General features: G+C 68.7%; 41 protein-coding genes and 1 pseudogene. 31 read left to right on the forward strand and 11 right to left on the reverse strand.

The window, feature by feature from the left end; translation table 11 throughout:
- Positions 1-185: 185 nt before the first annotated feature.
- From JUB11_RS25415 to JUB11_RS25430, 4 genes are all read right to left on the reverse strand, one after another.
- Positions 186-1,469 (reverse strand): TRAP transporter large permease subunit, encoded by a 1,284-nt coding sequence (locus JUB11_RS25415; RefSeq protein WP_207461591.1) that lies wholly within the window; start codon positions 1,467-1,469, stop codon positions 186-188.
- Positions 1,466-2,008 (reverse strand): TRAP transporter small permease, encoded by a 543-nt coding sequence (locus JUB11_RS25420; RefSeq protein WP_207461592.1) that lies wholly within the window; start codon positions 2,006-2,008, stop codon positions 1,466-1,468. The genes JUB11_RS25415 and JUB11_RS25420 overlap by 4 nt, the downstream gene beginning before the upstream one ends.
- A 109-nt stretch (positions 2,009-2,117) precedes the next feature.
- Positions 2,118-2,855: a FadR/GntR family transcriptional regulator gene (locus JUB11_RS25425; protein ID WP_207461593.1), complete on the reverse strand. Its 738-nt coding sequence runs from the start codon at positions 2,853-2,855 to the stop codon at positions 2,118-2,120.
- Positions 2,856-3,135: 280 nt separating this feature from the next.
- Complete coding sequence (locus JUB11_RS25430; RefSeq protein ID WP_207461594.1) at positions 3,136-4,167, reverse strand: TRAP transporter substrate-binding protein; 1,032 nt, start codon at positions 4,165-4,167, stop codon at positions 3,136-3,138.
- A gap of 202 nt (positions 4,168-4,369) precedes the next feature.
- Here JUB11_RS25430 and JUB11_RS25435 point away from each other — a divergent pair, with 202 nt between their 5' ends.
- From JUB11_RS25435 to JUB11_RS25460, 6 genes are all read left to right on the forward strand, one after another.
- Positions 4,370-5,200, forward strand: coding sequence for a FadR/GntR family transcriptional regulator (locus JUB11_RS25435; protein ID WP_207461595.1), 831 nt, complete (start codon positions 4,370-4,372; stop codon positions 5,198-5,200).
- A gap of 56 nt (positions 5,201-5,256) precedes the next feature.
- Positions 5,257-6,666, forward strand: a complete 1,410-nt coding sequence (locus tag JUB11_RS25440) for an FAD-linked oxidase C-terminal domain-containing protein (protein WP_207461596.1) — start codon at positions 5,257-5,259, stop codon at positions 6,664-6,666.
- 64 nt (positions 6,667-6,730) lie between these two features.
- Positions 6,731-7,720 (forward strand): D-erythronate dehydrogenase, encoded by a 990-nt coding sequence (gene denD / locus JUB11_RS25445; RefSeq protein WP_207461597.1) that lies wholly within the window; start codon positions 6,731-6,733, stop codon positions 7,718-7,720.
- Between the two features lie 83 nt (positions 7,721-7,803).
- Complete coding sequence (locus JUB11_RS25450; protein WP_207461598.1) at positions 7,804-8,727, forward strand: DMT family transporter; 924 nt, start codon at positions 7,804-7,806, stop codon at positions 8,725-8,727.
- Between the two features lie 195 nt (positions 8,728-8,922).
- Positions 8,923-10,518, forward strand: a complete 1,596-nt coding sequence (locus JUB11_RS25455) for a hypothetical protein (RefSeq protein WP_207461599.1) — start codon at positions 8,923-8,925, stop codon at positions 10,516-10,518.
- Positions 10,519-10,809: 291 nt separating this feature from the next.
- Positions 10,810-11,550, forward strand: a complete 741-nt coding sequence (locus tag JUB11_RS25460; protein WP_348771505.1) for a TerC family protein — start codon at positions 10,810-10,812, stop codon at positions 11,548-11,550.
- A 44-nt stretch (positions 11,551-11,594) separates the two neighbouring features.
- Here the strand turns inward: JUB11_RS25460 and pcl are convergent, their stop codons facing one another.
- The 3 genes from pcl to JUB11_RS25475 form a co-directional block, all read right to left on the reverse strand.
- Positions 11,595-12,806, reverse strand: coding sequence for a 4-coumarate--CoA ligase (gene pcl, locus JUB11_RS25465; RefSeq protein ID WP_207461600.1), 1,212 nt, complete (start codon positions 12,804-12,806; stop codon positions 11,595-11,597).
- Positions 12,807-12,882: 76 nt separating this feature from the next.
- Positions 12,883-13,272: a photoactive yellow protein gene (gene pyp / locus JUB11_RS25470; protein ID WP_247887317.1), complete on the reverse strand. Its 390-nt coding sequence runs from the start codon at positions 13,270-13,272 to the stop codon at positions 12,883-12,885.
- A 112-nt stretch (positions 13,273-13,384) separates the two neighbouring features.
- Positions 13,385-15,124 carry a bifunctional protein-serine/threonine kinase/phosphatase gene (locus JUB11_RS25475; RefSeq protein WP_207461601.1) on the reverse strand — a complete coding sequence of 580 codons (1,740 nt, stop codon included), beginning with the start codon at positions 15,122-15,124 and terminating at the stop codon, positions 13,385-13,387.
- A gap of 333 nt (positions 15,125-15,457) precedes the next feature.
- On the opposite strand from JUB11_RS25475, the gene JUB11_RS25480 reads away from it, so the two are divergent.
- On the forward strand, positions 15,458-16,663 hold the full coding sequence (locus tag JUB11_RS25480; protein WP_207461602.1) for a nitrate/nitrite transporter: 1,206 nt from the start codon (positions 15,458-15,460) through the stop codon (positions 16,661-16,663).
- An 18-nt stretch (positions 16,664-16,681) separates the two neighbouring features.
- On the opposite strand, the gene JUB11_RS25485 is transcribed toward JUB11_RS25480, so the two are convergent.
- Positions 16,682-17,614, reverse strand: coding sequence for a mechanosensitive ion channel family protein (locus JUB11_RS25485; protein WP_207461603.1), 933 nt, complete (start codon positions 17,612-17,614; stop codon positions 16,682-16,684).
- Between the two features lie 174 nt (positions 17,615-17,788).
- Here JUB11_RS25485 and JUB11_RS25490 point away from each other — a divergent pair, with 174 nt between their 5' ends.
- The 4 genes and pseudogenes from JUB11_RS25490 (at position 17,789) to treZ (ending at position 22,733) form a co-directional block, all read left to right on the forward strand.
- Positions 17,789-20,029, forward strand: a complete 2,241-nt coding sequence (locus JUB11_RS25490) for an ATP-dependent RecD-like DNA helicase (protein ID WP_207461604.1) — start codon at positions 17,789-17,791, stop codon at positions 20,027-20,029.
- Positions 20,030-20,323: 294 nt separating this feature from the next.
- Positions 20,324-20,536 carry a hypothetical protein gene (locus JUB11_RS33295; RefSeq protein WP_207461638.1) on the forward strand — a complete coding sequence of 71 codons (213 nt, stop codon included), beginning with the start codon at positions 20,324-20,326 and terminating at the stop codon, positions 20,534-20,536.
- 15 nt (positions 20,537-20,551) lie between these two features.
- Positions 20,552-20,722: pseudogene (locus JUB11_RS32540) on the forward strand (AbrB/MazE/SpoVT family DNA-binding domain-containing protein); the annotation flags it as partial.
- Between the two features lie 94 nt (positions 20,723-20,816).
- Positions 20,817-22,733 carry a malto-oligosyltrehalose trehalohydrolase gene (gene treZ, locus JUB11_RS25500; RefSeq protein ID WP_247887318.1) on the forward strand — a complete coding sequence of 639 codons (1,917 nt, stop codon included), beginning with the start codon at positions 20,817-20,819 and terminating at the stop codon, positions 22,731-22,733.
- Here the strand turns inward: treZ and JUB11_RS25505 are convergent.
- Positions 22,702-23,934, reverse strand: coding sequence for an amidohydrolase family protein (locus JUB11_RS25505; protein ID WP_207461605.1), 1,233 nt, complete (start codon positions 23,932-23,934; stop codon positions 22,702-22,704). The two genes, treZ and JUB11_RS25505, sit on opposite strands and share 32 nt — an antisense overlap.
- Before the next feature lie 170 nt (positions 23,935-24,104).
- On the opposite strand from JUB11_RS25505, the gene JUB11_RS25510 reads away from it, so the two are divergent.
- Positions 24,105-24,524, forward strand: coding sequence for a nuclear transport factor 2 family protein (locus JUB11_RS25510; RefSeq protein WP_207461606.1), 420 nt, complete (start codon positions 24,105-24,107; stop codon positions 24,522-24,524).
- Between the two features lie 6 nt (positions 24,525-24,530).
- On the opposite strand, the gene JUB11_RS25515 is transcribed toward JUB11_RS25510, so the two are convergent.
- The gene (locus tag JUB11_RS25515; RefSeq protein ID WP_247887319.1) at positions 24,531-25,388 is read right to left on the reverse strand and encodes a GntR family transcriptional regulator; all 858 of its coding nucleotides are present in this window, start codon (positions 25,386-25,388) and stop codon (positions 24,531-24,533) included.
- A gap of 124 nt (positions 25,389-25,512) precedes the next feature.
- Between JUB11_RS25515 and JUB11_RS25520 the strand changes: the two genes are divergently transcribed.
- The 5 genes from JUB11_RS25520 (at position 25,513) to hpxZ (ending at position 30,170) form a co-directional block, all read left to right on the forward strand.
- Positions 25,513-26,400, forward strand: a complete 888-nt coding sequence (locus tag JUB11_RS25520) for an ABC transporter ATP-binding protein (protein ID WP_207461607.1) — start codon at positions 25,513-25,515, stop codon at positions 26,398-26,400.
- A 2-nt stretch (positions 26,401-26,402) separates the two neighbouring features.
- The gene (locus tag JUB11_RS25525; RefSeq protein WP_207461608.1) at positions 26,403-27,185 is read left to right on the forward strand and encodes an ABC transporter permease; all 783 of its coding nucleotides are present in this window, start codon (positions 26,403-26,405) and stop codon (positions 27,183-27,185) included.
- 61 nt (positions 27,186-27,246) lie between these two features.
- On the forward strand, positions 27,247-28,272 hold the full coding sequence (locus JUB11_RS25530) for an ABC transporter substrate-binding protein (RefSeq protein WP_207461609.1): 1,026 nt from the start codon (positions 27,247-27,249) through the stop codon (positions 28,270-28,272).
- Positions 28,273-28,293: 21 nt separating this feature from the next.
- Positions 28,294-29,733 (forward strand): amidohydrolase family protein, encoded by a 1,440-nt coding sequence (locus JUB11_RS25535; RefSeq protein ID WP_207461610.1) that lies wholly within the window; start codon positions 28,294-28,296, stop codon positions 29,731-29,733.
- A gap of 41 nt (positions 29,734-29,774) precedes the next feature.
- The gene (gene hpxZ, locus JUB11_RS25540) at positions 29,775-30,170 is read left to right on the forward strand and encodes an oxalurate catabolism protein HpxZ (protein ID WP_207461611.1); all 396 of its coding nucleotides are present in this window, start codon (positions 29,775-29,777) and stop codon (positions 30,168-30,170) included.
- 24 nt (positions 30,171-30,194) lie between these two features.
- On the opposite strand, the gene JUB11_RS25545 is transcribed toward hpxZ, so the two are convergent.
- Positions 30,195-30,884 (reverse strand): FCD domain-containing protein, encoded by a 690-nt coding sequence (locus JUB11_RS25545; RefSeq protein ID WP_207461612.1) that lies wholly within the window; start codon positions 30,882-30,884, stop codon positions 30,195-30,197.
- Positions 30,885-31,063: 179 nt separating this feature from the next.
- Between JUB11_RS25545 and JUB11_RS25550 the strand changes: the two genes are divergently transcribed.
- The 14 genes from JUB11_RS25550 to JUB11_RS25615 all read left to right on the forward strand — a co-directional run.
- Complete coding sequence (locus tag JUB11_RS25550; protein WP_207461613.1) at positions 31,064-31,864, forward strand: transporter substrate-binding domain-containing protein; 801 nt, start codon at positions 31,064-31,066, stop codon at positions 31,862-31,864.
- Between the two features lie 70 nt (positions 31,865-31,934).
- Positions 31,935-32,606 carry an amino acid ABC transporter permease gene (locus JUB11_RS25555; protein ID WP_207461614.1) on the forward strand — a complete coding sequence of 224 codons (672 nt, stop codon included), beginning with the start codon at positions 31,935-31,937 and terminating at the stop codon, positions 32,604-32,606.
- Positions 32,607-33,341 carry an amino acid ABC transporter ATP-binding protein gene (locus JUB11_RS25560; RefSeq protein WP_211112614.1) on the forward strand — a complete coding sequence of 245 codons (735 nt, stop codon included), beginning with the start codon at positions 32,607-32,609 and terminating at the stop codon, positions 33,339-33,341.
- On the forward strand, positions 33,338-33,877 hold the full coding sequence (locus tag JUB11_RS25565) for an ureidoglycolate lyase (RefSeq protein WP_207461615.1): 540 nt from the start codon (positions 33,338-33,340) through the stop codon (positions 33,875-33,877). Before JUB11_RS25560 ends, JUB11_RS25565 begins: the two co-directional genes overlap by 4 nt.
- On the forward strand, positions 33,874-35,103 hold the full coding sequence (locus JUB11_RS25570; protein WP_207461616.1) for a cysteine desulfurase-like protein: 1,230 nt from the start codon (positions 33,874-33,876) through the stop codon (positions 35,101-35,103). The genes JUB11_RS25565 and JUB11_RS25570 overlap by 4 nt, the downstream gene beginning before the upstream one ends.
- 74 nt (positions 35,104-35,177) lie before the next feature.
- Positions 35,178-36,617, forward strand: a complete 1,440-nt coding sequence (gene hydA, locus JUB11_RS25575) for a dihydropyrimidinase (protein ID WP_207461617.1) — start codon at positions 35,178-35,180, stop codon at positions 36,615-36,617.
- Positions 36,618-37,057: 440 nt separating this feature from the next.
- Positions 37,058-39,280, forward strand: a complete 2,223-nt coding sequence (locus JUB11_RS25580; protein ID WP_207461618.1) for a hypothetical protein — start codon at positions 37,058-37,060, stop codon at positions 39,278-39,280.
- 185 nt (positions 39,281-39,465) lie between these two features.
- Entirely contained in the window at positions 39,466-41,394 is a 1,929-nt protein-coding gene (locus tag JUB11_RS25585) for a methyl-accepting chemotaxis protein (protein ID WP_207461619.1), read from the forward strand.
- Positions 41,395-41,424: 30 nt separating this feature from the next.
- Positions 41,425-42,957 (forward strand): chemotaxis protein CheW, encoded by a 1,533-nt coding sequence (locus JUB11_RS25590; RefSeq protein ID WP_207461620.1) that lies wholly within the window; start codon positions 41,425-41,427, stop codon positions 42,955-42,957.
- 92 nt (positions 42,958-43,049) lie between these two features.
- Positions 43,050-44,111 (forward strand): chemotaxis-specific protein-glutamate methyltransferase CheB, encoded by a 1,062-nt coding sequence (gene cheB / locus JUB11_RS25595; protein WP_207461621.1) that lies wholly within the window; start codon positions 43,050-43,052, stop codon positions 44,109-44,111.
- 1 nt (position 44,112) lies between these two features.
- A complete protein-coding gene (locus tag JUB11_RS25600; RefSeq protein ID WP_207461622.1) occupies positions 44,113-44,727 on the forward strand; it encodes a HEAT repeat domain-containing protein in 615 nt (204 codons plus the stop codon).
- A 28-nt stretch (positions 44,728-44,755) separates the two neighbouring features.
- Entirely contained in the window at positions 44,756-45,619 is an 864-nt protein-coding gene (locus tag JUB11_RS25605; RefSeq protein ID WP_207461623.1) for a CheR family methyltransferase, read from the forward strand.
- Positions 45,616-46,029, forward strand: coding sequence for a response regulator (locus JUB11_RS25610; RefSeq protein ID WP_207461624.1), 414 nt, complete (start codon positions 45,616-45,618; stop codon positions 46,027-46,029). Before JUB11_RS25605 ends, JUB11_RS25610 begins: the two co-directional genes overlap by 4 nt.
- Positions 46,026-47,573 (forward strand): Hpt domain-containing protein (locus JUB11_RS25615; RefSeq protein WP_207461637.1); only part of this gene is annotated, 1,548 nt, incomplete at its 3' end. The genes JUB11_RS25610 and JUB11_RS25615, both read left to right, overlap by 4 nt.

A 47,573-nucleotide genomic window follows, 5' to 3' on the forward strand; every position in this document is an offset into this window, starting at 1 on the left:
TCCACGCTTCCTCCCCACGGTCGGTCGCCCTTCCGCAGTTGCGCTTCACTTCGCTCGCCGTGATCAGCTTACGATGGGACTTCCACCCATAAGAGAACGCCCATGCTGGGCGCACCATGAGAAAACCCCCGCCCCGGTTTCACGGGACGGGGGCTCCTGAACCCTCGCGATTGCGCGCCGCCGGCTTACCGGGCGGTGAACCAGGCGAGCGGGACCATGACGATGTCGGGGAACAGCACCAGCAGGAACAGCACGATGGTCTGGGCCAGCAGGAAGGGCCCGACGCCCTTCATCAGGTTGGACATGGACATGCGTCCGACGCCGCAGACCACGTTCAGCACCGTGCCGACCGGCGGGGTGATCAGGCCGATGGCGTTGTTCATGATGAACAGCACGCCGAAATAGACCGGATCGATGCCCGCCTGCTTCACGATCGGCATCAGCACCGGCACCATCAGCAGGATGGTCGGGGCGAAGTCCAGCGCGGTGCCGACGATCAGCACGATCACCATCAGCGCCAGCATCAGCAGCAGCCGGTTGTCCATGATCGGGGCCAGCAGTTCGGCGAGCTGCGCCGGAATGTTCGACGCCGTGATCAGCCAGGCCGAGATGCCCGCCGCCGCCACCAGGAACATGACCACCGCCGTCGTCTTCGCCGCCGCCAGCATCAGTCCGTAGAGGTCGGAGAGCTTCATCTCGCGGTAGATCACCAGCCCGACGAACATCGAATAGACCGCCGCGACCACCGCCGCTTCCGTCGGAGTGAAGATGCCGACCTTCAGCCCGCCGATGATCACCACTGGCAGAAGCAGCGCCCAGAAGGCCTCGCCGGTCAGGCGCAGGCGCTGCTTCAGCGGCACCTTGGGCGGCATGGTCAGGATCTCGCGCCGCGCCAGCCACCACCAGGTGCCGAGCAGAGCCACGCCCATCAGGATGCCCGGCACGATGCCCGCCAGGAACAGCTTGGTGATGGAGACCTGCCCGGCGACGCCGAAGAGGATCATGCCAATGGACGGCGGAATGACCGGCGCGATGATGCCGCCGGCCGCGATCAGGCCGCCGGACCGGTGGATGTCGTAGCCGGCCTGCCGCATCATCGGCAGGAGGATGGAGGCGAGCGCCGCCGTGTCGGCGACCGCCGAGCCGGAAAGCGAAGCCATGACGATGGCGGCGAAGACCGCGACATAGCCGAGGCCGCCGCGCATGTGGCCGACCCAGGCCAGCGCCATGGCGATGATGCGCCGGGACATGCCGCCGGCGTTCATGAACTCGCCGGCCAGCATGAAGAAGGGCACGGCGAGCAGCGGGAAGCTGTTGGCGCCGTCCCACATGTTCTGCACGACGATCTGGGCGTCGAGCATGTTCATGTGGGCCATCAGGGCGAGGCCGGAGACGATCAGGGCGAAGGAGACGGGCAGGCCCAGCGCCATGACGCCGAGCAGGCTGCCCACGAAGATGAAGATGGTCACGGCGCGGTGCCCTTCAGCGTGTTCGGGTTGACTTCGTGCATGCCCTCTTCCTCGACCTGGATCAGCTCATCCTCGGTCACGCGGCCGAGCGCCAGGCGGACGAGGTTCAGGATGCACATGATCCCGATCACGATGCCGGTGAGATAGGTGATGCCGTAAACCCAGATCATGGAGATCTCGGACACCGGCGCGTAGTTGGTCGCGTTCAGGTCGTGCTGCAGCAGCGTGCCGTAGAAGATGTACCAGCAGCAGACCAGCATGATGACCTGGTTGATCGCCCAGCAGACCTTCTTGCCCGCGCGCGGCAGCAGCCGCACCAGCGCGTCCACGCCGAGGTGCGAACCCTCGCGGAAGGCCACGATCGCGCCGATGAAGGTCAGCCACACGAACATGAAGCGCGGCAGCTCTTCCGAGATGTCGATGCCGCTGTTGAAGAAGGCGCGCAGCACGACGTTGCCGAACACCATGACCAGCATGACCGAGATGCACAGGACCAGCACCGCGTCACACAGCTTGAAGAACCAATCCACGATTTTCATAGCGCACTCCTTCCCGCGCCGGTCCGTTCCCGCGCGCCGCGCGGATCGTCCGGTCGGCGGATTCCGTCACCCGTCCGGCCCCTGGGGGCCCTGTTCCGACGTTCCGTCGTCATTGCTGCGTCCCCTGGCCGCCGCCTTCCGACAGCAGCATCATCGCCCGGCCGAGATTGGCCTGCGCCAGGGTCAGCAGATGGTGCATGGCCCGGCGCGCCCCTTCGGGATCGCGCCGGGCGATGGCCTCGGCGATGTGCCGATGCTCCTCGATGTTCTGGATGTAGCCGGTCTCGTAATGGATCGAGATCCGGAAATTGCTGCGCAGAAGCACCGCGAAGGACTGGAAGAGGCTGATCAGGAGCTGGTTGTGGGAGGCCAGGAACAGCCGCTCGTGGAACAGGATGTCCGACGCGATCGCCTTCTCGGCGTCGTGGACGTGGGTCTGCATCAGGTCGCAGGCCTCGAACAGCCGCAGCATCTCCGGGGTCGTCGCGGCGGTCGCGGCGAGTGCCGCGGCCTCCGGCTCGATGATGCGGCGCACGTCGGTCAACTCGGCCAGAAGCTGCTCGCGGATCGCCGGGTTGGCGAGCGACCAGCTCAGCACCTCCCGGTCCATCATGTTCCATCGGGTCTTGGGCTCCACGATGGTGCCGGCCCGGCGCTCCGTCCGCACGAGGCCCTTGGCGGCCAGCACCTTGACGGCCTCGCGCACGGCGTTGCGCCCGACGCGCAGCCGGCCCACCAACTCCGTCTCGGTCGGCAGCGCCTCCCCCGGGGCGTGGACGCCCGAGACGATCCACTGCCCCACGGTCAGGATGACGCTCTCCACCCGGCTCATGCCTTCCTCGGACACCGCGATTGTCCTCTCACCCGATCATCCGTGACAATGGTGGGAGTATAGCGGCTTTTTCATCCCATGAAAGCGGGTTTATCGTCCTCTCAAACAATCAGAAGGGTGAGCATCTAAAAGGCGGGGGATCGAATTGAGGCGCCTGGACGGGGTTTTGCGTCGGCACCCCGCCCTGGCCCGCAGCCATCCGGCGTGCGCCACCGCCACGGGCACACTCACGAACGAAGAAGGGCGGCGGAATTTCCGCCGCCCCCTCCGGATGCGAAACCCGTTCCGGCAGCGGTTACTGCTTGCGGATCGCGGCCAGCGTGGCGAGCATCTTGTCCACGGTCTCGCGGCCGATGCTGTCGGCGTGCTTCTCGTAGACTGCCTTGGCCTGCTCGCGCATGCGGGCCTGCTCGGCCGGGGTCAGCTCGTTGACCTCCATGCCCTCCGCCTTCAGCTTGGCGAGCGACTCGTCCGACTTGGCGCGCAGGACGCGGCGCTGCTCATCACGGCCCTGGATGGCGCATTCCTGGACGATCTGGCGCTCCTCGGGGGAGTAGCTGTCCCAGATCTTCTTCGAGAAGAGCGCCATGAAGGGCGTGTAGGCGTGCTGCGTCACCGACAGGTACTTCTGCACCTCGTAGTACTTGGAGGTGTCGATGGTGACGAAGGGGTTTTCCTGGCCGTCGATGGCCCGGGTCTCCAGCGCGGTGAAGACCTCGCCGAAGGCCATCGGCACGGCGTTGGCGCCCATGTTCTTGAAGGTGTCGAGGAAGATGTTGTTCTGCATCACGCGCATCTTCACGCCGCTGAAGTCCTCCCACTTGGTGATGGGACGGCGCGAGTTGGTCGCGTTGCGGAAGCCGTTCTCCCAGTAGGCGAGGTTCACGAGACCCAGCGCCGGCATCTTGTCGGAGATGTACTTGCCGAACTCACCGTCGAGGACCGCGTCGGCCTCCTTGGCGTTGGCGAAGAGGAACGGCAGGTCGAACACGCCGAGGTCGGGGAGGATGCCGACGAGCGGCGAGGTCGAGGTGATGACCATGTCCAGCGTGCCGCCGCGCAGGGCCTGCGTCGCCTGGAGGTCGCCGCCGAGCGCGCCGCCGTAGAAGCCCAGAACCTTGATCTTGCCGCCGGACTTCTCCGCGGCACAGGCCGCCATCTTGTTGACGCCGTTGCCGGCCGGGTGGTCCTGGTTGACGCCGTTGGAGACGCGGATGGTGCGCTCCTGGATGGCGGCGTGCGCCGGCATCACGGCCGACAGGCCGATGCCGGCGATGGTCACCAGGGCGGCCAGCGCCTTTTTCGTCACGTTCGCGCGCTTCTTCATGAGAGTTTCCCCCAATTTGGTTCGAGAGTTTCGTGTTGACCGCGTCACGGCTGGGCTGCGGCGGGTTCGGCTGCGGCGGAGGGCGGACGCCCCCAAGGAGCGCATCGCTGACCGTCAGTTGGCGCAACAATAGCCGATTGACTTCGCTTCGCCAATAACCTTTCATACAGACACGCACCGACCTGACTGATAGGTTTCCCTCATGCCGCCGGTTCCCGGGGACAGCGCCCACGCCGACAGCGGCGGGGGAACGGACATGGACGCGGGCTCTCCCTCCCCGGGACGGACGGCCCCGGCCGGGGCGCAGGCCGCAACGCATGCCGGGGCGCATGCCGGGGCGCAGAAGGGTGACGGGGTCGTTTCGCGGATCATGCAGGCGCTGATCGAACACATCCGGTCCAACGGCCTGCGGGCCGGCGACGGGCTGCCGGGGGAGACCGCCTTCGCCCAGACGCTCGGGGCCTCGCGCCCCAGCGTGCGGGAGGCCTTCCGCTCCCTCGGCTCGCTCGGGATCATCGACATCGGCAACGGCCGGCGCGCGCGCGTGTCCTCGATCAACGACGACGTGCTGGGGCTGATGCTCGACCACGCCGTCCACTGCAACCAGATCTCGGTCCAGCAGGTCTTCGACTTCCGCCGCACGATCGAGATCCGGACCGCCGGGCTGGCCGCACTCCGCCGCACGGCAAGCCAGTCCACGGACATCCTGGCGCTCACCGCGGCGATGCGGGCCGATTTCGACCGGCCGGAGCGGATGATGGAGCATGACGTGGCCTTCCACACGGCCATCGCGCGCGCCTCCTGCAACCCGATGTTCGGGCTGATGGTCGGCTCGCTGGAACCGGTGGTGCGCCAGGTCTGGCCCCTGACCTGGGGCTGCCGCCGCACGGACGAACAGCGCTTCGACCAGATCCGCATCCACGAGGCGGTGGCGCAGGCGATCTCGGCGCAGAACGCGGCCGCCGCCGAACGCGCGATGACCGACCATTTCGACAACACCATCTTCGTCCTGGCCTCCGCGGGCATGACCTGAGACGGACTCGACGCTGCACCGTTTGACCTTTGTTTTTGAATCGAATGGAGTTCGTGATGCCTGATGGTCTTCTGGAGCGCCCGGCGGCGCCGGTGGTGGCCGGTCTTCTCGCCGAACTGAAGGCGCTGCTCGGGGATCGTGCCGTGACGTCGCAGGCGGTGCGCGAGCATCACAGCCGCGGCGAAGGGCTGGCAGACGCCGTCCTGCCGGACATCGTCGTCTATCCCGAGACGAACGAGGAGGTCGCGGCGGTCGCGCGCCTGTGCAGCGCGTCCCGCGTGCCGATCGTGCCGTTCGGCGCCGGCTCCTCGCTCGAGGGGCATGTGGTGCCGCTCGCCGGCGGCGTCACCATCGACATGACCAACATGAACCGGGTGCTGGAGGTCAACGCGGACTCGCTCGACTGCCGCGTCCAGGCGGGCGTGACGCGCGAGCAGCTCAACACGGAGATCCGCGCGACCGGCCTGTTCTTCCCCATCGACCCCGGCGCCAACGCGTCCATCGGCGGCATGTCGGCGACGCGCGCCAGCGGCACGAACGCCGTGCGCTACGGCACGATGCGCGACAACGTCATGGGGCTGACGGTGGTCACGCCCGACGGGCGCATCGTCCGCACCGGCGGGCGCGCCCGCAAATCCTCCTCCGGCTACGACCTGACCCGCCTCTATGTCGGCAGCGAGGGCACGCTCGGCATCATCACGGAGATCCAGCTGCGCCTCTACGGCCTGCCGGAACAGATCACGGCGGCGGTGTGCCAGTTCCCCGACCTGACGAGCGCGGTCAACACGGTGGTCGCGGCGATGCAGATGAGCATCCCCATGGCCCGCATCGAGCTGCTGGACGACATGCAGATGCGCGCCTGCATCCGTCACTCCAAGCTGGAGGGCTATGCCGAGACGCCGACGCTGTTCCTGGAGTTCCACGGCTCCCCCGCCGCGGTGGCCGAGCAGATGGAGATGATGCAGGCCATCTCCGACGAGCATGGCGGCAGCGCCTACATCCACGCCACCCGGCCGGAGGACCGCACCCGGCTGTGGAAGGCCCGGCACGAGGTCTATTTCGCCTGCATGGCGCTGGTGCCGGGCAAGCGCGCCATGGCGACGGACGCCTGCGTGCCGATCTCGGAACTCGCCGCCTGCATCCTGGAGACCCACGCCGACGTGGCGCAGACCGGACTGGTCGCGCCCATCGTCGGCCATGTCGGCGACGGCAACTTCCACCTCAGCATCCTGTTCGACCCGAACGACCCGGACGAGTGCGCGCGCGCCGACGCGCTGTCGAAGAGGGTCAGCCTGCGCGCCATCCGCATGGGCGGCACCTGCACCGGCGAGCATGGCGTCGGCTTCCACAAGCTGGACGCCATGGAGGTCGAGCATGGCGAGGCCGTGAACCTCATGCGCGACATCAAGCGCGCGCTCGACCCCCACAACATCATGAACCCCGGCAAGACGGTGCGGCTGGCCTGACCCGGCGCCTTCGCCCCGTCCATAAACCGCGTCCCGCGCGCAAGAAGAACGGCTTGGAAGAAACATGCACATCCTGATCATCGGAGCGGCCGGCATGGTCGGCCGCAAGCTGACCGAACGTCTCGCCGCCGACGGGCGGCTCGGCAACGCGGAGGTCTCCGCCCTGACGCTGGTGGACGTCGTCGAGCCGCAGCACCCCGCCGGCTTCACGGGCGAGGTCCGGACCGAGGCGGTGGACGTCTCGGAGCCGGGCGTCGCCGAGCGTCTGATCGCCGCGCGCCCCGACGCCGTCTTCCACCTCGCCGCCATCGTGTCGGGCGAGGCGGAGGCCGATTTCGACAAGGGCTACCGCATCAACCTGGACGGCACGCGCTTCCTGTTCGACGCCATCCGGCTGGAAGGCATGAAGGCGCCCTACAAGCCGCGGGTCGTCTTCACCTCCTCCATCGCGGTGTTCGGAGCCCCCTTCCCGGAGAAGATCGGCGATGAATTCTTCAACACGCCGCTGACCAGCTACGGCACCCAGAAGGCCATCGGCGAGCTGCTGCTCTCCGACTATTCGCGGCGCGGCTTCTTCGACGGCATCGGCATCCGCCTGCCGACGATCTGCATCCGCCCCGGCGCGCCGAACAAGGCGGCCTCGGGCTTCTTCTCCAACATCCTGCGCGAGCCGCTGGTCGGGAAGGAGGCCGTCCTTCCCGTGTCGGAGGATGTCCGGCACTGGCACGCCAGCCCGCGCGCGGCGGTGGGATTCCTGCTGCACGCCGCCACCATGGATCTAGACCGGCTCGGCTGGCGCCGCAACCTGTCCATGCCCGGCCTGTCCGCCACGGTCGGCGAGCAGATCGAGGCCTTGCGCCGCGCCGCCGGCGACAAGGCCGTGGCGCTGATCCGGCGCGAGCCCGACCCCTTCATCGCGAAGATGGTCGCGGGCTGGGCGCGCGACTTCGACGCGAGCCGGGCGGCGTCGCTCGGCTTCACGGCGGAGCGCTCCTTCGACGAGATCATCCGCGTGCACATCGAGGACGAGCTGGGCGGCAGCCTGCCCGCCTGATCCCGGCCCCATCCGGTGCTGGCGGGCCGCGGCTCCAGCCACGGCCCGCCAGCACCGGTTCCCCTTCCACAGAGCAAAGTCCCATGACCGCAGCCATCGCTTCCCCGGCCTCCGACAGCCGCGCCGGCATCCTGTTCATGGTGCTGGGCATGTCGCTCTTCACCTTCAACGACGCGCTGGGCAAGTGGCTGGTCGCCGACTATTCCATCGCCGTGGTGATGGCGGTGCGCAGCCTGTTCGCGGTCGCGATCCTGATGCCCTTCGTCACCCGCCAGGGGCTGCGCCGGGTGTTCGGCGGCGGCCGCACCGGATTCCACCTGCTGCGCGTCGCCTGCGTGACGGGGGAGATGGGCCTGTTCTATCTCGCGGTGCGACACCTGCCGCTCGCCAACGTCATGACGATCTACATGGCCGCACCGCTGATGGTGACGGCGCTGTCGGTCGTGCTGCTGCGGGAGAAGGTCGGCTGGCGGCGCTGGGCCGCCGTTCTGGTCGGCTTCGGCGGAGTGGTGATGGTGCTGAACCCGACCGGCGACTTCGAGCTGATGCCGTCGCTGATCGCGCTGCTCGGCACCTTCGTCTTCTCGGTGGGTTTGATCACCACCCGGATGCTGCGCGAATCCTCAAGCCTGACGCTCGTCAGCTACCAGACCTTCGGCGCCCTCTTCGCCGGCGGCGTCGCCCTGCCGGTGGCCTGGACGCCGCCCGCGACCATGACGGACTTCCTGCTGCTGGGACTGCTGGGCGTGGTCGCGCTGAGCGCGCATGTGGCGATGAACCGCTCGCTCCAGATCAGCCCGGCCGCCGTGGTGGTGCCTTTCCAGTATGTGTCCATCGTCTGGGCGGTGGCGCTCGACCTGCTGGTCTGGGGCACCGCGCCCACCGCCCGCATGCTGCTGGGTGCCGCCGTGATCATCGGCAGCGGTCTCTTCATCTTCTACCGCGAACAGGCCGTCCAGCAGGGTGCCGCCGCCGAGGCCGGCGCCAGCCCGAGCCGGGAAACCTGAGGGCGGGCATCGCGCAAAGGCCGGGCGGCAGGCAAGCCCGGCCGGCATTGCGGATGCGCACCGGACTTCAAAGAGGATTGTCACAAATTTTAGGAAAATGATCGGCAACATAGCCTGCGTGATCGGCTACATCTGGTGGCGCGCGGGACGCACCGCCACGGTGCGCGCCGCCTCCTCATTCGGGCGGAACACGGAATGCCGAATACTCCGGTGCAAGGCGATGTGCGGGCTGCGGCCATTCCCGGCCCTGGTCCTTCCCTGTCCCTCGCCGGCCTGCGCGCCGATCCGGATGGCGGCCTGAAGCGCGTGTCGGACGCGCTGGCGCCGATGAACCACTGGCAGAAGCTGCACCTGTACCGGATGATCCGCGGCGGCTGCCTGGAGGAGATGACCGAGCCCGTCGCGAAGCTGCTGGTGGAGATGATCAACGGCCGCCGTTCCGAGCATGCGCGGCGGCTCTGGACGGGCTGGTTCGATCCGCTGCTCGTCCGCGACGATGCCGTGCTGCACAGCGGGGTGCGGCTCCCCGGATGCCTGCATCTCGCCGACCTCGGCGCTTGGTGGTTCGCGCTGTCCAGCCGCATGGAACCCCAGGTCCGGCACGTCCAGCAGGCCGTCACCCGCCTGTCCAGGGAGCAGCCGCTCAACGAGATCTTCGACTCCCCCCTGGCCTGGGGCTGGGCCGAGGAGCTGCGGCAGGGCAGCCTCGCCGTGCTGGCCGGGCTGCGCGCCCGCCCGGCCGAGGCCGGCGCGGTGCTGGCGGAGGTCACGGGCTACCGCGCGCAGCTTCTCAGGCAGGAGGGCATCCGCCAGCGCGACGATGTGGCGCGGTCCGACATCGCGGTGATCGAAATCGCCCTTGAGGCGGCGCCGGCCTGGCGTGCCCGCCCGCCCGGCGGCCTTCACGGGGAGGACCCGGTGGACGCGGCGCGCGGCATGGCCGGGGACGGCTCCTGCGGCCCAATGGGTGCCGCCCTGTTCGCGCTGGCCGCGCTGCACCGCAGGGATGAGCCGGCGCTGGGCGCCCGGCTGCACGAGGCCTTTCCCCTGCCAGTCGTCCGGGACGGCATCACCGGGCGCCTGCTCCTCGCCGCCGAAACCCTGCGGGCCGCGCTGCACGCCCGCTCCCTCGCCCCGGCCGGAGCGGCCGCCGTTGATCCGGGTGCCGACGGCCCGGCGGTGCCGTTGAAGCGCTTCCTGGACTGGCATGATCTCGTCCGCAGGCTGGAGCCGGTTGCCGGCGACCGTGAGCGCGCCCTGGTCAGTCAGGCCCTGCGCGAACTGGGCAACACCGTCCATGAGGGCCTCGTGCCCGCGCTGTCGCGACAGCTGGCCGCGCTGACGGCGCACGGCATGCCCGAACCGCTGATCGAACAGGTCGGGTTCGTCAACGACGTCCAGGCGCAGTTCGCGCAGCGGGGAATCCTCTCTCCGGGCAAAGTCTGGCGGGCCGAGGACGGCGGCCATGTCGCGGCGGCCTTCCGGCAGGTCGCGGCGGTCGGAACGGCGGAGGCGCTAGGACAGCTCTCCCGGCTCGCCCGGCTGGCCGACATGCTGGACACCCCCATCGAGATCACCGCCCGGGACAGATCGCTGGCGAGCCTCGTGGAGGTCGCCCTGCGCCGGAGCCGGACCTTCGATGCCCTGGAAGCCGCCCTCGTCGGCCGGGTGATCGAAGTGTCACGGGCCGAGCGCAAGCGCGGCAAATGGTGGCTGTCGCGCGAACTGATCGGCTTGCTGGAAGCGGCCGATCAGTTCGCCGGATCCCCGGCGCTGCTTTCGCGAAATTAGCGGCCCTCGGGCGAGGGTGAGAGAGGATGAACAGGCACGCACGCTTTTCCGGAAATGCGTTTTTCGGAAAACAGGGGTCTTGAAAGAGCAGCCGCTTGGCACCAAGTCCCTGTTGCTTGGATCCGGGCCCCTCTGGCGACTTAGACGTGGTCGCGATGTCGGATCTCTTCACCTGCTCTTGCGCCGACGGGCGTAACCGCACTTGGAGGGACCGATGCACTCATCGCCCCAGAACCATTCCGTCTCCTGTCCCACAGCGATTCCGTTCATGACCGGTCGTGAGGCTGTGCAGTGACCGAGTATCTGATCGCTCTCGCCTCCGACCCCGCCGCCTGGGCGGCGCTCCTGACGCTGATCGCGATGGAAGTCGTGCTCGGCATCGACAACCTCATCTTCATCTCGATTCTGACGAACAAGCTGCCGGAGCACCAGCGGGAGAGGGCCCGCCGCATCGGCATCGGCATGGCGTTGCTCCTGCGGCTCGGCCTGCTCGGCACCATCGCCATCATCGTGCAGCTGACCGAACCGGTGATCAGCGTGTTCGGCCAGGGTCTCTCCTGGCGCGACCTGATCCTCATCGCGGGCGGCCTGTTCCTGGTCTGGAAGGCCACCAAGGAAATCCACCACAACGTCGACCACAACCCGGCACCGGACGTCTTCGACCGCAAGACCGCGTCGCTGGGCTTCGCCGCGGCCATCGGCCAGATCCTGGTGCTCGACCTCGTCTTCTCGATCGACAGCATCATCACGGCGGTCGGCATGACCGACCATGTCGTGATCATGGTCATCGCCGTGCTGGTCACCGTGGCCGTAATGCTCTTCGCCGCGACGCCGATGGCGAACTTCATCAACGCGAACCCGACGGTCGTGATGCTGGCGCTCGGCTTCCTGCTGCTGATCGGCACGACCCTGATCGCCGAGGGCTTCGGCGCCCATGTGCCCAAGGGCTACATCTACGCGGCCATGGCCTTCTCCGCCCTCATCGAGGGGCTGAATCTCCTGTCGCGCCGCGCCAAGCGCAAGGCGGAGTAACGGCCGGGCCATCGCGGCCCGGCTGAGTCAGAAGGCGGCGGACCTCACCAGTCCGCCGCCTTTCCCATTGCGTTGACGGGCAGCGCAGCACCAAAGGCGAAGGCACGCGGGCGTTCCGGAGAGGAGAGGTGCTCGTCGACCCAAGCGGTCAGGCTGGCGCGCAGTTCCTCCTCCGGCTCGGCCGCGCTCGGCACGATGAAGGCCTTCAGCCGCTCGCCCTCTTCCGGCCGCATCAGCCGGACGCGCGCCTCGGACACGGCGGGATGGCGGGAGAGGATCTCCGCCACGCGGTCGGGGAAGACGTTGATGCCGCCGACCTGAACCGCCCCGTCCCGCCGTCCCTTGACCTGGAAGCGCCGCGCGTCGAGCCAATCCAGATGGTCGCTGAGGAGGTGGCGCTCCGGGCGGCCCCGGCTGTCCAGCCGGACCAGACCGTCCGGCACCGCCGGATCCTGTTCCCAATGGGGGAAGAGCGTGAAGGAGGAACCGGGCGCCAGACGCCATCCAACGCCCCCCGTTTCCGACGAGCCGTAGATCTCGACCAGCCGCCCGAGGCCGCAGAGCGCCAGCGCGTCGGCGGTGCCGGCCGGCAGAGGCGCCGTCGAACTCGTGCCCTCCACGTCCGGGGCGAAGCGCACGGAAAGCGGCAGCAGCTTCCAGTAGGAGGGGAAGCCGACGATGAGGTCGCCCGGCTCGGCGATGCGGGCCAGCGCCGCCGGACCGCGCGAGCGCACGTCGACGACCGGAATGCCGAGCCGGCGGGGCAGCAGCACCGTGAAGAGGAAGCCGTAGATGTGGTGCGAGGGCACGGTGGACAGGATGCGGCGGCGCCCGGCGAACAGCACCTCCAGCGCGTCCACTTCCTGCTCCAGGATGGAGATGTCATGGGTGCAGGGCTTGGCGGCGCCGGTGCTGCCGGACGTCCGGAAGGTCAGGCGCCGGCAGCCCCGCCGCAGCCCCTCGATCACCAGATCCGCCCATTCCCCCAGCGTGGTGCGGACGAGGAGATAGTCCTCGATCCCGCAGTCCTGGAGGTTGAAGCGCTGGGCGACCGCGGTCGCCAGCGCCAGAAGCTCCAGGGAATCCGCGCCGATGCCACCCGGCCTCGGCGCCGTCACCGAGGTCTCCGCCCCCCAGCCCGGCCCGAAGGACGCGGCACCGCCCGGCCGGAGGCTCTTCAGCTCTTCGGTCAGAAGGTCGTTGAGGACGCGGACGGCGGCCTCGCGGTCCAGGAAGGACGGCGCCTTGGCGAGCATCTCGGTGTCTCCACTCTTGCCGGTGGGGTTGCGGGGCACGGTCGTGAACGGGTGGGCTGGAGGATGGGCCGGGGCGTCAGAGGCGCTTCACGAAGACCCAGTAGCTGTCGCCGATCAGGGCCTTCTTCATGTGCACCTTCACCTTCGTCGGCTTCATGTTGTAGTCGAAGGTGTATTCGATCATCGTGTTCAGGTCGCCCGACGCGACACCCTTGTCGAAGGCGCCCTTGAAGGCCGGGGTGTTGGTGCAGGGCGCCACTTCGGTGAAGAAGTTCTTGCCCAGCACCTGGCCGGGCTGGCGGCCGGTGATCTGGCCTTCCATGAGGTTGTACTGGAGGATCGTCCCCTTGGCGTCGAGCTGGATCGCGCCGAAGGCCAGCTTGTCGATCTCCGCCTTGGACATCTTGGACACGGCGTTCTGGATGTCGGATTTGCCGAACTCGACCAGTTCCATGGTACCGCTCATGACCCGCACTCCCTGTGATGTGTTGTGCGATTAAGTACGAGCCACCTACCCGAACGGATGAGCTATTACTCCAAGAAAAAGGGCATAGTTGAGGCGCCCCGCGGAAACTCCCTCAATCGCCCAACAGGGCCGCGATGAGCGCGAGCAGAAGCAGCAGGCAGAGGATCTGCCAGAAGCGGACGGGGTCGCGGTCGTAGAGCGGCACACGCCGCACGATGACCGGGCGGCCACGCGCCAGCCCGTTCTCCAGCTCCAGCGCGAACTCGATCACGTCGCCGAAGCGGTCCTTCGGGTCCGCCGCCGTGGCCCGCGCCAGCAGGAGGTCGAGCCAGGCCGGCAGGTCGGGCCGGTGGCGCGACAGGGGAGCGGCCTTCGTGAAGCGCGGCCGGCTGAAGGGCTCCACCTCGCCGTAGGGATAGGCGCCGCTGAAGGCGCGGTAGACGGTGACGCCCAGCGCGTAGAGGTCGGTCAGCTCGTCGCCGCCCTCCCCCCGGAACAGCTCCGGCGCCATGAAGCTGGGCGTGCCGGGAATGTCGGCAACGGGGAAATCCTCGACCTGCGGCAGGCGCACCACGCCGAGGTCGATCAGCTTCAGCCCGCCGTCCCGCTGGAGGATGACGTTGTCCGGCTTGATGTCGCGGTGGATGATGCCGGCCCGGTGGAGGGCGCTCACCGCGCGGGAGAGCTTGATGGCGATCTCCACCCCTTCCTGGAGCGGCAGGCGCGGCTTGCGGCGCAGCCGCTGTTCCAGCGTCTCGCCCTCGTAATAGGGCATCAGCGAATAGAGGCAGGAGGGCCGCTCGACCGGCGGCTCGATCAGCTCGCCGACCCAGGGGCTGTGCACGCGCGCCGCCACCCAGGCCTCGCGGATGAAGGCCATGCGGTAGGTCGCGTCCGCCGCGACGGCGGGCTGCGGAAACTTGATGACCGCCGCGCGCCCGTCCACCGGCTCAGCCAGACGGAAGAGCCGGCTGTAGCGCCCTTCCGACAGCAGCGGCCCGAGGGTGAGGCCGTCCACCCGGTCGCCGCTGGATGGCGGCGGATCCTGGATCGGCAGCGACGCCATGGTGACCTCCAGCTCCTCCTGCGCGATGGCGGGGAGCCCGACCACGTCCAGCACGATGGCGCTGCTGTTGTCGGCGCTGCCGGCGCCGAGCGCCGCCTCCACCAGCTCGCGCGCGGCCTCCTCCGGTGCCGAGCGCCGCAGCAGCAGGTCCCGGATGGCGCCGTCATCGAGCGCGCCGTGCACCCCGTCGCTGCAGATCAGGAAACGGTCGTGCGGGCGCAAGGTCAGCGCCAGATGGTCGAGCCGCACGGCTTCCTCGATCCCGATGGCGCGGTAGAGCACGTGGGACAGGTTCGGGTTCCTGAGGGTGTGGTCCTCCGTCAGGCGGGTGAGCCGTCCCTCGCTCAGCCGGTAGACGCGGCTGTCGCCGACATGCAGCACATGCGCCTTGCGCCCCGCCAGGACGAGGGCCGCGAAGGTGCAGGAGGCGTTCTCCATCTCCGGGTCGCTGCGCCCCTGGGCGACGATCCAGCGGTTGACCGCCTCGATGGCCGCCGCGGCCGCGCGCTGGACGCCAAGCGTCTCGGGCTGGGCGTAATAGCCTTCGATGAAGCTGCGGATGGTCAGCTCGGCGGCAACGCGTCCGCCCTTGGCACCGGCCACCCCATCGGCCAGCGCCGCGACGATGCCCTGGCGCGCGCGCTGGCCCGGCGTGCCGAGGCAGACGCCGAGGTAATCCTCGTTGCGCGGGCGCTTGCCCGTCTCGCTGAGGAAGCCGAACTGGACCCGGAGCTGGCTGGAGGGCAGCTGGCTGGAGGAGAGGGCGTTCACGTCATCGATCCTCATTCAACCGGCGGCCCTGAATGCACGAAATCCGATCAAAAATCCAGCGATTGGACAAGCTGGCTAATTCTTGATCATTCTTCGGCACCCCAGGCCCTTCGGCCTAACGTTGCTTTCCGACCTCATCCTTAGGAATGAGTCCACTCATTCCTAAGGCTCTGCACGGTTCGGGCCAGCCGCGGGTGCCCTCATCCCGCGCAAAGGGGTGATCGGGCGCATCCTGGCATGACCGGTGCAGGGAAGACCGCGGCTGCGAACGCATGTCCCGCCCGCCTCCACGCCTCGAGCGAAGCGGAGGCGGGGAGAACGCCCCGCTTCCTGGTAGCGAGATCTGTCATGCAAACGAGTTTCTGGAAGGCCGGACACCCGCCCACCCTCCTCTCCGCGTTCCTCTATTTCGACATGAGCTTCATGGTCTGGGTCCTGCTTGGGCCTCTGGCCGTGCAGATCGCGGCGGACCTGTCGCTCAGCCCGGCCCAGCGCGGGCTGATGGTCGCCACCCCCGTCCTGTCCGGTGCGCTGCTGCGCTTCGTCATGGGGCTGCTGGTGGACCGGATCGGTCCGAAGGCCACCGGACTGTTCGGGCAGGTGCTGGTCATCGCGGCGCTGGCGCTCGCCTGGGGCTTCGGGGTGGACAGCTTCACGCAAGTGATGCTGCTGGCGGTCTTCCTCGGCGTCGCCGGCGCCTCCTTCGCGGTGGCGCTGCCGCTCGCCTCGCGCTGGTACCCGCCGGAGCATCAGGGAACGGCGCTCGGCATCGCCGGAGCCGGCAACTCGGGCACGGTCTTCGCGGCACTCTTCGCGCCGACGCTGGCCGCCTGGTACGGCTGGGGCAACGTGTTCGGCATCGTGCTGCTGCCGCTCGTCGGCACCCTCCTGGTCTTCGCCCTGGTCGCCAAGGACAGCCCCGACGCACCGCCGCCCAAGACCATGAAGCAGTATCTGGCGGTCTTCCGCGAGGCGGACGCCTGGTGGTTCATGTTCTTCTACAGCGTGACCTTCGGCGGCTTCGTCGGGCTGGCCTCCTCGCTGACGATCTATTTCAGCGACGAATACGGCCTCAGCCCCGTGATGGCGGGCTACTTCACGGCGGCCTGCGTCTTCTGCGGCTCCATGATGCGGCCGCTCGGCGGGATGATGGCCGACCGCGTCGGCGGCATCCGCTCGCTCAGCGTCATGTACGCCGTGGCCGCGGCCTTCCTGATGCTGGTGAGCGTGCGGCTGCCCGAATCCTGGATGGCGCTGGTCGCCTTCGCCTGCGCCATGCAGGCGCTGGGCATGGGCAATGGTGCGGTGTTCCAGCTCGTGCCCCAGCGCTTCCGCAAGGAGATGGGCGTCATGACCGGGCTGGTCGGCATGGCCGGCGGCATCGGCGGCTTCTATCTCGCCTCCAGCCTCGGCCTGTCGAAGCAGTGGTTCGGCACCTACCAGATGGGGCTGCTGATCTTCGCGGGACTGGCGCTCGTGGCGCTGGCCGGCCTCTTCATGGTGAAGAGCCGCTGGCGCACCACCTGGGGTGCGGCGACCGTCGCCCGCGTGTGAGGCAGCTCCTTATCCGGCTTACGAGACGGCGCGCGGCCCCCCGCGCGCCGTCTCCTGTTTGCGGGGCTCGTCCCGCCCGGCCCCCTCCCGTCCGGTCTCGTCCCGCGCCAGGGCGACCGGCTCCTTGAAGGTGAGGGTGCGGTAGGGGAAGGGAATCTCGATCCCCGCCTCGTCCAGCGCCCGCTTCACCGACGCCACAACCTCGTCGCGGGAGCGGCGGATGTCCACCGGCTTGGCGCCCGTCCACCAGGTCACCTCGAAGTCGATGCTGCTCTCGCCGAAGGCCTTGGCGAAGATCTGCACGGGCTGGTCCTTGCGCACGGTCGGCAGCCCCTCCACCGCCCCCCGGATGACCTCGCGCGCCCGGTCCACGTCCTCGCCATAGCCGACGCCGCACATGACGGTGGTGCGGCGGCGGTCGAGGTCGGTCAGGACGCGCACCGGCTGGCGGTAGAGCATGGCGTTGGGCATCACCACGCGCTGCCCGTCGGTCTGGCGGATGTGGGTGTCACGGATGGTGATCTCCTCCACCCGCCCTTCGATCCCGTCGCAGTCGATGTAGTCGTCCAGCCGGAAGGGCTCGCGGTAGAGGATCAGGATGCCGGCGATGAAGTTCTCCAGTATGTCCTTGAAGGCGAAGCCGATGGCGATGGAGCCGAGCCCCAGCGCCGTCACCACGCGGGCCGGCGTCACGCTGGGAAAGGCGATGGTCGCGGCGATCATCAGCCCGCCCATCCAGATGCTGATGGCGACCAGCATTTCCAGCACCTCGGCCAGCGACCGGCGCATGCGCGTGCGGCCCAGCTCGCGCGTCATCACCCGCTTCCCCACGCGCGACAGGAACCAGGTCGCCACCAGAACGGCAAGCGCCACCAGGATCTGCGGCAAGGTGCGGAGGAAATCGGCGAAGAACTGAAAGATCTGGTTTTCGAGGATGACTTCCGGATTCACGCCCGTCTCCGTTTCCGTTGTGGTGAGAGAACAGGCGAATGGCTCTCCTGGTTCAGGCCCGTGATCCACGACGCCCATGAAACGGCCTTTTCCGCCTTGAACGGCGCGCGGCCCCCTATGATCTAAGGACCGATTTCCAGACCCTTTCCTTTCAGGCCGGACGCCCTTCCCCGCATGACGACCGCTCCCCCACACCCCGGCGACGACCGCGAGCTGGTCGTCGGCACCGTCGAGCGGGTGACCTTCCACAACGCGGAGACGGGATTCTGCGTGCTGCGGGTGAAGGCGCGCGGGCGGCGCGACATCGCGACCGTCGTCGGGCGCGCCGCCGCCATAGCACCGGGGGAGAGCATCCAGGCCGCCGGCAAATGGGTGAACGACCGCGCCCACGGCCTGCAGTTCCAGGCCGACTTCCTCCAGGCCGCCCCGCCCGCCTCGGCCGAGGGCATCGAGAAGTATCTGGCCTCCGGCCTCATGCGCGGGATCGGCCCGGTCTACGCGCGCAAGCTGATCCAGGCCTTCGGCGACGCGGTCTTCGACGTGGTGGAGAACGAGCCGGAGCGGCTGCGCGCCGTGCCGGGCATCGGTGCCGGCCGCGCCAAGCAGATCGTCGAGGGCTGGCACGAGCAGCGGGCCATCCGCGACATCATGGTCTTCCTGCACGAGCATGGTGTGGGAACGGCCCGCGCCGTGCGGATCTACCGGCTCTACGGGACCGACGCGGTCCGCCTCATCACCGAGAATCCCTACCGCCTCGCCAAGGACGTGCGGGGCATCGGCTTCGTCACGGCGGACGGGATCGCGCAGCGTTTCGGCATCGGGCGGGACTCCCTGCTGCGCGTGCGCGCCGGCCTGTCGCACGTCCTGTCGGAGGCCATGGGCGAGGGGCATTGCGGCCTGCCGCGCGCCGAGCTGGTCGAGAAGGCCGCCGGGCTGCTGGAGGTGGAATCCACCCTGGTCGAGCAGGCCCTGAAGGAGGAGATCGGCGAGACCACCCTGGTGGAAAGCACCCTGAACGGGGAGCCGGCCCTGTTCCTGGGCTGGCTCTTTCATTCCGAACGCAACATCGCCGAGCGGCTGGTGCAGGTCGCCCGCGGCCCCCTGCCCTGGGGCGAGATCGACCTGGAGCGCGCCCTGCCCTGGGTGGAGGGCAAGGCCGGCATCACGCTCGCCGAAAGCCAGGCGGCGGCACTCCGCCGGGCGCTGACCTCCAAGGCGCTGGTCGTCACCGGCGGGCCCGGCGTCGGCAAGACGACGCTGGTCAACGCCATCCTGAAGATCCTCGCCGCCAAGGGCGTGCGCATGCTGCTGGCCGCTCCGACCGGCCGGGCCGCCAAACGCATGACCGAGGCCACCGGGCTGGAGGCGAAAACGCTGCACCGGCTGCTGGAGATCGACCCGCGCAGCGGCGGCTTCAAGCGCAACGAGGAGAACCCGCTGGAGGGCGACCTGCTGGTGGTGGACGAGACCTCGATGGTGGACGTGCCGCTGATGTACGCGCTGACCAGGGCGCTGCCGCAGCGCATGGCGCTGGTCCTGGTCGGCGACGTGGACCAGCTGCCGAGCGTCGGGCCGGGCCGCGTGCTGGCCGACATCATCGAGTCCGGCATGGTGCCGGTGGTGCGGCTGACCGAGGTGTTCCGGCAGGCGGCCAGCAGCCGCATCATCACCAACGCCCACCGCATCAACGCGGGCCAGCTTCCCGAGCTGCCGGCGAAGGGGGAGGCGAGCGACTTCCACTGGGTCAACGCGCCCAGCCCGGCCGAGGCCGTGCGCACCATCACCCATCTGGTCGCCCGTCACCTGCCGAAAAGCCAGAGCTGCGACCCGGTGCGCGACATCCAGGTGCTCTGCCCGATGAATCTGGGCGCCGCCGGGGCGCGCTCGCTGAACGTGGAGCTGCAAAAGGCCATCAACCCGCCCTCCGGCCCGCAGGCGGCGCGGGTGGAGCGGTTCGGGCAGCTCTTCGGCGTCGGCGACAAGGTCATGCAGCTGACCAACAACTACGACAAGGAAGCCTTCAACGGCGACCTCGGCCTCATCCGCTCCATCGACATGGAGGAGGGGGAGCTGGTCGTGGAGTTCGACGAGCGGCCCGTCCCCTACCGCTTCGACGAGCTGGACGAGATCGCGCTGGCCTACGCCACGACGATCCACAAGAGCCAGGGGTCCGAATACCCGATCGTGGTCATTCCGGTCCTGCTCCAGCACCGGATCATGCTGCAGCGGAACCTGCTCTACACCGGCGTCACGCGCGGCCGGCGGCTGGTGATCCTGGTCGGCGACAAGCGGGCCTGCGCGGTGGCCGTCTACGGCACCATGACCAAGCCGCGCCACACCCGCCTGAAGGAATGGGGCATCGCCTACGGCGGCGGGGCCGGGAGCGAGGGCGGACTCCTGTCCATATATGCCTGATTTTTGGGCAGAGCTATTTATACACAGCCCACACCCGCCAGAGTCAGGGTCCGTCCGTGCATCATCCGCATTCCATGCACAGGGCTATCCACCGAATTTGTGGAGAAAGCCCGCCTCCGCCGGATTATCCACCCGATCGTCCACACAACCATCCCCAGAAAACTTGAGTCTTTCGCGGCATTGCCCTTGCCGTTGGCCCGGGGTTCGGAATAATCGGAAGTGTATCGGCGAACCAAACGATGATCGCGCACCATGGCTCCTCCCGGCTACCGGCCCAAAAAGGCGACCATTTCCTTGCGGATCGACAGCCGCGTGAAGGTCGCCGCCAGGAATTACGCACGGCAAAGGGACATTCCCTTGGCCGAAATCGTGCGCGATTACCTGACGCGCTATGTCGAGGAGTGCGCCCGCGAGAATGAACAGGCCCCCGCCGACCTGTTCGGCCAGCGCCCCCGCCAGTTCGAACTGCCCATCGGCGAAGTGCCGCAACCGCCCCGCCGGTCGTGAGGGGCCGTCCGTCTTCCGAAGGAGATTGCTTTCCCGCCGGGCGTGCGCGAGGTCGTCATCCTGCGCGAGGGTACCCGTCGGGTGATCGTTCCGGCGGACAGCGTCTGGGACGATTTCTTCGACTCCCCGCTCATGAATTTTCCTGACCGGGACCAGCCTGCCATGCAGGAGCGTGGACCCTTCTGACGATCTCCTCGCGGAATTCTGCTCTCTCCCGTCTGTTTCCCGCAGCGCCGCCGCGCACAGCCCGTCGGCGCGATCACATCCGGGATGCAGGACCATGGAGAGCCAACCCGCCCGTTCCGACGCGACCGTGAAACGGCGCTACCCGATCGGCATGGAGGTCGTCGGGGAGAACCGGGCGCACATCCGCGTCTGGGCGCCGAAGCGCCAGCACGTCTCCATCGTGCTGGAGCCGGAGATGCGGTCGGTGCCGCTGGAGGCGGAGGGGAACGGTTATTTCTCCACGCTTCTGGAGGGTGTGGCGGTCAACAGCCTGTACCGGCTGCGGCTCGACGATGACCGGACGCTCTATCCCGACCCGGCGTCGCGCTTCCAGCCCGGCGGGCCGCACGGGCCGTCGCAGCTCGTCGATCCCCGGGGCTTCGCCTGGACCGACCAGGGCTGGAAGGGCCGGCCCATCGAGGGACAGGTGATCTACGAGATGCACATCGGCACCTTCACGCCGGAGGGAACCTTGGAAGCGGCGATGCGGGAGTTGCAGCACCTCGCCGACCTCGGCGTCACGGTGCTGGAGCTGATGCCGCTGGCCGAGTTTCCGGGCCGCTTCGGCTGGGGCTACGACGGCGTCGGGCTGTTCGCGCCGACGCGGCTCTATGGAAAACCGGACGATGTGCGCAGCTTCGTCGACCGGGCGCACGCGCTGGGGCTCGCGGTCATCCTGGACGTAGTCTACAACCATTTCGGCCCTGACGGGAATTACCTGAAGTGCTTCGCCGACGCCTACTTCACGGACCGGCACGAGAACGAGTGGGGCGAGGCGATCAACTTCGACGGGCCGGACAGCGGGCCGGTGCGCGAGTTCTTCCTGTGCAACGCGGCTTTCTGGATCGACGAGTACCATATGGACGGGCTGCGGCTCGACGCCACGCAGCAAATCTTCGACGACGGCACGCCGCACATCCTGTCGGAGATCGCCCGCGCCGTGCGGGGCGCCGCCGGGGACCGCGCCACCATCCTGATCGGCGAGAACGAGCCCCAGCACGCCAGCATGGTCCAGCCTATCGAGGATGGCGGCTTCGGGCTCGACGCCATCTGGAACGACGACTATCACCACGCCGCCATGGTGGCCCTGATCGGGCGGAACGAGGCCTATTACACGGACTATCGCGGCACGCCGCAGGAGTTCGTGTCGGCCATGAAGCACGGCTTCCTCTACCAGGGCCAATGGTACGCCTGGCAGGGCAAGCCCCGGGGCATGCCGGCCTTCGCCGTGCCGCCGCCGGCCATCGTCACCTTTCTCCAGAACCATGACCAGATCGCCAATTCCGGCCGGGGCCTGCGCATCGACCGGCTGGCCGCGCCGGGGCGGCTGCGCGCCATGACGGCGCTGACCCTGCTCGGCCCCGGCACGCCGATGCTGTTCCAAGGGCAGGAGTTCGCGGCCTCGGCCCCCTTCCTCTATTTCGCCGACCATGCGGACTGGCTGGCGCTCAAGGTGGCGGAAGGCCGGGCGGAGTTCCTGTCCCAGTTCCCGAGCCTCGCCACCCCGGCGATGCAGGCGCGGCTCGCTCCGCCGCACGAGGAGGAGACCTTCCGGCGCTGCAAGCTCGACCATGCGGAACGGGAGCGGGAGCCGCATGCGGGCATGCTCGCCCTGCACCGTGACCTGCTGCGCCTGCGCCGCGAGGATGCGGTGTTCCGCCGCCAGCGCCGGGGCGGGCTGGACGGCGCCGTGCTGGGCGAGGAGGCCTTCTGCCTGCGGTTTTTCGGGGAGGAGGGGGACGACCGGCTGATGCTCGTCAATCTCGGGCGCGACCTGACCATGGCGGTCCTGCCGGAACCGCTGCTCGCCCCGCCGCTCGGCCGGGAATGGTGTCTCCTCTGGTCCAGCGAGGCCCCCGCCTACGGCGGCCACGGTGCGCCGGAGCCCTTCACCGGGAAGGGCTGGTGCCTGCCGGGCCATGCCGCCCTGGTGCTGGCGGTCAGGGGGCCATCAGGGCGGCCGGCGGCCTGACGAAGGTCTGCCGCCCCGCCTTGAAGCCCATGAGCGGATCCGCGATCTCCGCCAGGGCGTCGGCGGGGCTCGCCGCGTCCAGCACGACCAGATCGGCCGGGTGCCCGACCGCCACGCCGTAATCCCCAAGACTCATCAGCCGCGCCGGCAGCTTGGTTACGAGGTCGAAGCAGAGGTCGAAGTCGCCGGGCTCGGCCTGGGCGACGTTCGCGTAGAGGTTCGCCATCCGCAACAGCGAGGCGTCGCCGAAGGGGGTGAAGGGGTTGAGGACGTTGTTCGTCGCCACCGAACAGACCACGCCGGCCTGCACCAGCCGGTGCGCCGGCGCCACGCCGCGCGGCACGTTGTGGCTGGCGCCCCGCCCCATGAGATAAAGGTCCGTGGCCGGCAGGACCGTCACCGCGACGCCCGCCTCGGCGAGCCGCCCGGCGGCACGGGCAAGATCGTCCGGCGGCAGGGCGGAGAGCTTCGTGACATGCCCGACCGCGACCCGGTTCCGGTAGCCGCGCCGGACGGTCTGGCGGCACACCTCGTCGAGATGGAACCAGGATGCGTCGAGATCGAAATCGAGATGGAAGTCCAGATCGACGCCGAACCGCTCCGCATGGTCGAACAGCCGGTCGATCTGCGCCTCGGGGTCGCTGTCGGTGTAGGGGCATCCGCCCAGGACATCGGCCCCGTCCGCCAGCGCGGCCAGAAGCAGCTCCTCCGTTCCCGGATCGTTGGTCAGGCCTTCCTGCGGGAAGACGCAGATCGACAGGTCGATCGCCCACGCGTAATCCCGGCGCAGGGCTTTGATCGCTTCGAAGCTGCGCAATCCGACACGGGGATCGACCTCGACATGGGTCCGCATGCGCGTGGTCCCCTTCAGGATCGCCTTTTCCAGGACGCGCGCGCCCCGGGCGTAGACGTCCTCTTCCGTGAAGTCCCGCTTCATCTGCGACACGGCGCGGATCGCGGCGCCGAGATCGCCATGGCGATGCCCGCAGCGCCCGAGAAGGCAGGCCTTGTCGAGATGCACATGCGTGTCGACGAATCCGGCGAAGACGAGCTTGCCGCCGAGGAGGATCTCCGGCGCCTCCACGTCCAGCAGGGGCGCCATCGCCGCGATCCGGCCGCCGCGGACGCCGATGTCCACCAATCCGCTGGAGCCGCTGGGCCTGCTTGCGCGCAGGATGAGGTCGAAGCCGTTGTCGCTCATGGGGCGCGTCCCGCAGCCGTTGTGTCCGATCCGACGGGAACGCTACACCGGGTGAACCCAAATGTCAGTTGAAACTGCATGCAGTTTTCCACTTCCATCGCACGCAGTTCCTGTGATGTCATCCGGTCCGGTCGCGGCATGGGCCGCGGCCGAACCGAAGAGGATTCTCCATGCCGAACCCGCCCGCCGAGACACCGCACGCACTTTCCGACGCCGAGATCGTGCGGGCCTATCTGGAGGCCTCCATGGCCCCGGATCCGGAGAAGGCCGCCAGCTACATGGCGCCGGGAACGCGGATCACCTTCACCGGCGGGCGTGTGTTCGATCACCCGAGCGGACCGACGGGCTTCAACGCGGGGCGGTACCGCTGGGTCAAGAAGCGCATGGACCGCTTCGACGTCTGCCCAGGCGAGGGAGAAACCGTCGTCTACAGCGTCGGCACCTTGTACGGGGAATGGCCGGACGGGACGCCCTTCGAGGGCAACCGCTACCTGGACCGCTTCGTCGTGCGCGAGGGGCGGATCGTCGCCATGGACGTCTGGAACGACAGCGCCGAGCGCCTGCTGCTGCGCCACGGCATCGAGGCCTGACCGGCGTCAGGCCGTCGTCTTCCGGCGCCCTGCCCCACCTTTCGCCGGGGCCTTGCCGGCCTCCGGCGGGGCGGTCTCCGCCTCCGCGTAGGGCGCCAGAATGTCCATAATGTCGCGCCCGCGTGGCTTGCCGGGCGCCACCAGGGCGCGGCTCGCCACCGAATCGAGATGGTGGTCCATCATCCCCATCGCCTTTTCGGTCTCGCCAGCGGCGAGCGCCGCGATCAGTGCGCGGTGCTCGCTGATCGCGCATTCCGACGAATGCGGCCGGCTGTAGAGCGACAGGGTCAGGCAGCAGCGGTAGGCGATCTCGCTGACGTAACGGATCAGGATGGGGCTGTCCGTCATCACGGCCAGCATGACGTGGAATTCCGTCGCCAGCCGGATGGACACCGCGTCGGGGCCGTTGCGCGCCTCCTCCTCGGCATCGACATGCGCCTGAAGCTTCGCGACCTGCGCCTTCGTCAGGCGGCCGGACAGCTGGCGGACGACCAGGCGCTCCAGTCCCAGGCGGATGTCGAAGGTGTCGCGCGCCTCCTGCCAGCTGGGGGTCGCCACGACGGCGATGCGGTTGCGGCGCAGCTCGACCAGCCCCTCCGCCGCGAGTTGCCCGAGCGCGTGGCGGGCGATGGTGCGGCTGACGCCGAAACGCTCCCCCAGCGCGTCCTCGGGCAGCTTGGCCCCGGGCTCCAGCGCCTGCTCGATGATCGCGCGGCGCAGCGAGCGGCAGATGAAGCCGACCCGGTCCGTCACCCTGTTGTCCTTGTCCTCGTCCCGCGCCATCACCGCTTCTCCTGGGGCATCGTCCCGCTTGTAGGCCTGTCCGCCGCCGCGCGCAACCCAGTGGCATTGCCCATGCCGCATGCAGTTTTCCCGTTCATGCCCAAAGAACGCGCGCTTCAAGTGCATGCACTTTGGCCGCGACGGCGATTCGCAAGGCGGAAACGCGATGGCATCGCCATTGCATACAGTTTCCAGCATGACAAGCATGCAGAACAGATCGGCCGACGCCACGCCTTCCGGTCAGCAGGCCGGATCGCCCGCCGTCCCCGCCGACCGGCGCCCGGCCATCGCGATCGAGTTGTCGCGCGCCGCCGTCACCTTCGGGCAGGGCGCCGGCGCCCTGCCCGCCCTGTCCGAAACGACCCTGCGCATCGCCGACGGGGAGTTCGTGGCGCTGGTCGGCCCGTCGGGCTGCGGCAAGTCCACGATCCTGCGGCTCGCCAGCGGCCTCGTGCAGCCGACCGCGGGTGCGGTCATCGTCGGCGGCCGCGAGGTCGCGGCGAAGGCCCTGCGGGTCGGCATGGCCTTCCAGAATCCCACCATGCTGCCCTGGATGACGATCGAGCAGAACGTGATGCTGCCCTTGAAGATCGTCGAGCCCTTCCGGTCGCAGTTCCGGAGCCAGCGCAAATCCGCCTTCCGCGACAAGGCGCACGCCTTGCTGGAACAGGTCGGGCTGAAGGGGTTCGCCGGCCGCTACCCGTGGCAGCTGTCCGGCGGCATGCTCCAGCGGGCCAACCTCTGCCGCGCCCTGATCCACGAGCCGCGCGTGCTCCTGCTCGACGAGCCCTTCGGCGCGCTCGACCAGTTCACCCGCGAGGAGCTGTGGTCGATCCTCCAGGACCTGTGGCTGGCCCACCGCCCGACGGTCCTGCTCGTCACCCACGACCTGCGGGAGGCCGGCTTCCTCGCCAGCCGCATCTGCGTGATGAGCGCCCGGCCCGGCCGCGTCATCGACGACAGCGCCGTTCCCTTCGCCCGCCCCCGCAGCATCGCGATGACGTTCGAGCCGGACTTCGTCGCGCTCAACCAGCGGCTCCGCGACCTCATCGTCGAGGCGCGGACCATGCCCATGACGGAGGCCGGCGCATGACCATGGCGAACCAAGATATGAAACGGAAGGCCTGGGCCGCCGGACTGATCCTGGCCTTCTTCGCGGGGTGGGAGCTGTTCTGCCTCGTGACCGGCATGTCGGACCTCGTCCTGCCGCGCCCGACGCAGATCGCCGAGGTGCTGGTCGCCCGGCTTCCCGTCCTATGGCCGCACATCCTGCAGACGCTCGCCACCACCATGGCCGGCTTCGTGCTCGGCGTCGCGCTGGGGGTCGTGCTCGGCGCCTTCATCGGCGTGTCGAAGGTCGCCTACGACACGGCCTACCCGCTGCTGATCGGCTTCTCCTCGATCCCGAAGGTCGCGGTCGTTCCGATCTTCGTGCTGTGGTTCGGGTCGGGCACCGTGCCGGCGATCCTCACCTCGCTGGCGATCTGCTTCTTCCCGATCGTCGTGAACATCGCCACCGGCCTCGCCACGACCGAACCGGAACTGGAGGACGTTCTGAAGGCGCTCGGCGCCAGCAAGATGGACATACTCTGGAACGTCGGGCTGCCCCGGACCATGCCCTTCCTCTTCGCCTCGCTGAAGGTCGCGGTCACCTACGCCTTCGTCGGCACCGTGCTGGCGGAGACGGTGGCGTCGAACCGGGGGATCGGCAACGTGATGATGAGCGCGTCCTCGAACTTCGACGTGCCGCTCGTCTTCGCCGGCCTCTTCATCCTCGCCGCACTCGGCGTCGCCCTCTACGTCGCCTTCTCGCTCGTCGAGCGGCGCGTCACCGGCTGGGCCACCCGCAAGAACGATCTGGTCGCCTCCGCCCAGTGAAGGGCGACCAGTGATCGCCTCCCCTTCCCGCCCACACCCTTTCCCGTTCAGGAGAACAAGGATGCTCAAACGACTGACCGCGACCCTCGTCGCCGGCCTGCTGTTCGCCGGCGCCGCCAAGGCCGAGGAAACGACGATCCGCTTCACCCTGGGCTGGAAGACGCAGGGCAGCGACGCCGCCTTCTTCTATGCGAAGGACAAGGGCTTCTTCCAGGAAGAGGGGCTGAACGTCGTCATCGACCAGGGCGAAGGTTCGGGCGCCACCGTCACGCGCATCATGTCCGGCGCCTACGACGCCGGCTTCGGCGACGTGAACGCCATCATCCAGAACGCCGCGTCCAAGCCGCAGGACGCCCCCGTCATGGTCTACATGATCTGGAACCAGCCTCCCTTCGCCATCGTCACCAAGGCGACGAGCGGCATCAATTCGGCCAAGGATTTCGAGGGGCGGACCCTCGGCGGCGCGCAGGGCACGCCGACCACCCGCCTCCTGCCGGTCTTCGCCCACAAGAACGGGCTGGACATGGCGAAGATCAAGCTGTCGAACATGGCGCCGAACCTTCAGGAGCCGATGCTGATCAAGGGCGACATCGACGCGGCCCTGGTCTTCAACATCACGAGCTACTTCAACCTGGTCCTCAACCGCCAGGACCCGGACAAGGATTTCAAATGGTTCGCCTTCGGCGACCATGGGCTGGACCTGTACTCGAACGGGCTGATGGTCTCGCGCAAGCTGATCGCGGCGAACCCGAAGGCCGTGGCCGGGCTGGTGCGGGCGACCAACAAGGCGATGATCGCCATCGCCAAGGACCAGAACGCCGCCATGGAGTCGGTGATCAACTACGACAACCTCGTCAACGCCGCCGTCGAGAAGCGGCGCCTGCAATTCTCCTTCGACAAGCTCATCGTGTCGCCGGAGATGAAGGAGATCGGCGTCGGCGACATCAAGGACGACCGGATGACGCGCGCCATCGGCATGGTGGTGGAGGGCTACCAGCTCGGCCGGGCGCCCGCCACGACCGAGGTCTTCTCCCGCGAGTTCCTGCCGCCCCGCGCGGAGCGTGAACTGGTCTACACCGCCAACTGAACACGGAATGGGCAGGCCCGCATGACCAGCATCCTCACGGCCACGGGCCTGTTCCTCGGCGGCGGACGCGGCGTCGCCGCCGGTATGGCCCTCCATCACGCTGACGGCGTGATCACCAGCGTGACGGAGGGCGGCCCGCCGCCCTCCGGCGGGCGGCGGCTGGTCATTCCGGCGCTGGTCAACGCCCACGATCACGCGCGGCCCTCCATGTCCTCCTTCGGTGCCGCGAACATGCCGCTGGAGACCTGGATCGCGCGCTCGGCCTTCGGAACACCGCCCGATCCCTATCTGGCCGCCGCGGTATCGCTCGGCCGCTCGGCGCGGGCAGGCTGTGGCGCCATGATGGTGCATTACACGCGCCCCAGCGGGACGATGACCATGGTCGAGGAGGCCAAGGCCATCGCGCGGGCCGCAAGCGACGTCGGCATCCGCCTCGCCTTCGCGCCGGCGGTCCGCGACCGCAACCCGATCGTCTACGGCGATGAAAGCGGCCTGCTCGCCGGGCTGCCCGAGGAGGCGCGGCGGACCGTGGAGGACAGCTTCATCCGGCCCGCCATGACGCCCGGCGCCTATGTCGATCTGGTGGAAGACATCGCCTCCGCCATCGCCGGCCCCATGGTGGACGTGCAGTACGGACCGGCCGGCGTGCAATGGTGCTCCACGGCGTTGCTGGAAGCCATCGCGGAGGCGTCCGCGCGCACAGGACGCCGGGTGCACATGCATCTGCTGGAGACGGTCTACCAGCGCGGCTGGGCCGACCGGACCTTCCCCGGCGGAATCCTCCGCCATCTGAAGGAGATCGGCCTTCTCTCGGAACGGCTGAGCCTCGCCCACTGCACCCACGCCACACCTGAAGAACTCGACCTGATCGCGGAGTCGGGCGCCACCATCGTCACCAACTTCAGCTCCAACCTGCATCTTCATTCGGGCCTCGCCCCCATAGCCGACGCCCACCGGCGCGGCTGCGCCATCGCCGTGGGCATCGACGGGCTGGCGCTGGACGAGGACGACGACGCGCTGCGCGAGATGCGGCTCGTCCAGACGATGCATGACGGCACCGGCTTCGAACGGACCTGGAGCCGCGCCGATTTCCTGGAGCTGGCCGTGCGGAACGGGCGCCGTTCGACGGGCGCGCCGGGAACCGGCAGGCTGGCGCCCGGAGAGCCGGCGGATTTTCTGGTGCTGGATTACGACCGCCTCGACCGCGACGCCATCATGCCGGTCGATCCCCTGGACATGCTGTTCGCCCGCGGCAACACGGCCTGCGTGCGCGACGTCGTCGTGGCCGGGCGGACCATCGTGGCGGACGGCAAACCGACGGGGGTCGACCTGGACGCCATGGAGGCGGAGCTTCGGGCGCTCTACCGGAAGAGCGTGCCGCGCTTCGCGGCGCTGGAGCGGCACTGGAAACCGTTCGAGAGCAGCGTCGCGCACTGGTTTCAAAGCTGTGGCTGCTGCTGACCCGACCCGCCGGACACAGGAACCCCAATGAGGACCCGCGCATGACGACGCCCGCCGAACAGCCCGCCATCAATCTTCCCGACGTTCTCGCGGAGGTCACCGCCGCCTTCGAACGGTACGAACGCGCCCTCGTCGGAAACGACGTGGCGGTGCTGGACGAGCTGTTCTGGGACAGCCCGCACACCGTGCGCTACGGCGCCGGGGAGAATCTGTACGGCTACGAGGCGATCGCCGCCTTCCGCAAGGCGCGTCCGTCGGCCGGGCTCGACCGCACGCTGCGCAACACGGTGATCACGAGCTACGGGCGCGACATGGCGACCGCCAGCACGGAATTCCTGCGCCCCGGCACCGAGCGCGTCGGCCGCCAGAGCCAGAGCTGGGTGCGCATGCCCCAGGGCTGGCGCATCGTCGCCGCCCACGTCTCGCTGATGGGCTGAGGGATGCGCGGGTCTCCGGACGGGTCAGCCCCTGGCGAGCGGCACGCCCAGCCGTTCCGCTGCACCCGCGATGTGCGACGCCATGGCGGACGAGGCCGCGCGCGGGTCGCGGGTGCGCAGCGCACGGACGATCTCCTCATGCTCGCGGACGGTTTCCCAGACCCGCTCCTGCCGCACGAAGGGAAGGCGCTGGATCTCTCCCAGCACGCCGCCGACGGTGCCGAGCAGTTCGGCCAGCATGCGGTTGCCGCATTGCTCGACGATGGCGGCGTGGAAGGCGCTGTCGGCGAGGCCGGCCTCGACCAGGTCATGCCGTTCGAAGGCGGCGCGCATCCGGTCGAGGCTCCGCGCGAGGGCGTCGATCTCACCGTCTGCCATGCATCCGGCGGCAAAGCTTGCCACCTGCGGCTCGATGACGAGGCGTGCCTCGTAGACCTCCCGCAGGGAGAAGCGGTCAGCGTAGCGCCATTTCGGCACCGCCTCCTGCGCCCGGCCATCCGTGACGAAGACACCCCGGCCCACCTCGATCCGCACGACGCCGAGCGTTTCCAGGGCGGACAGGGCCTCGCGGAGGGAGGCGCGGCTGATGTTCATGCTCTCCGCCAGCTCCCGCTGGGGCGGAAGCCTTTCGCCGGGCTTGATCCCCTTCTCGGCGATCATCGCCTGGATTCGCTGGGCCGCGGCCTGCGGCACCAGCATGCGGCCACCAATCATATCCGCTCCTCAGCCCCGAACAGGGTTTTGCATACCATGGGCTTGACGGTAGCGCAGAAAAGAGGTCCAATCAAACTGGTCTGACCGGTCAGGCCCATTTTTCGAGCAGCCGCCGGCGAAACTGCTCCTTTCCGCGCCTTTCACGAACGATCCGCTTCCAACGGCTTGGGGAAAGAACCATGCGAGTAAAATTTTTCAGGACGATCACCGTCGCCTTCGCGGCCCTGACCGGAGCCGTGGGAGTCCAGGCCCAGGCGGCCGACTGGACCGTCGGCGCCAACATCGGCAACGTTCCCTGGGAGTTCCAGGACGCCAGCGGCGCCTATGTCGGCTTCGAGATCGACCTTGTGAACGAGGCCGCCAAGCGGCTCGGCAAGTCGGTGGAGATCGTCAACATCCCCTTCAACGGCCTCTTCTCCGCCGTGCAGTCCAGCCGCATCGACATGGCCATCTCCTCGATCACCATCACCGACAAGCGGCTGGAATCCGTGTCCTTCGCGCAGCCCTATTATGACAGCGACCAGTCGCTGACCGTGCTGTCCAAGAGCGGCATCACGAACCTGGAAGGGCTGGGCGGAAAATCCGTCGGCGTGGACACCGGCTCCACCGGCGACATGTGGGCGGCGAAGAACGCCCAAACCTACAAGATCGCGGAGATCCGCCGTTTCGAGGGGCTTCAGCCGGCGATGCTCGACCTCGCCGCCGCCCGTCTCGACGGCTACATCAGCGACATCCCGGCCCTGCTCTACTACACCAAGGACAAGCCGCAGTTCAAAGTGGTCCAGCGCATTCCGACCGGCGAGCGCTACTCCGTCATGCTGGCCAAGGACAGCCCGCTGCTGGGGCCGGTGAACGAGCAGATCGGCGCCATGAAGAAGGACGGCACCCTCGCCGCCCTTCACGAGAAATGGTTCGGCGCCAAGCCGGAGGCGGGGACGAGCACCGTCGAGCCGCTGGACATCCCGAAGAAGAAGTCCTGATCCCTCCAGGCCGCGTGCCCGCCATCCGGGCGCGCGGCCAAAAGTGGCGGAGCGAGCGCGAGCCGGACCCATGGATATCGTCGACACCTTCTTCAACCTGGCCGTCCTGAGGGACTCGCTGCCGCTGCTCCTGATGGGGCTCGGCACGACGCTCGGGCTCGGCCTGACCAGCATCGCGCTGGGGCTGCTCGGCGGCCTGGCGATCGCGCTGGCGCGGCTCTACGGCCCACGGCCCCTGACCTGGCTGGCCGTCGCCTACATCGACCTGTTCCGCGCGATCCCGATCCTCGTTCTGCTGATCATCACCTATTACGCCTTGCCCTTCGTCGGGATTCGCCTGTCGCCCTTCGCCGCCGCCACGACCGCGCTGTCGATGGTCAGCGCCTCCTACGCGGCGGAGATCTTCCGTGCGGGCATCCAGGCCGTTCCCCGCGGGCAGTTCGAGGCGAGCCAGGCGCTCGGCTTCCGGTCCTGGTGGATGATGATCGACATCATCCTGCCGCAGGCGGTTCGGATCGTGATCCCGCCGCTGACCAGCAACTGCATCAACGTGATGAAGGACACGGCATTGGCGTCCGTGGTCGCCATGCCGGACCTGCTGAAGCAGGCCACCCAGGCGCAGGCGCTGGCCGCGAACCCCACGCCGCTGATCGGGGCCGCCGCGATCTACATCCTGCTGCTGCTGCCGCTGGTGCGTGCCGTGGGCACGCTGGAGAACCATCTCGCAAAGGGGCGCCGCTGAATGAAGCCGATTCTGGACATCCGCGGCGTCAGCAAATTCTACGGGTCCTTCCAGGCGCTGGACCGCATCGACCTGACGGTCGCCGAGGGCGAGGTCGTGGTGGTCGTCGGCCCGTCCGGATCGGGCAAATCGACCCTGATCCGCTGCGTCAACCTGCTGGAACGCTACGACACAGGGGACATCCACGTGGACGGGATCCGCGTCGAAACCGGCCGGAACCTTGCCGCGGTGCGCAGCGAGGTCGGCATGGTGTTCCAGAACTTCAACCTGTTCCCGCACATGACGGTGCTGCGCAACGTGGCGCTGCCGCCCATGCGCCTGCGCGGCCTGTCCCGCGAGGCCGCCGAGGCACGGGCGCGCCATCTTCTGGACCGCGTCGGCATCGGGGCGCAAGCCGACAAGCACCCGGCGCAGCTGTCCGGCGGCCAGCAGCAGCGCGTCGCGATCGCCCGCGCCCTGGCGATGGAGCCCAAGGTCCTGCTGTTCGACGAGCCGACCTCCGCCCTCGACCCGGAGATGGTCGGCGAGGTGCTGGACGTCGTGCAGAGCCTCGCGCGCACCGGCGTGACCATGATCGTGGTGACCCATGAGATGGGTTTCGCGCGGCGCGTCGCCGACCGCGTCATCTTCATGGAAGCTGGCCGCATCCTCGAGGAGGCGACACCGGACGCCTTCTTCACGGCGCCGCGCGAGGAGCGCACCCGCGCCTTCCTGCATTCGGTGCTGAACCATTGACCGCCCTGCTTCCTCTCATCCCGCAGCCGCTGACGCCGGAGGGCTTTGCCCCCTTCGGGCAGGTGGCCTCCGCCGGCTCGGGCCGCGCCCTTCCCGTGAACGAGGGACGGGGCATCCGTTACGACGGCGACTGCCTGTTCGAAAGCGCCGGCCAAGTCACGCCGGTGCTGGCCGTCTACCGCATCCAGCCATCCAGCCTGCCCTTCACCGTCCGGGAGATGGAGCAGCATCCCAGCAGCAGCCAGGCCTTCATCCCGATGTCGGCCGGGCGCTTCCTGGTGGTCGCCGCCCTGGCGGACGCGTCCGGGGGTCCCGATCCGGCGACAGCGGCCGCCTTCGAGGCGTCGCCGGGCCAGATCGTCAATTACGGCCGCGGCGTCTGGCATTGCCCGCTGGTGGCCCTCGACCATCCGGGCGACTTCGCGATGGTGATGTGGCAGGAGGCCGACCCCGCCCTGGACTGCCGGGTCGTCACGCTCGACACGCCGCTCACCGTCGAAAGACAGCCCTCTTCCCAGTTGGAGTTCACCCCATGACCGCCCCGCTCGACCTCGGCTTCGTCCGGTCCCAGTTCCCCGCCCTGGCGGGCGAATGGGCCTTCATGGACAATGCCGGCGGCTCCCAGGTCCTGACGCGCGTCGCCGACCGGATCCGCGATTACCTGCTCACCACGAGCGTGCAGCTCGGCGCCAGCTACGAGGTGTCGCGGACGGCGGGTGCCCGCCTTGCCGACGCGCACGCGCAGATCGCCGAACTGATCGGCGCGCGGCGGCCGGACGAGCTGGTCATGGGTCCCTCGACGACCGCGCTGATCTACACGCTGGCTTCGGCCATGGCCGAAAGCATCCGGCCGGGCGACGAAATCATCGTCACCGACAGCGACCACGAAGCGAACATCGGCCCCTGGAAGACGCTTCAGGAGAAGGGCGCCACCATCAAGGTCTGGTCCGTCCGCGCCGACACGCTGGATCTGGCCCTGGAGGATCTGGAGGCGCTGATGGGGGAGCGCACGCGCCTCGTCTGCGTGACCCACGCCTCCAACATCCTGGGCACCATCAACCCGGTGGCCGAGATCGCGCGGGCCGTCCACGCACGGGGCGCCAAGCTCCTCGTGGACGCCGTCGCCTACGCGCCGCACCGGGCCGTGGACGTCGCGGGCTGGGACGTCGATTACTACGTGTTCAGCTTCTACAAGGTCTACGGCCCGCATTTCGCCGTGCTGTACGGCAAGCACGAACATCTCCTCGCCCTGCCGAGCCTGAACCACTATTTCATCGACCGTAGCGTGGTTCCCTACAAGCTCCAGCAGGGCAACGTGAATTACGAGCTGGCGGTCGGCTGCACCGGGATCGTGAGCTATCTGGAGGAGCTTGGCGCCCGCGTCGGGAGCGAAGGTCCCCGGCGCGCCCGCATCCTCGCCGCCTTCGACGCCATCGCGGCGCACGAGGAGGCTCTGGCCGAACGGCTGCTGTCCTATCTGCGCGGACGCAACGACGTGCGCATCATCGGCCACCGCGAGGCGGACCGCGCCCTGCGCGTGCCCACCATCAGCTTCGTCGTGCCGGGGCGCCCGTCCGACGACATCGTACGGCGGGTGGACGAGGCCAGGATCGGCATCCGGTTCGGGGACTTCTACGCCAAGCGCCTGATCGAGACGCTCGGGCTGGCGGAGGCGAACGGCGTCGTCCGCGTCTCGCTCGTCCACTACAACACGCTGGACGAGGTCGACCGGCTGATCGCCGCCCTGGACCGGATTCTGTAACGCCCACGGGCAAGGCAAAGGGTTTCGCGCCGGGTGGCGCGCATGGAACGGCGCATGGAAAAGGGACTCTGACGATGGCGGATTTCGACCGGGTGATCCGGAACGGCACGGTGGTGACGGCGGCGGACGTCAGCCGCTGCGACATCGGCATCCGGGACGGGCGCATCGTGGCGCTCGCCGAGCGGATCGTCTCCGACGCGCCGTCCATCGACGCCGCCGGGCGGCTCGTGATGCCCGGCGGCATCGACAGCCACGTCCACATCGCCCAGGACGGCGACGACGGGACGGTGATGGCCGACGACTTCCTGTCCGGCACCACCTCGGCCGCCTGCGGCGGCAACACGACGGTCATCCCCTTCGCGCTCCAGGCCAAGGGGCGCAGCCTGCGCGCCGCCGTGCAGGACTATCACGCCAAGGCCGATGGCCGCTGCCTCGTCGATTACGCCTTCCACCTGATCGTGTCCGATCCGACGGAGGGGGTGCTGGGCCAGGAGCTGCCGGCCCTGGTGAAGGACGGCTACACCTCCTTCAAGGTCTTCATGACCTATGACGGGCTGAAGCTGAACGACCGCGAGCTTCTGGAGGTGTTCGACGTGGCCCGGCGCGAGCGGGCGCTGGTCATGGTCCATGCCGAGAATTACGACGCCATCCGCTTCCTGACCGACCGTCTGGAGCGGGCCGGCCGCACCGAACCCTACTATCACACCGCCTCGCGCCCGGTTCCGGTGGAGCGCGAGGCCACGCACCGCGCCATCTCCTTTGCCGAGATGATCGACGTGCCGATCATGATCGTCCATGTCTCCTCCGCCGACGCCATCGAGCAGATCCGCTGGGCGCAGGGGCGCGGGCTGAAGGTCTTCGCGGAGACCTGCCCGCAGTACCTGACCCTGACGGCGGAGGACCTGAAGGCCCTGAACATGGAGGGGGAGAAATACGTCTGCAGCCCGCCTCCGCGCGACAAGGCCAGCCAGGAAGCCTGCTGGACGGGGCTCGGCAACGGGCTGTTCTCTGTCTTCTCCTCCGACCATTGCCCCTTCCGCTACGACAGCCCCGCCGGCAAGAAGAAGCACGGCGAGCGCACCGCCTTCCGCTGGGTCCCGAACGGCATCCCCGGCGTGGAAACGCGGCTTCCCATCCTCTTCTCCGAAGGCGTCGGCAAGGGGCGCCTCTCGCTCCAGCAGTTCGTGGCGCTGACCTCCACCAACCACGCCCAGATGTACGGCCTCGCCCCGCGCAAGGGCAGCATCGCCGTGGGCGCCGACGCCGACATCGCGATCTGGGACCCGGAACGGCGCGTCACCATCACCCAGGACCTCCTGCACCACGGCGCCGACTACACCCCCTACGAGGGCATGGAGGTCACCGGCTGGCCGGAAACGGTGCTGGTGCGCGGCGAGACGGTGGTGGAAGCCGGCCGGGTCGTCGGACGGCCGGGCCACGGCCGTTTCCTGAAACGCGACCTGTCGCCTTTCGCCGCCCCGCGCGGAATCCGGCCGACTGAATACGAGGCGTGAAGGACACCCCGGCGGAGCGATCCGGAACCCTTGCTCAAGAGCGGAACTGTCGATCCCGATGCCGTGCGATGCGTCTCCAGCCAAGGCGCCGAAGCATCGCACGCATGGTCAATCCATGCGCCGCCACCCTGGACAAGAACGCCGCTTACCCATTTGCAAAGGAGCCGTACCTCTCGCCAACATCCCAGGGAACTCTTCTACGTTACTGCTAAAGAGGCATATCGACTGCGTCCTTGCCGCATCCCAGGCGCCACTTCAGGATTTCCGGCAATGATCGGACCCTGAAGCCGGTCGCGCGTGCAAGGGAGGACCTGTGGCATCCAAAATGGATCGGTCAGCGCCGGGCTCTCCGGGCATGCTTCCCGGATGGACGGGTTGGATGCCGTCGCGCGCCATTATGCTCGGGCATCCGCCGCAGCCCTTCATCGGGCTCTAAGGGCATGCCCACGTCACCGCGGGAAAGCCCTGGCCGTTCCTTTCGGAAAATAGATCTGGAAAATTGGGCGGCAGCCCTGATCGAAGGCCAAGCAACCGGTTCGGTGGTCAATGCGCCAAAGGCGGGGTCCGCCCTGGCCGACCCACGGACCGGCGCGGCTGAGCTGCTGTCCTTCGATGTATTCGATACGCTGATCACGCGGCTCTGGTTCAAGCCGGCCGACCTTTTTCTCGTGGTGGGGCGGGATGTGGAGCGGACTGGGCTGTACCCCGGGGACGCAGAGGCCTGGGCTGATGCGCGCAGGGCAGCGGAACGGGACGCGCGTGAGATCTCCCCATGCGAGGAGGTTTCCCTCGACACGATCTATGGCGTCCTCGGCCAACGGCTTGACTGGACGCCGGAGCAGAGCCGGCGCGCTCAAGAGCTGGAATGTCGCCGGGAATTGCGGGCGGTGCGGCCCATTGCGGAAATGCTGTTCAGGCTGCGGCGTGCGCCGGGCTCGCCTCTGCTGATTTCGGACACCTATTTCGATGAAACCTTCGTGGAGCGCCTGCTTGACCAGTGCGGCCTCGACAGGACGGGGATCCGTCTGTTCACCTCATCCCGGTGCGGGCTGACGAAACGAACCGGCCGTCTGTTCGATCATGTTCTGCGCAGCACCGGCGTACCGGCGGATCGGCTCGCCCACACGGGTGACCATCCGCGCAGCGATTACAAAAACCCCAAGCAGACCGGAATCCGCGCCCAACTCTACCGGAACCAGGAGCCGACCCGGTATGAGGAGGGCTATTACGCGGCCAAGGGCAACCCAAAGGCACCAAGACTTCTGCGGTCCGCCGTGGCGGGCTGCGCTCGGGCCGCGCGTCTCGGCGGTTCTTTCGAAGAGGGAAGACTCCAGTCGATCTGGAACACCTCGGCCAATGTCGCAGGCCCCCTTCTGACGGGTTTCGTTCTCTGGACGCTGCTGGAGGCGAAGAACAGAAAGCTGGGCCGGCTCTATTTCCTGGCCAGGGACGGTCAAATCCTGTGTGAGATCGCCAAGGTCCTGACGGGCTGGTTGGGCTGGTCCATCGACTGCCGCTACCTGCATGCCTCCCGGCAGGCGTATTTCCTTCCCTCCGTAACGTCCCTCGACACGGCCACGGCCGGGTGGTTCTCGGAGAGACCCGCGGGAAAAACGCTGGCGCAGATCCTCGCCCGGGCAAAGATCGGCCCCCTGGAGGTGGCTTCGGCTCTTGCGCGCGCCGGGTGGGAACGCGACGCCTGGGACAGGCCGCTCGCCGTTCCGGATTCGGTCCGGTTGCGCCAACTTCTGGAGGATACCGATGTTCGGACGCTCCTTCTGGAGCGCGCGAGCGATGAACGCGAGTTGGTTCTGGCCTATCTGCGGCAGGAGGGCGTCGGCGACGGAACCCCCTTCGGCATCGTCGATGTCGGCTGGCGCGGGCGCCTTCAGCGCTGTCTTCAGGACATCATGGCGACGGCGGACGATCTGCGGGAAGTGGGCGTGCACGGATTTTATTTCGGCCTCACGGAAAGGCCCGCTTTTCCGCCCCAACACACCGTCACCACATACACGCACCGCGCCCTGCCGTTCAATGCGGCCCTCGTGGAGACCTTCACCGCCGCAGACCATGGCGGCGTGAAGGGTTTTCAGCGCATGGAGAAGGGCACGACCGGTCCGCTTCTGAGAGAGGAGCGGAACACGGCGGCGCTCGAGTGGGGCCTTGAGATCCAGCAGAAATCCATCATGGCCTTCGCTCGCAATCTCACGGAGGCGCTGGACGCCGGTGATGTGCCGGCGCAGGAGATGGTCGAGTTTCTGCGGACGGAAGGCTGTCGCGCCCTGGACCTGCTGACCTATCGCCCGGATCCCGGGGAGGCGGAGGCTTACGGCAGCTTCCAACATTCGGAGGACCTGACCCACGCGATGTCGGCAGACATCGCCACGAAGATGGTTCCCGCAGCCTTGTTCGGACTGGTCTGGGCGCCGGGCATCACGATCAATGAACGAACGATATGGCTGTCCGGCTCCATCGTGCGGTCCTGCCGTCCAACCCTGCTCAGGCGGACGCTGCTGGAAGCCTGGAACATGCGGCGGCACGCGGCAGGCCTCCTGCGGGCCTGGCAAGCGCGCCGTCGCCATGGACCGGCGTCCAATGCAGACCATGATCCGGCGCTGCTTACCGGGGTAACCCTGGCGACAGATCCGCGCCGCGAGGTTTGAGCCGCACCGCGCCGTCAGGAAATTGCACCGTCTGGAAACTCCGGCGGAACAACCGCGAAACGCGTCCGCCGGAGGCGCCTAAGGGTAAACCCTAGTAGGGTTCACCCCAATTTTATCCTTTTCCGAGCGGTGCCAGTCTGCACCCCGCCGCCAAGCGTCGGCAGATACCAGACGGGAGCACCCCCATGACGTTGGTCAAGAAAATGGATGTCGGCCACCCGGCGGCTTCCAACGGCAGCGCGCCGGTCAGCGCACGCACCGGTTCCTCCACCGCGGACGCGCAGCGCAAGCGCGCGCGCACCTTCGCGCGCCAGCAGAAGGTCGCCGAACGCGTCGCCTCCGCGACGACGCAGATGGCCAGCGGCATCGCCGAGTCCGCCTCCGCCTCGGAGCAGCTCCGCAAGTCGATGGAGCAGATCGCCGTCGGCGCGCAGGAGGCGTCGGGCGCCGCCCAGCAGTCCCTGACCGCCGTCACCAACATCACCAGCGCGATCCTGGAAGCCAAGGAGCGCGCCGAGGCCAGCCGCCAGAAGTCGGACACGCTGCAGATCCTGCTGGGCGACGTGAACGCCCAGATGACCGCCTCGGTCAACAGCATCGGCGCCAACGCCGAGCGCCAGCTCGCCTCCGTCACCATGGTGATCGAGCTTGAGCAGCAGGCCGCCAACATCGGCGAGATCGTCAAGGCGGTCGCCCGCATCGCCGACCAGACCAACCTGCTGGCGCTGAACGCCGCCATCGAAGCCGCGCGCGCCGGCCAGCACGGCAAGGGCTTCGCCGTCGTCGCCGACGAGGTGCGCACGCTCGCCGAGACCTCCGAGAAGTCGGCCCGCGACATTCAGACGCTCGTCGGCCAGATCCAGTCCGAGGTCAAGGTCATCGCCGACGGCATCAACTCCGCCGCCGAGGTCGCCAAGACCGAGGTCGAGAAGGGCCGCGAGGTCACGACCACGCTGGAGCAGATCCGGCAGGACATGGTGACGCTCGCCAAGGGCGCCGGCGACATCTCCGCCGCCGCGGTCGAATCCGAGCGCGCCGCCCGCGAGGCCCAGAAGGGCTCCGAGAGCATCGCCGCCGCCGCCGAGGAGCAGTCCGCCGCGTCGGACGAGGCCCTGCGCACGGTGGACCAGCAGACGGCCGCGCTGAACCAGTCGCAGACCGCCTCCAGCGAGCTGCAGACCATCGCGGAGGAGCTGAAAAACTCCACCGACATCACCAAGAGCGCCGAGGAAGTCGCCTCGGCCGCCGAGGAGCTGTCGGCCGCCGTGCAGGAGATCTCCAGCGCCGCCACCCAGATCATGGCGGCCATCGAGCAGATCAACCGCGGCTCCCAGCAGGCCTCGGCCGCGACCCAGCAGTCTTCGGCCGCGATCAACCAGATCGAGCGCGGCGCCAAGATCTCGCAGGACACCGCCTCGGGCGCCCTGGAGCGCGCCCGCGAGATGTCGGACCTGCTCAACGGCAGCAACAAGGCCATCGAGGCGCTGATCAGCGGCGTCGTCAAGGCGTTGGACGACACCCGCAAGAGCAACGAGCAGATCACAGCACTGGAGCTGGTCAGCCGCCGCATCGACAAGATCGTGGACGCCATCTCGACCGTCGCGGTGCAGACCAACATGCTGGCGGTGAACGGCTCGATCGAGGCGGCGCGCGCCGGCGAGTTCGGCAAGGGCTTCGCCGTGGTCTCGACCGACATCCGCAACCTCGCCCGCGACAGCGCCGAGAACGCCGAGCGCATCAAGGACGTCGTCAAGGCCACCCAGGACCAGATCGTGGCCGTGCGCCGCGACCTGGAGCTGATCGCCCAGGCCTCGGCCGCCGAGGTGGACAAGAACAAGGCCATCACCCTCAACATCGCCAACGCGGTGCGCGACATGGCGGTCGTGCTGGAAGGCAACGACGTCATCCTGAAGGGCGCCGACGTCATCCTCAGCTCGATCGAGGAGGCCAAGAAGGGCGTCCAGCAGATCGCCGCCGCCGCCGAGGAAGCCTCGCGCGCCTCGTCCGAGGCCGCCGTGGCCGCCAAGCAGCAGTCCCGCGGGGCCGAGGAGCTGGCCGCCGCCGTCGAGGAGATCGCATCGCTTTCCGACGAGCTTCAGAACTCGGCCGATTGAGCCTTGCCCCGTCAACATGAGGGCTGACCCATGAACATGATGAACCCGGCCGCCGGTCCCGGCGGCGAGGCGGGCATCGGCGGGGATACGCGGCAATACGTGACCTTCTACGTGCAGAACGAGATGTTCGCGGTGCCGCTCGCCGAGGTCCAGGAAATCATCCGGATGCCCGACGTGGTCGGCGTGCCCAAGAGCCCCGCCAGCCTCGAAGGTCTCGCCAACCTGCGCGGCACCGTGATGTCGGTGACCAGCCTGCGGCGGATCTTCAGCTTCGCCGACGTGCCGCACGACGACGCCACCCGCGTCGTCGTCATCAACCAGGGGGTTCCGGTCGGCTTCGTGGTCGACCGGATGGCCGCCGTGGTCACCGCCGACCCCGACCAGATCGAGCCGGCGGAGTCCATCGGCGCCACCGTGGACACCGACCTGCTGCGCGGCATGATCAAGGGGGTCAACGGCCACCCGATGATCATGATCATCGACCCCGCCCACCTGCTGCAGGGCGACGGCCTGAACGCGGGGCGGCGGGCCGCCCGCGTCGCGGCGGCCGCCGCCGAGGCCCGCGACACGCTGGCCGAGGCGAACGACGAGCTTCAGCTCGTCAGCTTCGAGGTGGCCGGCCAGGAATACGCGCTGGGCATCGAGAGCGTGCAGGAGATCGTGCAGGTGCCCGAAAGCATCAGCCGCATCCCCTGCACCGACCGCCACGTGCTGGGTGTCGTGACCCTGCGCAACCGGCTGCTCCCGCTGGTCAGCCTGCGGGCGATGTTCAACCTTCCGGAATCGGACCTCGACGAGCGCAGCAAGATCGTCGTCGTTCCGCTCGACGAGAAGAACTCGGTCGGCGTCGTCATGGACACGGTCCGCGAGGTGCTGCGCGTCCGCAAGGACATCGTGGACCCGCTGCCGAACATGCTCGGCGACGGGCGGGGCGAGATCCAGTCCATCTGCCGCCTGAACGGCGGCAAGCGGCTGGTCTCCATCCTGTCCGCCGACCGGCTGTTCCAGCATGACGCCGTGCGCACGGCCATGGCCGCCGCCGAGGGGATGGAGGAGGAGCAAGTGGCCGAGATCCTGAACGACAGCCGCACCGCCGTCGTGGACGAGGAGGAGCAGTTCGTCGTCTTCCGCCTCGGCAACGAGGAGTACGGGGCGCCGATCGAGAGCGTGAACGAGATCGTGCGCGTGCCGGACGAACTCACCCGCGTGCCGAAGACCGCCGCCTTCATCGAGGGCGTCGTCAACCTGCGGGGCTCGGTGCTGCCGGTCATCGACCAGCGCCGCCGCTTCGACCTGCCGGAGGTCGAGCGCAACGACCGCCAGCGCATCATGGTCTTCACCATCAACGGCGTGCGAACCGGCTTCATCGTCGACAGCGTGTCGGAGGTCCTGAAGATCGCCCGCAGCGCCATCGGCCCCACCCCGTCCCTGTCCGACGAGCAGGCCAAGCTCATCAGCCGGGTCGCCAACCTGGAGAAGCACAAGCGGATGGTCCTGCTGCTCAACGTCGAGAACCTCCTCGACGCCGCCGAGATCGGCGCGATCGGCCAGTCCATCCACTGATCGGGTGACGGGACGCGCCGGCCCGGGGCCGGCCGGCGCGCCCCATCCCCCGCACGACCCGCCCCCGCACGACCTGTTTCCCACACGTCAGCATGATCAAACTTCTCATCGTCGACGACTCCGCCCTGATGCGACGGCATCTGGGCCGTATCTTCGAAGGGCAGGGCGACTTCGAGGTGACCTTCGCCCGCAACGGCGCGGAAGCCCTGAACCTGGTGCGCGAGCGGCAGCCCGACGTGGTGACGCTCGACATCAACATGCCGGAAATGGACGGGCTGACCTGCCTCAGCCACATCATGACGGAGAGCCCGCGCCCCGTGGTGATGGTGTCCTCCCTGACCTCCAAGGGGGCCATGGCGACCTTGGAGGCTCTGGAACTCGGCGCCGTCGACTTCATCCCGAAGCCCGACGGCACCGTCTCCCTGAACATCGACAAGATCGAAGGGGAGCTGGTCGCCAAGGTGCGGGCCGCCGCCAGGACGCGGATGCGCTCGCGCAACCTCGCCCAGCGCATCCGGCGCCAGCACACGGAAAGCCGGGAGACGCCCCGCAAGGCCCCGCTCTCCGCCGCCGGCGGCGAAGCGAAGGGGCTGGTGCTGGTCGGCGTGTCCACCGGCGGTCCGGGTGCCCTGGACTGCGTGCTGCCTGTGCTGCCCGCGGACTTCCGCTGGCCGGTCCTGATCAGCCAGCACATGCCCTCCAGCTTCACCGGCGTCCTGGCCCGGCGGCTGGACGGCAGCAGCCGCATCCATGTGGTGGAGGTGGACAAGCCGACCCCGCTCCAGCCGGGCTGCGCCTACATCGCCAGGGGGGACGCCGACATGCTGGTGGCGCGGCGTCCGAGCGGGCTGGTCGCCCTGCCCGCTCCGGCCTCCTCCCGCTATCTCTGGCATCCGAGCGTGGAGCGGATGGTCCAGAGCGCCATGGAACATGTCGATCCCACGCGCCTCGTCGGCGTCCTGCTCACCGGGATGGGCAACGACGGGGCGGAGGCCATGACGATGCTCCGGCAGAAGGGCGGCCGGACCATCGCCGAGGCGGAGGAGACCGCCGTCGTCTGGGGCATGCCCCAGGACCTGATCCGGCGCGGCGGCGCGGATCTGGTGCTCCCCGTCCACCGCGTCGCCGAGCAACTCGAAAAATGGGTCCGTTGACATGCCGCTCGTGAAAGCCCCTGCGCCGCAGACGCCCGCCGCCCCGGCCTTCCCGGACCGGGCCTCGGTCCTGGCCGCCATCGAAAGCCTCGACCCCTCCGAACGGCGCGCCGCCGCCTGGGCCTCGCGGGCCTACGCCGACGGCATCGACATCATCGCCCACCGGCTCGCCGTGGAAAGCGACGCGGCGGTGGTCGAGGCCATGATCCTCAACCTCGTCGCCATCGGCAGCCCCAAGGCCGCCGCCGTGCTGGCACCGCTGCTGCGCTCGGGCAGCGCCGCGCGCCGCTTCGCCGCCGCCGAGGCGCTGCGCGACCTGGGCCCCGACGCGCTGCCGATGTTCGACGCGCTGATCCGCGACGAGGATCCGCAGGTCCGCATCATGGCGGCGGAGGTCGCGCGCGGCCAGCTCGGAGGGGCGGCCGCCCAGACCCTGGAGCGGCTGCTGCCCGACGAGGACCACGTCAACACGGCCTGCGCCTTCATCGACGTGCTGGCGGAGATCGGCTCGGCCGGGACCGCCCCCGTGCTGCGCCACTTCGCCGACCGCCATGCCGGAAACGCCTACGTCCGCTTCGCGGTCGACACCGCGCTGGCCCGGCTGCCGGCGGCATGACGGGCGGCGGAAAGGGAGGAGCAGCGCCATGCGCGTGACCGGAGCCACCAAGACCGTTCCGACGGCCGTCACCGATGACGAGTTCCGGAAGTTCTGCGACTTCATCTATCGCCGCACGGGCATGTCCTTCGGCGACAGCAAGCGCTACTTCATCGAACCGCGCCTTCTGGAGCGGGTCGCGGAGACGGAATCCTCCGGCGTCCAGTCCTACCTGTCGCTTCTGCGCTTCGACGCGACGGGACGGGAGCTGGAGGTGATCGTCAACGCGCTGACGGTCAACGAGACCTACTTCTACCGCGAGGAGCACCAGTTCGCCTGCCTGACCCGCTCGATCCTGCCGGACCTGGTCAAGCGCAAGCGCCCCGGCGAGCCGGTGCGCATCTGGTCCCTGCCCTGCTCGACCGGCGAGGAGCCCTATTCGCTGGCGATCTGGCTGCTGGAGCACTGGAGCGAGGTCGACCGCTGGGACATCCAGATCCTGGCGTCGGACATCGACACCCGCGTGCTGGAGCGGGCGCGCGAGGGCATCTTCGACGCGCGTTCGGTGAACCGCCTGCCCAAGGCGGTCCTCGGCCGCTACTTCCAGCCGATGCTGGACGACCGCTGGCGCATCCTCGACACGCTGCGCGGCTCCATCGACTTCTCGCGGGTCAACGTGTCCGACCGCGGCCAGATGGCGGCCTTCCGCGACATCGACGTCATCTTCTGCCGCAACATGCTGATCTACTTCGACGACGTGTCCCGCCGCGAGGCGGCGGAGAGCATGTTCCATTGCCTGCGGCCCGGCGGCTTCATCTGCCTCGGTCACTCGGAGTCGATGAGCCGCTTCTCCTCCCTGTTCGACGTCCGCCGGTTCGAGGACGCCATCGTCTATCAGAGGCCCTTCACATGATGGAAGACAACGTCACACCTCTGAGGCCCGGCACGGCCAAGCGGCTCCTCGTCATCGACGACTCCGCCATCGTCCGCGCCTATTACCGGCAGGCGCTGGAGCCCGCGGGCTACGCCGTCGAGGAGGCCTTCAACGGGCTGGAGGCGCTGGAGAAGGCGCTGACCACGCCCTTCGACCTCGCCATCGTCGACGTCAACATGCCGAAGATGGACGGGCTGAGCTTCGTCCGGCGGATGCGCGCGACGGAGGAGATCGCCTGCCTGCCCGTCCTGATGACCAGCACGCTCGATCGGGACAGCGACATCGCCGCCGCCCGCGCCGCCGGGGTCAACCTCTACGTCGTCAAGCCGATCGCCGAGGACGAGCTGCGCCGCTTCACGCACATCATGACGGGAGCCGAGACCCCATGAACCCGCTTCTCGCACAATTCATCGTCGAGGCCCGCGAGCAGATCACCGCGACCACCGACGGCCTGCTGGTTCTGGAGCGCGACACCGGCAATGCCGAGCTGCTGAACGGCATCTTCCGCTCGGTGCACACGCTGAAGGGCTCCTCCGGCCTGTTCGACTTCCCGGCCCTGACCTCCACGCTGCACGCGGCTGAGGACCTGCTGGTGTCCCTGCGCGAGCGGCAGCTCGTGCTCGACCCGGCCATGCTGGACCAGATCCTGGCGGCGCTCGACCTCGTGTCGGTGTGGCTGGACTCGATCGAGGACAGCGAGGCGCTGCCGCACGACGCCGCCGAGCGCGGCGCGCCGGTCGCGGCGGCGCTACGCGCTTGGCTCGCCGGCCCGGGACCGGCGAAGGCCCCGGAGACGGCCGGTGCGGCCGATGCGGCGGAGGACGCCAAGGTCGTGCCCCTGCGCCGCCCGGCCCCGCCCGCCTGGCTGGCCGAGGCGCCGGAAAGCGCGCTGCTGGAGACGGTGGAGCAGGCCGTGGCGAACGGGGCGCCCGTGGTCGCCCTGTCCTACCGGCCGGAAGCCCAGTGCTTCTTCAAGGGCGACGACCCGCTGGCCCTGGTGCGGCAGGTTCCGGACCGGCTCTGGCTGGGGCTGGAGGAGCCGGCCCCCTGGCCGGCGCTCGGCGACTACGATCCCTTCTCCTGCGCGCTGGGATTCCGGGCGATCAGCCTCGGCCCGAAGAAGGAGGTGCAGCACCTCCTGCGCTACGTCGCCGAGCAGGCGGAGATCACCGAACTGGAAGCCGGTGACCTGCTCCGCTTCGCCGGGACGCCGACCGGCGATTCCATGGTCCGCGAGTTCGCCGCCGACGCGCTGGCGCAGCTCCAGCGCGGGCACCGCGCGTCGATCCCGGACTCCGCCGGGACCATGCTGGACCTGGTTCCGGCGGACGGCGGCGACGCCCCGGCGCTGCGCTGGCTCGCCCGCCTGTCGGCCAACGCGGCCGTTTCGGCGCCGGTGCTGGAAAGCCTGCTGACGGCGCTCGCCCAGGGCACGGCCCCCGTCCCGCCGCAAACCGTCGAGGAGTCGCCGGCCGAGGCAGCCCTGTCGGCGCCCGCCGCCCGGCTGCTGCGCGAGCAGCGCGACATGCTGCGCACCCCCTGCGACCATCTCGAGCTGGCCGGGCGCATCGGTTCCGCCGCCAAGGTGGCCGCCAATGCCCTGCGCCACGAGGGACGCCCCGCCCGCGCGGATGCGATGACCACGTCCGGCGGAGAAGCGATGGCGGCGGCCGATCCCTCCGCCCTGCTCGCCCTCATCGAAGGGGTTCTGGAAGAGGGACCGCCGAAGCCGGCGGACGCCCCGCCGGCCGCCGACAGCAGTGCCCCCCGCAAGCCCGAGCGCGCCGGCGCAGTCGGGGACGAGGTGCATGAGCGCGCCTCGACGGTGCTGCGTGTAGACCAGTCGCGCATCGACGCGCTGATGAACCTCATCGGCGAGCTGGTGGTCGCCAAGAACGGCCTGCCCTTCCTCGCCCGCCGCGCCGAGAACGTC

The organism is Azospirillum sp. SYSU D00513 (assembly GCF_017356015.1).
GTDB lineage: Bacteria > Pseudomonadota > Alphaproteobacteria > Azospirillales > Azospirillaceae > Azospirillum.

Bases quoted from the DNA above. Each gene is read 5' to 3' on its own strand.
- JUB11_RS25420 (WP_207461592.1), bottom strand. From the start codon at position 2,008: ATGAAAATCGTGGATTGGTTCTTCAAGCTGTGTGACGCGGTGCTGGTC.
- JUB11_RS25430 (WP_207461594.1), bottom strand. From the start codon at position 4,167: ATGAAGAAGCGCGCGAACGTGACGAAAAAGGCGCTGGCCGCCCTGGTG.
- JUB11_RS25435 (WP_207461595.1), top strand. From the start codon at position 4,370: ATGCCGCCGGTTCCCGGGGACAGCGCCCACGCCGACAGCGGCGGGGGA.
- JUB11_RS25440 (WP_207461596.1), top strand. From the start codon at position 5,257: ATGCCTGATGGTCTTCTGGAGCGCCCGGCGGCGCCGGTGGTGGCCGGT.
- denD (WP_207461597.1), top strand. From the start codon at position 6,731: ATGCACATCCTGATCATCGGAGCGGCCGGCATGGTCGGCCGCAAGCTG.
- JUB11_RS25450 (WP_207461598.1), top strand. From the start codon at position 7,804: ATGACCGCAGCCATCGCTTCCCCGGCCTCCGACAGCCGCGCCGGCATC.
- JUB11_RS25455 (WP_207461599.1), top strand. From the start codon at position 8,923: ATGCCGAATACTCCGGTGCAAGGCGATGTGCGGGCTGCGGCCATTCCC.
- pcl (WP_207461600.1), bottom strand. From the start codon at position 12,806: ATGCTCGCCAAGGCGCCGTCCTTCCTGGACCGCGAGGCCGCCGTCCGC.
- pyp (WP_247887317.1), bottom strand. From the start codon at position 13,272: ATGAGCGGTACCATGGAACTGGTCGAGTTCGGCAAATCCGACATCCAG.
- JUB11_RS25475 (WP_207461601.1), bottom strand. From the start codon at position 15,124: ATGAGGATCGATGACGTGAACGCCCTCTCCTCCAGCCAGCTGCCCTCC.
- JUB11_RS25480 (WP_207461602.1), top strand. From the start codon at position 15,458: ATGCAAACGAGTTTCTGGAAGGCCGGACACCCGCCCACCCTCCTCTCC.
- JUB11_RS25490 (WP_207461604.1), top strand. From the start codon at position 17,789: ATGACGACCGCTCCCCCACACCCCGGCGACGACCGCGAGCTGGTCGTC.
- treZ (WP_247887318.1), top strand. From the start codon at position 20,817: ATGGAGAGCCAACCCGCCCGTTCCGACGCGACCGTGAAACGGCGCTAC.
- JUB11_RS25505 (WP_207461605.1), bottom strand. From the start codon at position 23,934: ATGAGCGACAACGGCTTCGACCTCATCCTGCGCGCAAGCAGGCCCAGC.
- JUB11_RS25510 (WP_207461606.1), top strand. From the start codon at position 24,105: ATGCCGAACCCGCCCGCCGAGACACCGCACGCACTTTCCGACGCCGAG.
- JUB11_RS25515 (WP_247887319.1), bottom strand. From the start codon at position 25,388: ATGCGGCATGGGCAATGCCACTGGGTTGCGCGCGGCGGCGGACAGGCC.
- JUB11_RS25520 (WP_207461607.1), top strand. From the start codon at position 25,513: ATGCAGAACAGATCGGCCGACGCCACGCCTTCCGGTCAGCAGGCCGGA.
- JUB11_RS25525 (WP_207461608.1), top strand. From the start codon at position 26,403: ATGGCGAACCAAGATATGAAACGGAAGGCCTGGGCCGCCGGACTGATC.
- JUB11_RS25530 (WP_207461609.1), top strand. From the start codon at position 27,247: ATGCTCAAACGACTGACCGCGACCCTCGTCGCCGGCCTGCTGTTCGCC.
- JUB11_RS25535 (WP_207461610.1), top strand. From the start codon at position 28,294: ATGACCAGCATCCTCACGGCCACGGGCCTGTTCCTCGGCGGCGGACGC.
- hpxZ (WP_207461611.1), top strand. From the start codon at position 29,775: ATGACGACGCCCGCCGAACAGCCCGCCATCAATCTTCCCGACGTTCTC.
- JUB11_RS25545 (WP_207461612.1), bottom strand. From the start codon at position 30,884: ATGATTGGTGGCCGCATGCTGGTGCCGCAGGCCGCGGCCCAGCGAATC.
- JUB11_RS25550 (WP_207461613.1), top strand. From the start codon at position 31,064: ATGCGAGTAAAATTTTTCAGGACGATCACCGTCGCCTTCGCGGCCCTG.
- JUB11_RS25555 (WP_207461614.1), top strand. From the start codon at position 31,935: ATGGATATCGTCGACACCTTCTTCAACCTGGCCGTCCTGAGGGACTCG.
- JUB11_RS25560 (WP_211112614.1), top strand. From the start codon at position 32,607: ATGAAGCCGATTCTGGACATCCGCGGCGTCAGCAAATTCTACGGGTCC.
- JUB11_RS25570 (WP_207461616.1), top strand. From the start codon at position 33,874: ATGACCGCCCCGCTCGACCTCGGCTTCGTCCGGTCCCAGTTCCCCGCC.
- hydA (WP_207461617.1), top strand. From the start codon at position 35,178: ATGGCGGATTTCGACCGGGTGATCCGGAACGGCACGGTGGTGACGGCG.
- JUB11_RS25580 (WP_207461618.1), top strand. From the start codon at position 37,058: ATGCCCACGTCACCGCGGGAAAGCCCTGGCCGTTCCTTTCGGAAAATA.
- JUB11_RS25585 (WP_207461619.1), top strand. From the start codon at position 39,466: ATGACGTTGGTCAAGAAAATGGATGTCGGCCACCCGGCGGCTTCCAAC.
- JUB11_RS25590 (WP_207461620.1), top strand. From the start codon at position 41,425: ATGAACATGATGAACCCGGCCGCCGGTCCCGGCGGCGAGGCGGGCATC.
- cheB (WP_207461621.1), top strand. From the start codon at position 43,050: ATGATCAAACTTCTCATCGTCGACGACTCCGCCCTGATGCGACGGCAT.
- JUB11_RS25600 (WP_207461622.1), top strand. From the start codon at position 44,113: ATGCCGCTCGTGAAAGCCCCTGCGCCGCAGACGCCCGCCGCCCCGGCC.
- JUB11_RS25605 (WP_207461623.1), top strand. From the start codon at position 44,756: ATGCGCGTGACCGGAGCCACCAAGACCGTTCCGACGGCCGTCACCGAT.
- JUB11_RS25610 (WP_207461624.1), top strand. From the start codon at position 45,616: ATGATGGAAGACAACGTCACACCTCTGAGGCCCGGCACGGCCAAGCGG.